The organism is Vagococcus sp. CY53-2 (genome assembly GCF_022604695.1).
GTDB lineage: Bacteria > Bacillota > Bacilli > Lactobacillales > Vagococcaceae > Vagococcus.
In genome coordinates this window covers 1-53,939 of record NZ_JALAHP010000008.1, presented here as the reverse complement: position 1 = coordinate 53,939, position 53,939 = coordinate 1, and the positions used below count along the sequence as shown (strand labels likewise).

The window sequence follows — 53,939 nt, the reverse complement described above, 5'->3', positions numbered from 1 at the left end:
CGCCAGCGTTCGTCCTGAGCCAGGATCAAACTCTCAATAAAAAGTTGATAACATCTTGCGATGTTTAGCTCATTTGTTTTAAAACTTGCTAGCGAATTGTATTCACTAAATATGGTTTGTTTCTACACAGTAGAAACGCCCTACACATTTGGTTCGTCTTACTTTGTTCAGTTTTCAAAGGTCTAAACTTTGTTGCCGTAACAACTTTTATATCATAACAAGTTTATAATAACTTGTCAACATTTTTTTAAAATTATTTTCATAATGATTTTCTGTTACCGATGCAACTTAATGATAATAACATGTCGATACATAATCGTCAACATTTTTTTATCTTTTTTGTTTGAGTTATTAATATAAATAACAATGAAATTAATATACTACTTATTTAAAAAAAAGTAAACATATTTTTAAACAATTTTTTATTTCAAATTATTTGGTACAATAATAATATATTTAATATATTAGGAGGAAATAACATGAAAATTCTAGTAGCAGATGATGATAAAGAAATTGTGGAACTATTAAGTATCTATATAAAGAATGAAGGTTATGATGTTATACAGGCCTATGATGGAAAGGAAGCTCTTAGCAAAATTATTACAAACCCTGATATAGACTTACTTATATTAGACATCATGATGCCAAAAATGGATGGATTAGAGGTCGTAAAAGAATTAAGAAAAGACTCACAAATCCCCATCATTATGTTAACTGCTAAAACAACTGATATGGATAAAATTCAAGGTTTAATTACTGGAGCTGATGATTATGTTACAAAACCTTTTAATCCTCTAGAAATTATGGCTCGTGTAAAATCACTATTAAGACGAACTAACATGCAAGTTCAAACAGATATACCAGACTTATTAGAAGTGGGTCCACTTATTATAAAAAAAGATTCTCACGAAGTTGAGACTGAGAAAGGAATAAAAATTCAATTAACTGCTTTAGAATTTGGTATTCTTTACTTACTTGCAAGTCATCCGAACCGTGTCTTTAGCGCTGAAGAAATTTTCGAGAGAGTTTGGCAACAGGAAAGTTTAGTTTCTGCTAAAACTGTTATGGTTCATGTAAGTCATTTACGTGACAAAATTGAAGAAGCGACTAATGGAGAAAAAGTTATTCAAACAGTTTGGGGGGTAGGATACAAAATTGAAGGGTGATGAAAAAAAGACACGTATTAAACTTACCTCAAAAGAAACCAGTGAGTTAATTATTGAGGGGATTATTACTGTCATCTTGCTTATTCTTCTTAATTTAGCCTTATTTATCTTAATTGATCAAATTGTGAATACATCGTTACCCATCGATCAATTTCTGTGGCACATTCAATACAATATATTTTATGATCCTCGTCCGCCCATGTTTTGGCAGCGCCCTTTAATTTTTATGATGATAGTTGCAGATATTATTGTATTATATTGGCGATTAATTAGGCGTTATAAGCAGATGCAACAACAACATATTATTAGTGAACTACACTATATATCAAACGGACATTACGATCACCGTATTCCATTTGAATTAAAAGGGGATTTAGGTAGGCTTATTACAAGTATAAATGCTTTGGTAGATAGTACAGTGGAAGCCCTAGAGGAAGAGCGTCGTATCGAACAGTCAAAAGATGAATTAATTACTAACGTTAGCCATGATATTAGAACACCGCTCACATCAATTATCGGATACCTTGGCCTAATTGAAGAAGGAAAATACAATAATAAAGAAGATTTATTGAAATACACACATACTGCTTATTTAAAATCTAGACAAATGAAAGTATTGGTTGATGATTTATTTGAATACACCAAAGTGAGACAATCAAATGTTCCACTAAATGCTATGACTTTTGATATGAACCAACTCATTGGCCAACTAACAGTTGATTACGAATTAGAAGCATCCAAAAAGGATCGTGTCATTGATTTTTTACCACAAGAAGATACCTTAATGATGAAGGGTGATACTGAAAAACTAGTACGTGTTTTTGATAATCTTCTGTCTAATGCACTCAAATACGGTGTGAATGGGACACAGATTATCATCACATCAGAAAAAATTGGTAATGAGGCGATTATCGTCGTTAAAAATGATGGTAAATCTATACCCCAAGAATCTTTAGATCATTTATTCGATCGTTTTTACCGAGTAGAAGAATCGAGATCTCAACAAACAGGAGGAACTGGACTTGGGTTGGCTATCGCTCAAAGTATTGTAGCACTGCATGGTGGCTATATTTATGCTACATCAAATAATAACTGGACATCATTTACCATACATTTACCATTAGAAACAACTAGTCATTCTTGATTTTTTTGTGCTCTTTAATAAAATCTATTGTTTTCTATTGGTTAATTTGTTAAATTAATTTCAGTTAAATATTAGGAGATTGTTTATGACATTACTAAAAAAAAAACGTGCTCTATTTTTTCTACTGTTATCTTTTTTATTCATTCTTCCTGTATCAGTTGTTGCTGAACAAAACAGTTTTGATGTTCCTGCAAAAGCTGCAATCGCTGTTGATTTTGATACGGGAAAAATTTTATATGAAAAAAATAGTGAAGCCCCTCTTCCTATTGCTTCAATGTCCAAGTTATTATCAGCATACTTAGTATATGAAGCAATTGATACAAAAAAAATAAACTGGAATGATAAAGTGCCTTTTGATGATGCTTTAATCAAACTAACTGAAGACCCAGATTTATCTAATATTCCAATCAAAAAAGAATTAACTTATACAGTTGATGATAATGTAAAAGCCATGCTCATTTCTTCTTCAAACGTTTCAACAACTGCACTTGCTAGACTGGTTTCGGGTAGTGAGCAAGCTTTTGTTGATAGTATGAATCAACATATTAAGGATTGGGGTATCACTGATGGCGTATTTATTTCTGCCTCTGGTTTAGATACACAAGATCTTTTAACAGTAGATCGTTACCCAAACTCTAAACCCGAAGATAGTAATATTTTATCAGCAAAAGACATGGTAATCGTAGCTCGACATCTCATTTCTGATTATCCTGAAGTATTAGATATTACGAAACAATCTCACTACACATTATTTCAAGGAACTGATAATGAAGAAACTTTCTGGTCATCTAATTTAATGTTACCGGATTTGTATTACTATACTGAAGGTGTCGATGGATTAAAAACAGGGACAACCCCAAATGCTGGAGCTTGCTTTATTGGTTCAACCATACAAAATGGGCACCGTATTATTACGGTTGTAATGAATGTAGACGAAGAATATGATCGATTTGAAGTCACGAAAAACTTACTCAATTATGTTAATACGAATTGGGAATATAAAACTATTGTTAAAAAAGGCGATAGCGCCGTTGTGAACAACCTCGATGTACCAAATGGAAAGTCTGAATCAGTTGCACTAACCTTAGCTGAACCTATTTCATTATGGGTCAATAAAGAGACGACTGAATTAAAACAAGTTTTTGCTTCAACTAAAGATGCAGTCTCTGCTCCTCTTAAAAAAAATGAAGTAGTAGGCCAACAAATTGTATCAGATAGTGCAGATAAATTAGGTTATCTAAGCGACACAGACAAACATGATGCCACCGGTAAAGTGATCACAAAAACAGACGTACAAAAAGCAAATATTTTTGTAAGAGTATGGCGTTCTTTGAAAAACAGCATACACTAATGCTGTTTTTTATATTACTAATTATTAGAAACGGAAATTGGAGAATAATTTATGAAAAAATCACGTATCGCATATGACAAACTTAAAAGAAAACAGAAGTGGATTGGCTTATTATTCTTTATCATTGGTGTCCTCATAAGTATTAGTATATTAATTACTCTATTGGTTATCTATCCTGATGAGCTAACGGCTATCATAAAGAGTAATAAAACAACCACGCAAACAATTATATCTTCCGAAACAAAAGAATCAAGTCAAACGACAACACAGTCATCTGATAGAAATACAGAAGGAGATTTTATTCCTAGGACAAATTTTGCTCAGACAGCATCGACTCCTTTACTATATCAACCATTAAAACAAGCCTTAGAGCAAAATATCGCCTCAAGAGAACTCTCTGGGACGCTGTTAGCCATTAAAGATAATCAAGTAGTTATGTATAATTCATTTGGCTATGCCAAAGATGTATCATGGAAAGCTCAAGATAGTACCTACATGATTGCCTCTATTCAAAAATTTTATACTGCATTACTTATCTCAACTTTAATCTCTGAAAAAAAATTGACATTAGATACTACTTTAGATAAATTTTATCCAGAAATACCTGGAAGTAATCAAATTACGATAGATTCTCTTCTATCAATGACTTCCGGACTGAAATTAGATTCTAGTAAAATCCCTACTTCCATAAACGAACAAACTGAATGGGAGGAATATGTCTTAAAAAATACGACACATCAAAATTCAAATAAATGGGACTACTCTCCGGTTAATTTTAATTTGCTTGCTATGATTATTCAAAAAATAACTGGACAAACATATGAAGAATATTTTAAGAAGGCAGTAACAGAACCTCTTAATTTAAAGCAAACAGGTTTTTATACCGATTTATCAGATAACACTCATCTTGTCCCTGTATATGAAGAAAATGGAACACTAAGAAAAAAAGATATTCCTAATTATGCTTATGTTAGAGAACTAGGTACTGGAAACATGTTTGTTTCACCGAAAGATTTTGCAACTGTCGTCCAAGCTACTATGGATGGTAAATTTGGAGATTTAAATGTAGTTAAATCTATGTGGTTAAAAGACTCACCTTACGGTACAACTTATTATAAATCCGGTCTTTACAGAAAAGTACTCGATGAAAACGGACCGACCATTTTCTGGGGACACGGTATTTTTAGGGGCTATGAACCCACTGTTATTTTTAATAATGATGCCAGTGACATGGTTATTTATTTCAGTAATCAATACTTAACCAATAAATCGAATACCATCGCAACAAAAGAATTTTATGATATCATTTCTCAAAATGTCACCTTCAATCAATAAAGGAGATTCATATCAATGGATTTAATACGTTTAATTAATTTAGCAAAAAAAGAACCAAAATCTCTTGAAGAAATGGGTTTAAAATTATCAGAAGAAACTGGAGAAGTAGCTGAAGCCATTTTAAAATATAAAAAATCCAGTGGAAGTCAATACAAATGTGGTACGTTAGATGATTTGAAGGAAGAGTGTGCGGATACTTTACTTGTGGCTCTTTCCCTATATTTTCAATTAGAAGATAGTTCTATAGGTGAGCTAAACAATATCATTAATATAAAAGCTGACAAATGGGAAAAGAATATGAAAATCAAAGATTAGTTGACATAGATACCAAAACTAGCTATAATTTTGCTAAATAAACAAATTGTGAAAGACTAGTATTTATATTGCTTGTTTTAAGAGAGTTAGCGGTTGGTGTGAGCTAATAACAACAGATAAAGAATCCACTTTCAAAGCATTTCTAGCGAACTCTATGCACTAAGCTAGAACGGGAAAAGCAATCCGTTAACATACTTACTTAGAGACAATATCTATTGTCTAAAATTTGGGTGGTACCGCGAATTCAATCTCTCGCCCCAGAAAATCAATTGATTTTCTGGAGTGAGAGATTTTTTTATTTTAAAAATTTAAGGAGGAAATATCATGTTAGATTTAAAATTTATACGTCAGAATACTGAATTAGTTAAGGAAAAACTCATGACTCGTGGAGTAGATGGAGAAAAAATTGATGAATTTATCCGTTTAGATCAAGAGCGTCGTGACAATTTAGTAAAAGTTGAAACACTTAAAAAACATCGTAACGATGTGTCTCAAGACATTGCAAAATTAAAAAGAGAAAAACAAAATGCTGATGATAAAATTCAAGAAATGAAACAAGTCGGAGAGGATATCAAAGTTTTAGATGAAAACATCAATGCAATTGATGAAAAGTTAGAATATATTGCTCATACACTTCCTAACCTTCCTGCTGAAGGTATTCCTGTTGGGGAAGATGAAGAAGAAAATATTGAATTAAGAAAATGGGGTACTCCTAGACAATTTGATTTTGAGCCAAAACCTCATTGGGAAGTAGCGGAAGAATTAGATATTCTTGATTTTGAACGTGGTGCTAAAGTATCTGGTAGCCGTTTCCTTTTCTATAAAGGTGCTGGGGCTAGATTAGAACGCGCGGTATATAACTTAATGCTAGATACTCATATCTATGAACATGGTTATACAGAAATGATGCCACCATATATCGTGAATGACAAATCTATGTTTGGTACAGGACAATTTCCTAAATTTAAAGAAGATGTTTTCCAACTAGAAAATTCAAACTATACATTAATCCCGACAGCAGAAGTTCCATTAACAAACTATTATCGTGACGAGATTTTAGATAATGATGCCCTACCTGTTTACTTTACTGCTTTAAGTCCAGCCTTTCGTTCTGAAGCTGGAAGTGCCGGGAGAGATACACGTGGATTAATTCGATTACATCAATTTAATAAAGTAGAGATGGTTAAATTTAGTAAACCCGAAACATCTTATGAAGAATTAGAAAAAATGACCAATAATGCTGAAGCCATTCTACAAAAATTAAACTTACCATATCGTGTCATTGTATTATGTACTGGTGACATGGGATTCTCAGCTGCGAAAACATATGATATCGAAGTTTGGATTCCAGCTCAAGAAACCTATCGTGAAATCAGCTCTTGTTCTAATTGTGAAGACTTCCAAGCTAGACGTGCAAAAATTCGTTACAGAGATGAAGAAGAAAAAGTACAATATGTTCATACTTTAAACGGTTCTGGTTTGGCTGTTGGTCGTACCGTTGCAGCTATTTTAGAAAATTATCAAAATGAAGATGGCAGTGTAACAATACCTGAAGCTCTTGTTCCTTACATGGGCGGAATGACTAAAATTACAAAATAATAAAAAAGCTCCTCCGTTTAGTTTCATTTTAAATGAATTCAACGGAGGAATTTTTTATTGTTCCAGATATTGTGTTACTTGCTCAACAAATTGTTTAAATAATAAGTCTTCTTTTTTCGTTAAGTCTAAAGATAGTGCTTTAACAATACATCCTTTACCTAAAACTGCGGGATAACCTATATGAATATTATCTTTTTCTTGATAAATCAACAAAGGATAAATCTTTTTTTCATCTTTTAAAATAGACTGAATCACCTGGATGTAGTTGAAGATATTCCATAACTTGTCCAATTTTTACGTTGAGATTTCCTATCCCCCAAAACGATTAGCCTCTTTCTTTCATTTTTTCCAATTCATCTTCTGATAACGACACAATGTCTAATAATTTTTGTGTGCCTACCACCACTGTAGTCCATGTGACAAACTGACTTTCCCTATGTTCACCTAACACATCACCATTGATAGATTGACCAGAAACACCTAATTTTTCCCCAACAATACGTTTCATACGATTAGTATCTAAACTCATACCGGTCCCAATCACTCGATATGTTGGAAAACTACTTTCTTGGTAAACAAGGGTTGTAATCACATCGCAAGGATTAGTAATGACTAAGAATATTCCTTTAAACCCACTAGAAACAACTTGTGAGATAATGGCGATACTCATATAATAAAATAGTGGTTTTTACATCTGTTCATCATCAAGCTATCTGTGAGTTTTAAATATTCTACCATTACTTTTCTTTGTTTTTATCAATTAACACTAATCCATCTATTTGACCTTTTGTATATAAGGTATAAGCAATATCTGATTCAACATACCCTAATCCAATAATTCCAACTTTCCTTAAATATAATTCCTTCTTTCTAAAAAAAGAGGCAGGAAAATCCCGACCTCTTTTAATCCATTTTATGAAATTGAATAGTTTGGTGCTTCTTTAGTAATTTGAACATCATGAGGATGAGATTCTCTTAGACCAGCGCCACTCATTTCAACAAATTGTGCGTTGTCTCTTAACTCTTTTAAGTTTCCAGCTCCAACATAACCCATTCCAGCACGTAACCCTCCTAGTAATTGGAAGATAATATCTTGTACACTACCTTTGTACGCTACACGACCTTCAATACCTTCGGGAACTAATTTGTTTGCTTCATTAACAGAACTTTGGAAATAACGGTCACTTGAACCTTTTTCCATAGCTCCTAAAGAACCCATTCCACGGTATGTTTTAAAACGACGACCTTGGAAAATTTCAAATTCACCAGGGGATTCATCTGTTCCAGCTAACATTGAGCCTAACATAACAACATACCCACCAGCTGCTAGTGCTTTAACAATATCTCCAGAGTACTTAATACCACCATCAGCGATGATTGTACGACCATATTCACGAGCGACACCTGCTGCATCATAAATAGCTGTTAATTGTGGGACACCAACACCCGCCACAACACGTGTTGTACAGATTGAACCAGGGCCAATTCCGACTTTTACAACATCCACCCCAACGTCATATAATGCACGTGTTGCTTCAGCAGTCGCAACGTTTCCTGCAATTAATGTCACATCTGGAAAGGCATCACGAATTTCTTTAATTTTACGAATAACACCCGCACTATGTCCATGGGCGGTATCAATAACTAACGCATCAACGCCTGCCTCAATTAAAGCACCCGCACGCTCAAATGTATCACTCGTTACCCCAACAGCCGCAGCAACTAATAAACGTCCATGCTCGTCTTTTGCGGCATTAGGAAATTCAATCACTTTTTCAATATCTTTAATCGTAATTAAACCACTTAATCGACCTTTAGCATCTACGATAGGTAGTTTTTCTATTTTATGTTGCTGAAGGATTTTTTCTGCATCTTTTAAAGATGTTCCAACTGGAGCTGTTACGAGACCTTCTTTTGTCATAACATCTTTAATCATTAAATTATAGTCAGTCACAAAACGTAAATCACGGTTTGTTAAAATACCAACTAATATTCTATTTTCTAATGTATCAACAATAGGTACACCACTAATACGATATTTAGCCATTAAATGTTCTGCATCACTTACTTTATGTTCTGGAGTTAAAAAGAATGGATCGATAATCACACCACTTTCAGAACGTTTTACTTTGCGTACTTCATCTTTTTGTTGTTCCACACTCATATTTTTATGGATAACACCTAGACCACCTTGTCTAGCCATAGCAATAGCCATTTTACTGTCTGTCACAGTATCCATACTGGCACTCATAATTGGAATATTCAACTTAATCTTAGATGATAATTCAACACTTAAATCGACATCGTTTGGCAATACATGACTTTCTGCTGGAATTAATAGAACATCATCAAATGTATACCCTTTTTTTGAAAATTTAGTTTCCCAATTTGACATTAGAAATTCGCACTCCTTTAATTTTGTTTTATTAACAAACTTACCAAATAATCTGTTATTCGTCAATCTTATATAAACGAAAAACCAAACAAATTTTCTTTAAAAAATGTTTGGTCTTCTTATTTTTAAGGACGTAAGAACATACTTCCTTGAATATTGTATTTTTTCTTTAATAAGTAACGGATACCAAATGCTACCACACCTAAAATAAGCGTTAAAACTGGGTCAAGTGATGGATTGATTGCATGTGGGATAAACGCAGATAATGAAAAAATCATTAACCACGGGATAAAGCATAATGCCATAATCCCACCTGTCTTCCATACACCAGGTCGTTTACTTCTATCAGCTCCTGGCATATCGTATATATAAATATAACGATAGATTAAGTAAAATGATAGACCACCTGACATCGCACCAATCGTGATACTTAATATGCCTTGTGTCGGTTGCGGTGTTTTAGAAATCATCGTTAATACACCCGTCATAACAGCTAAAAATGTAAACAATAATAAACTATTATCTAACCACATCGAAGCAAAATTAGTTTTCGTTGGCGTTGCTGGTTTTGTGGTAACAAACACAACAGCTTCCGTCGGTGTCCCATATAATTGTTTAGCGGTTACTCCTGTTTTTTGTCCTTCAACTAATGCTTTTAACATGGTGTTAAAGACTTCTATTTTTTGACGTTCATCAATCACTACACCATCATCTAATAATTTATTTAAATCAAACATAAATTGATTATTTTTTTTTGTTAATTGTTTTTCTAATTCACGATTTTCTGAGACTTTTTGTTGTAACTCTTCATTTGTTAACTCAGTCATTGTTGTCACCTATTCTTTCCATTAAACATTAAAACGGAAGAGCATTACATCACCATCTTGAACAACATAATCCTTTCCTTCTAAACGCACACGACCAGCTTCTTTAGCTGCATGCATGCTTCCATATTCTTTTAAATCAGTGTAAGAAACTGTTTCCGCGCGAATAAATCCTCGTTCAAAATCAGTATGAATAATACCCGCACATTCTGGTGCTTTCATTCCCACTTTAAATGTCCAAGCACGTACTTCTTGCTCACCAGCCGTAAAATAAGTAGCTAGCCCTAGTAAATGATATGCTGCACGAATTAATTTATCTAAACCAGATTCTTCAATACCTAATGCTTCAAGGAAATCTTTTTTATCATCTTCATCAAGCTCTGCTATTTCTTCTTCTGCTCTAGCACATACAGTAATGACTTCAGCATTTTCAGTTGCTGCAAATTCTTTTACTTTTTTTACGTAATCATTGTTTTCTGTATCTGCTATTTCATCTTCCGCTACGTTTGCAACATACAATACAGGTTTTGTTGTTAATAAAAATAATCCTTTTACAATAGGTAATTCTTCATCAGTGAATGCAATCGATCTAGCTGATTTTCCTTCTTCTAAAACAGGCTTAATTTTTTCTAATACTGCTAATTCTGCGACTGCTTCCTTGTCTTTTGTTTTAGCAATTTTTGATACACGTGCAAAACGTTTATCAACTGACTCTAAATCTGCTAACACAAGTTCTAAATTAATGGTATCAATATCTGCTAATGGATCCACACGCCCTTCAACGTGAGTGATATTATCATCATCAAAACAACGAACAACATGACAAATCGCATCTACTTGTCGAATATGACTTAAAAACTTATTTCCAAGTCCCTCGCCCTTACTAGCTCCACGAACAATTCCCGCAATATCTGTAAATTCAAAGGTCGCTGGGACTGTTTTTTTCGGTTTAACTAATTTTGTTAATTCTTCTAATCGATAATCTGGCACTTCTACCATTCCTACATTTGGATCGATTGTTGCAAAAGGATAATTGGCAGCTTCTGCACCTGCTTTTGTTATTGCATTAAATAAAGTTGATTTTCCAACGTTTGGCAATCCAACAATTCCTGCCGTTAATGACATAGTTATTTTCCACTCTTTCTTTTTAATCTTTAAATTAATCTTCTTTTTTCACTAATACCTTTTTCATCTTCTTATCAAATTCACGTCGGGGCATCATCACAATATGCTGACAGTTTAAGCATCTAATTTTGATATCCATTCCCATACGAATAATCTCCCAACGGTTTGTTTGACACGCATGTGGTTTTTTCATTTCGACTATATCGCCTAAATCGTACATACTAAACGTCCCTCCTTGATTCATTTTCTACGTGATATATCTTAACATAATTTTATCAGATTCATACTCATTTATCCTATTTTTATAAGTACAATTAATCAAATTCAATATTTAATAAATCTAAAATACGTGTCAAATCCGAAGAAGAAAGATATTCGATTTCTATTTTTCCCTTGCCTTCTTTTTCTTGGATATGAACACTTGTACCAAATTTATCCATTAATCGTTCTTCACTTTCAATGATATAATAAGGCTTCGGTTGTTGCTCTTTCTTTTTAACAAGCTCTTTTTTAGGCATATCATTCATCTGAGTGACCATCTGCTCTAATTGTCGGACGGTGAGTCCTTCTTTAATGGCTCGATTTGCTACGACTAAAATATCTTCTTTTTTCTTCAATCCAAGTAATGTTCTTGCTTGTCCCATTGAAAGCGACTCTTTTTGTACTAAATCTTTTACTACTTTTGGTAATGCTAATAAACGTAGATAATTTGCGATATATGGACGACTCTTACCTAATTTTTCAGACAGTTCTACCTGTGTTAAATCTAAATTTTTCATCAACATCTCATATGCTTCTGCTTCTTCAAGAGGATTTAAATCTTCTCGCTGTAAGTTTTCTAATACAGCAATCTGCATCATACGCTCTTCATCAAACTCACGAATAATTGCTGGTATTGTTTCTTTTCCTGCCAATTTAGATGCTCTAAAACGACGTTCACCCGCAATAATTTCATAACCTTTTACAGAAGATTGTCTCACAATGATTGGTTGAAACACACCTGATTGTTTAATAGATGAAGCTAACTCCTCTAGAGCCTTTTCATCAAATGTTTTACGTGGTTGATAAGGATTAGGTCTTAATTCTGCTAACGGAATATCTTGAACAGCCTCTGACTGAATATCTACTTCTTCAATTGTCGATAAATCTTGGAATAATGCGTCAATCCCTCGCCCTAATCCTTTATTCGACTTGTTCACGATTCATCACTTCCTTTGCTAATGCTTGATACACTTCTGCACCTCTAGATTTTGGATCATAATCAATAATCGCTTTACCATGACTGGGTGCTTCAGACAGTCTTACATTTCTTGGAATAATAGTATCATATACTCGCTCTCTAAAATAAGTTCGAACTTCTTCTACTACTTCTGAACCTAAATTAGTCCTAGCGTCATACATCGTCAACAACACACCTTCTATACGTAAATCCGGATTAAAGTGTTTTTGTACTAAACGTATCGTATTTAATAATTGACTCAATCCTTCTAGTGCGTAATATTCACACTGAACAGGAATTAAAATGGAATCACTCGATGTAAATGAATTGATTGTTAAATGGCCTAACGATGGTGGACAATCGATTAATATATAATCATATTTAGCTTCCACTTCTTTTAGAGCGAGTTTTAATCGTGATTCTCTTGCCATCATAGATGTTAACTCAATCTCTGCTCCAGATAGTTGAATCGTCGCTGGTGCGATATCCATTCCTTCTCTATTCGTTTTTTGAATGACTTCAATGATGGGAACTTCATTAACTAAGACATCATAAATATCTTGAGATACATCCGCTTTACGTATGCCTATACCACTTGTCGCATTTCCTTGTGCATCCATATCTACTAATAATACTTTTTTTCCTTCGTACGCTAAACACGCACCAAGATTGACTGTAGTAGTCGTTTTACCAACTCCGCCTTTTTGGTTTGCTACAGAAATAATTCTAGCCATAATAGGTCCCTCCGTTTCTTACTCATTGTGTCTAATGATTTATCAGGCACCTTCATTTTTATACTAATGGTTTTTTATTTGGTAATCCTGCTTTACGAGGATATTTATTTGGTGTAACTTTCTTTTTATCTATTTCAATAATAAAGCGTTCATCTTGTGTTATAGGTAAACTAACCTCATGTTCTGATACAACTTTACCACCAAGTGTTGCTATTGCTTTTTTAGCTTCTAATAATTCTTCTTCACTCTTAGCTGCTTTCATTGCTAAAAATTGTCCATCTTGTTTAACTAAAGGTAAACACAACTCTGCCAACACATTTAATCGTGCAACCGCTCGAGCTGTCACCAAGTCAAAAGACTCTCGATATAATTTATTTTGTCCGAAATCTTCCGCTCTTGAATGATACAAATTGACATTATCTAATCCCAATTCTGTTGTTAATTCCGTTAAAAATTTAATACGTTTATTCAACGAATCAACAATCGAAATAGTGATATTAGGGAAAACAATTTTCAAAGGAATACTTGGAAACCCTGCACCCGATCCCACATCACACAAAGTTACTTCCTCTTTTGTCATATCTCGTTCAAACGCTAACGTTAATGAGTCGTAAAAGTGTTTTAAATACACTTCTTTTTTGTCTACAATTGCGGTTAGGTTTATTTTTTCGTTCCATTCAACAAGGCGTTTAAAATACAATTCAAACTGATTCATTTGTTTATCACTCAACACGATACCATGTTTTTTCAAATTCTTTTTAAACTCTTCTGGTGTCATTTTTATTCTCCTTCATGTGAAACAATCAGTGTTTCACGGATATGTCCACTTTATCGTATCCATCTTAAAAGTTCAATGCTTAATACGTCAGTTTTAATAAAAAAGCAACCCTAAATAACGAATAAGTTTACTTTTTTTTATTTATAAAATGTTTCACGTGGAACATTTTAATTTACACGACTATTTTCAAAATACTTACGTAAAAAAACAACTATATTTTCGCGAATTGTTTCACTTGCGTTTATACTAGATAATGTATCATTTAAAAAGTCTTCAATTGTTTCATTCGTTACCGATTCGTAGCTAAAATAATTAAAATGTCGTTGCTGAAATTCACGTAAGTCTTTAATTATTTGCTGAAATTCATTAAATAGCTTTTCTTGGATAAATGGTTCATATTGATTCAACTAATTATCTAACTCATTAAGAGATTCACTACTTTTGACTACTCCTTCTTGAATCAATTTAACATACGTTTCTTCTAACGTTAATTCACTATTTTCTTTCAACAACTGTAAGCTTCCTTTAATGCTTCTTGTCCTATCTATCGTTTGTTGCAATAAATCAAATAAATTTCAAAACAAATGATACTCTTTTTCGTACTGTTTTTGTGTCATAAAAATAAAACTATCTTGTTTTGCTAACATTTTTACTAGTTCTCTATCTTGCTTTATTTGTTTGCTTTGTATTGTTCGCTGCATTTGATACGTCAAAAAATCGACACACTACTAATCAATATTGCTAATATAGCCATACCTATTGTCAAATATGCCATAATAGTCACCTCTTCTTAATTATACCAAAACTTCACTTGAATCCTTAAGTATTTATATAAAAAGAAAAGGCCTAATATTAGGCCTTTTCACTATCTATCTTTGCTATTTTCCCTTGTTCGATATAAACCATCAAAATGCTTATATCTGAAGGATTAACTCCACTTATTCGACTTGCTTGAGCAATTGTTTCTGGGCGGATTTTTTCTAATTTTTGAACTGCTTCTGTTGCCAAGCTGTTTATTGCCTTATAATCAATATTTTCTGGGATACGTTTTGCTTCCATACGCTTTAATTTTTCAACTTTATCTTTTGCTTTTTTTATATATCCTTCATACTTCACTTGAATTTCTACTTGTTCAATCACATAACGAGGTAATGGTTTTTCTGGTTTTGGGATAAATTGACCCAAATCATGATAAGTAATTTCAGGGCGTTTTAGAAAATCGCGAGCTAAAATCCCATCTTTTAGCGGAGCCAGTTCTTTTTCTTCTAAGAATGCTTGAATGTCTTTGGTTGGTTTCAAACGAATTTTTCCTAATCTTTCTAATTCATTTTCCACCATCATTTTTTTCTCTTGATATTGTTCATATCTTGAGTCATCTACTAACCCAATGTCATGTCCCATCTCTGTTAGACGTAAATCTGCATTATCATGACGTAATAGTAAACGATACTCTGCACGAGATGTTAGCAGTCGATAAGGTTCATTCGTTCCTTTCGTTACCAAATCGTCGATTAACACTCCGATGTACGCATCGCTTCTTTTTAAAATAAATGGTTCTTTGCCTTGTATTTTTAAGGCAGCATTTATTCCTGCCATTAATCCTTGACAAGCGGCTTCTTCATACCCTGATGTTCCATTAGTTTGTCCTGCTGTATAAAGACCTGAAATCTTCATTGTTTCAAGTGTTGGACGTAATTGATGAGGCACAACGACATCATACTCAATCGCATAACCACTACGCATAATTTTCGCTTTTTCCAATCCTTCAATGCTTTGAACCATCTCTTTTTGGACATCTTCTGGTAATGAAGTTGACAGACCTTGAACATAGACTTCTTCAGTATGTTCTCCTTCTGGTTCTAAAAATATTTGGTGGCGAGGTTTATCACTAAAGCGAACGATTTTATCTTCAATCGACGGACAATATCTTGCCCCTACACCTTCAACAATTCCTGTAAACATTGGAGCACGGTGTAAATTGTCGCGAATAACTGTATGTGTATCTAAGTTTGTATAAGTTAACCAACATGGTAATTGATCTGTACGGTACTGATCATCTGTGCTTTCAAAACTAAAATGGTTGGGTTGTTTGTCCCCTGGTTGTTCTTCTGTCACTGAATAATCAATCGTACTTGATTTTACTCGTGGTGGCGTTCCTGTTTTAAATCGTTCTATCTCTAATCCAATTTCTTTTAAGTTATTTGCTAATCCAATTGAGGGCAATGAGTTATTTGGGCCAGAAGAATATTTCAATTCACCAATAATAATTTCACCACGCAAAGCAGTTCCTGCTGTAATGATAACTGCTTTACTTGTATATTGTGTACCCGTACTTAGCTCAACCCCATAACACACATCATCTTTAACTAATAATTTTTCTACGATACCTTGCTTAACAACTAAATTATCTTCTTTTTCTAATGTATGCTTTAATTCTGATTGATACGCATGTTTATCTGCTTGTGCTCGTAGGGCTCTTACAGCTGGTCCTTTACCAGTATTCAACATACGCATTTGAATATAGGTTTTATCAATATTACGACCCATTTCTCCACCTAGTGCATCAATTTCACGAACCACTACACCTTTAGCTGGTCCCCCTATTGATGGGTTACAAGGCATAAACCCAATCATATCTAAATTTAATGTCACAAGTAGTGTACTCATGCCCATTCTTGCTGCAGCTAAAGAAGCTTCTGAACCTGCATGTCCACCACCAACAACAATGATATCATAATCTCTCATTTCAATAGTTTCCATTAATGTTAATCTCCTTATTTTCCTAAACAGAACTGACTAAATAACTGGGTAATTAATTCATCTTGAACATTTTCACCCATAATTTCTCCTAATAAGTCCCAAGCTCTTGTCATATCAATTTGTAATAAATCTACAGGCATCTCTGATTCGATTCCTTTTAATAACTCATCAAGAGCCATATCAGCTTGTTCTAACAATGACACATGTCTTGTGTTAGAAATATATGTTGCATCTTTTTCAGACGTATTAGAAGCAAAGAATGTGTCTTTTATTAACTGTTCTAATAAATCAATACCTCTACCCTCTAAAACTGATATCGGTAAGAATGGTGTTTCCCCTAATATATTTTGTAACTCATCTTTATCTAATTTATTTGGTAAATCATTTTTGTTCAGTAATACAATACGTTGCATATCTTTTGTTAAAGAGATTAGCTCACGATCCATCTCTGTAATAGATTCGCTTTGATTTAACACAAGTAACACTAAATCTGCTTCAGATAATGCTTTCCGACTTCGTTCTACCCCTATTTTTTCAACAATATCTTCTGTTTCACGAATACCTGCCGTATCAATTAATTTTAACGGTACACCACGTACATTAACAAACTCCTCTATAACGTCTCTTGTTGTTCCTTCTACATCTGTTACAATGGCTTTGTCTTCACGCAATAAATCATTTAATAGACTTGATTTTCCTACGTTTGGACGCCCAATAATAGCAGTTGCTAATCCTTCGCGTAAAATCTTTCCTTGTGTTGCTGTTTCTAATAAATGCGAAATATCTTCTTTCACCTCTAACGCTTTTTCCTTCATAAGTTTCGTAGTCATTTCTTCTACATCATCATACTCCGGGTAATCTATGTTTACCTCTACTTGTGCTAACGCTACTAATAATTTTTGTCTTAATGAATGAATTAATTGTGATAATCGTCCATCAAGTTGACCTAAAGCTAAGTCCATTGATTCACTTGTTTTGGCTTGTATTAAATCCATCACGGCTTCTGCTTGAGATAAATCCATACGACCATTTAAAAACGCTCGCTTGGTAAATTCTCCTGGTTCAGCTAACCTTGCCCCCTGTCTTAACAACAACTGTAACACTTGATTAGCTACAACCATCCCACCATGACAGTTTATCTCCACTATGTTTTCTCGTGTAAAGGTTTTGGGCTCTAACATCACAGAATACATCACTTCATCAATCACTTGATTTGTTTTTGGATCCTTGATATGTCCATAGTGAATCGTATGCGTCTCTACTTTGGTCAAATCCTTTTCTTTATAGTTTGTCACGCTTTGCGCAATTGTTACGGCATCATCTCCACTTAAACGAACAATACTAATAGCTCCCTCACCCGGTGGTGTTGATATCGCTACAATCGTATCAAACTCTTTTGTAATATTCATTTTTTACCTTCCTTTCTTAAAAAATACATATAAAAAAGTGCCCACTCCACCTCTTTATTTATCCCATAAGCATAAATAAAAAAGTAGATAAGCACTTTGACTGCTATCTTATTTATAATCATAGAAATAATAGCATACTTTTATAGCTATTGACAATGGATATGATAACAAAAAAAGAAGTCATACAAGGGATGTATGACTCAATAGAATTATTTTTTTAATTCAACAACTAAATAACGATGAGGTTCGTTACCTTCAGAGTGCGTTTTAATGTCCTTTTCATTTGATAAAATCGAATGAACTTGCTTTCGTTCAAACGCAGGCATTGGCTCCAAAAATACAGGTTGAGTAGTATCTCTTACCTTATGAACTGCTTGATTAGCTAATCGTTTAATGATTGCTTCTCGTCTTTCACGGTAATCTCCAACATTCACTATAACAGTTAATCGATTTTTCACTAAACGATGAATATAAACCTGTGATAGATACTGAATAGCGTTTAATACTTTTCCATGTTTACCAATCAACAAACCTTTTTTGTCTGTGTCTAAATGTAACACTACATGATTATCATTACGTTGTACTCTTGTCATTGCTGGTGCTCCTAAAGCCGTCGTTATATCTGTTAAATACACCGATAACTTCGTAATAGCCTCATCAAGTGATATGTCTTGTGATTCAACTGGAGTTTCTTTTATTTCTACTTTAACTGGCTCTTGATATTCTATCATGACTTCAGATTCTATTTCTGGTTCTTCGATAATTTCTGTCGTTACTTGAATTTCTTCCTCTTTTTCTTTGGCGTTAATAGAAACAATCGCTTCTTTTTTACCAATTCCTAGAAATCCTTTTTTACCCTCTTCTATAATGGAGATAGCCGCATCGGCACGATTTATACCAAGTGAAGCCAAACCTTTTTTTATAGCTTGATCAACAGTTTCTCCCGTAAATGTTGGCATGATACGAACCCCCTCAATTTATTTTTTTCGTTTTTTTGGAGCATTTGCTTTACGCAGTGCTTTTTCTAATTCTTTTTTTCGTTGTTCTTCTGCTTCTTGTTCACGTCTAATTTTAAATGGATTATTAATCAATAATGTTTGAATTACTTGGAATGCATTTGATATTACCCAATAAAGTGATAAACCGCTAGCTAATTTAACACCCATAAATAAAATCATTAAAGGCATCACATAATTCATCGCCTTCATCGCACCTTGAACATTTGATTGGCTCATTGTTGTTAATCTTGTACTAATAAAAGTAAAGATAGCAGCTAGAATCGGTAAGATATATGTTGGATCAGGTTTACCTAACTCTAACCATAAAAATGTTCCCTCCGTTAATGCTGGAATACGAGAAATTGCTTGCCACAACGCCATCATAATTGGAAGTTGTACAACTAATGGTAAACAGCCTGATAACGGATTAACTCCTGCATCGCTGTATAAACGTTGCTGCTCTTCTTGTAATTTTCTAACCGTTTCAGAATCTTTTGAAGCATACTTTTCTTGTAATTCTTTTAATTTTGGTTGTAATTCTTGCGTTTTACGCATGCTTTTTGTCTGGTAATGCATTAAAGGTAATAAAATAATCCTAACAATAATCGTAAATAGAATAATCCCAATACCAGGATGCCCAAAAGATAACGCTTTTATCGCTTGACCAAAATAATAAACAATATATCGATCCCATAAACCAGTACTACTTTGATTGATTTCACCTGTACCACATCCTGTCAAAATAAAGACAAGAACAAACATGGACAGAATAAATAGCCATTTTTTCTTATTTTTCACTGACTAACCCTCTCTTATTTCATTAAATTAGCTAATTTAAACACATGCTGAATATTTTTCTTTACTTCATCTAAAGATAAATTAATGACTTGAGGTCTTGCAATTAATACAATATTGTAATTCGATTGAACCATCTCCTTCATATCATACAAGGATGTTCTCATTAATCGTTTCACCCGATTACGCATAACAGCATTTCCTACTTTTTTGCCAACAGATAACCCTACACGGAAATGAACGTTTTCAGGTGACTCATAGACATACACTATAAAATTTCTATTTGCAAAAGATTGCTTATTCTCAATAATTTGTTGAAACTCTTTTTCTTTTTTAATTCGATACGCTTTTTTCATATTAAATCACTCTTATCATAGCATAAAGATCGCTTTTTTTTAATTTATTATAAAAAAAAATCACTGATTCGTAGAGTCAGTGATTTATGCCGCTAATACTTTTCTTCCTTTACGACGTCTACTTGCTAATACACGGCGACCGTTTTTAGTACTCATACGTTTTCGGAAACCATGAACTTTTTGACGTTTACGTTTTTTTGGTTGATATGTTCTTTTCATTCTCATACACCTCCTATAAACTAATATGCTTTCTAAATAATCACATTAGACAGACTATGACATTATACAAATAAAATAGTCATTTTGTCAACTTTATTTAAAATCTTTCTCATTATATAGTTATCCACAATGTCTTTTTTTATTCACATTCCTGTTAAAAATTAGACACATCACATTTTTTATCCATAACTTTAATACTAGTTATCAACAATATAACAACTTGTAAAAAAGTTATTAACATTCTAAAAAAATATTGTTAAAAACTCTTTTAAACTTTAAAAAAAACAACTCTTGTATTTGTGTAAAACTTGTTGATAACTAAACTGATTATAAAAAATATTCACATTTTTTTAAACTTGTTGATAACTTTTATTAAGAGATGAAAATAAAATATCCACAAGTAAAATATTCAGTGGAAAACTTGTTTTTAAAGTGATAGAATATAAAAGACTATATAAGTTAGGGGGGTAACTATGCCCGATTTTAATTTTATCTGGAAAGAACTTGTTGAAAACTATAGAAAAACACTAACTCCTCCAAGTTTTAGCGCTTGGATTGATCCTGCAAAACCAATAACTTTGCAAAATAATATATTAACAATTGAGCTACCATCAGATTTACACAAAAACTACTGGGAAAAAAACTTAGCTGCAAAAATTGTAGAAACAGGTTTCGAATTAACAGGTGAAGAAATTACGCCTATTTTTATTATTCAAGATGATGAACCACAAATAAATGAATCAAAAAAAGAAGCTCCAACTGAACTACCAAATATCGTAAAAAAAAATAGCAAGAAAGCTTTACTTAATTCAAAATACACATTTGATACATTTGTTATTGGTAAAGGTAATCAAATGGCTCATGCTGCGGCATTAGTGGTATCAGAAGATCCAGGGGCGACATATAATCCTTTATTTTTCTACGGTGGCGTTGGTCTAGGAAAAACACACTTGATGCATGCAATTGGACATCAAATGCTTTCAAATAATGTGGATGCTAAAATAAAATATGTCACAAGTGAATCCTTCGCAAATGACTACATTAATTCGATTAAAAATAATAAATCCGAAGATTTTAGACAAGAGTATCGAAACGTCGATTTATTATTAGTTGATGACATTCAATTTTTTGCTGACAAAGAGGGAACACAAGAAGAATTTTTCCATACATTCAATACTCTTTATAATGAAGGGCATCAAATTGTCTTAACCAGCGATCGATTACCAAATGAGATTCCGAAATTACAAGAACGACTTGTTTCAAGATTTGCTTGGGGATTATCAGTAGATATCACTCCTCCTGATTTAGAGACACGAATTGCCATATTACGAAAAAAAGCTGATGCTGAAGGTTTGGAAATTCCTGATGATACATTATCATATATTGCTGGACAAATTGAATCAAATATACGTGAACTTGAAGGTGCTCTTGTCCGCGTGCAAGCTTTTTCTACAATGAAAGGGCAAGATATTACAACTAGTTTAGCTGCCGATGCTTTAAAAAGTTTAAAACCAATTAAAGAAAAAAGTGAATTATCCATTTTAAACATTCAAGAAGAAGTTTGTAAATATTATCATTTGCAATTAAAAGATTTAAAGGGAAAAAAACGTGTCAAAACAATAGTTGTACCAAGACAAATAGCAATGTATCTCTCAAGAGAACTAACAGATAATTCCCTACCAAAAATTGGTGCAGAATTTGGTGGTAAAGACCACACCACTGTTATACATGCTCATGAAAAAATTCAACAATTAGTCGAAAAAGATGTTACCATACAAAAAGAAGTAAATGACATTAAACAAACATTACTTTCCTAATTGTGGAAAACAAAAAAAACAACCTCGAGTTTTCCACATGTTATTAACAAGAAAAAATCCTTATCAGTTATAAACAGAAAATACTTATACACAGAATCAACAGCACCTACTACTACTACTACTTTATATATATTAATTAAAAGGAGACTAACTAATGAAAATAACGTTAAATCGCGCAGCATTTTTAAATGAATTAACTACAGTTCAACGTGCTATTTCCGGTAAAACAACTATTCCTATATTGACAGGGGTAAAATTAAGTATCACAGATGTTGGCTTAACTCTTACAGGTAGTAACGCTGATATTTCTATTGAAACTTTTTTAAGTGTTGATAATGATAAAGCCAGTATGCTAATTGAATCCACTGGATCAATAGTTATTCAAGCACGTTTCTTTAATGAAATTATAAAAAAATTGCCTGAACAAACATTAACTTTAGAGTTAATTGAGAATAATCAAGTTATTATTACATCAGGAAAAGCTTTATTTAATGTTAATGGATTAAATGCTGATAGTTATCCTCAGTTACCAATTATTGAGGATCAAACCAACTTCAAATTACCTGCAAGGGTATTAAATAAATTAATCAGTGAAACTGTTTTTGCTGTATCATCACAAGAAAGTAGACCAATACTTACAGGGGTACATATGACTCTAAATGATAATAATTTATTAGCAGTTGCAACAGATAGTCATCGTTTAAGTCAACGTAAAATGGAACTAGACAATGTCAATCAAACTTTTGATGTCGTGATACCTGGAAAAAGCTTACAAGAATTATCACGTTCATTTAAAGATGAAGAAGAGCAAGTTGATATTTCTATTATGGAAAATCAAATTTTATTTAGAACAGAAACAATGAATTTTTACTCTAGGTTATTAGAAGGAAATTATCCTGATACTAATCGTTTAATCCCGACGAATTTTAATACTGAAATTAGTTTTAATGTCTCTAGTTTATTATCAGCGATTGATCGAGCGTCATTACTATCTCATGAGGGCCGTAATAATATTGTCAAGTTAGCAATTGATGCTGAACAAGTGATTATTTATGGAAATTCACCTGAAATTGGTAATGTAGAGGAAAAATTAACTTATATCGAAGTTACAGGTGATCCTATAACAATCTCTTTTAATCCTGACTATATGAAAGCATCATTAAAATCGTTTGGAGATATCGATGTGACAATTCGTTTTATTTCACCGATTCGTCCATTCACACTCCAACCTAAAGATGGTGATATTGAATTTATTCAACTAATAACACCAGTTAGAACCAATTAGGAGGTTTTTAGCACTCATTAAAAAGGTGAGTGCTTTTTTATTTTGTATTCATTATGGTGTGTCATTCCTGAAAAAAATTAGATAATGTAGTTTAATTAAGCTATTACTATACAACGGGGAGGAAAATAGCGTGACAATTTATGGTTACGAAGCGACGTTAGATAATGGAGAGTCTTACTTTTTGGAAAAATATAAAGGGAAAGTAATGATTATTGTCAATACTGCAACTAAATGCGGACTAGCACCACAATTTAAGGAATTGGAGACTATTTATCAAACCTATAAGGATAAAGGGTTAGTAATATTAGGATTTCCATCTAATCAGTTTCATCAGGAAGTAAAAACAAGTGAAGAAGCTAGCCAAGCATGTCGAATGACTTATGGAGTGACATTTCCTATGCATCAATTATCTAAGGTGAATGGTAAAGCTGCTAATCCTATTTTTAGCTATTTGATGAACGAAGCACCTGGAGTACTAGGTGACAAAATTAAATGGAATTTCACTAAATTCTTAATTAATCAAAAAGGGGAAGTCGTTAAACGATTTTCACCAACAGACAAACCTGAAAAAATGGTACCAGATATTGAAAAACTATTAAATTAATCATGAAAACAAAGGAAGGGTTGAGAAAAAATCAATCATTCCTTTTTAATTATTTACAAAAAAATTTAAATTATCTCTTATTTTACGTTCTAAGAGGTTTAGTATAAAAAATGAAAAAAGTATCGATTCATTATAATATTGCGTAAAAAACGATTTTAGCAAAGAAAATTTGTTTTTAAGACTTAAAAAGGGTATAATAATAGCAATGGTAAATTGAAACAGAGAAGGTGAAAATTTGTGAAAAAAACATTTATATTAAAAACAGAATATATGACTCTTGGTCAATTTTTAAAAGAAGTTGATGTTATTTCTAGCGGTGGAATGGCCAAATGGTATTTACAGGAACATGCTGTATTTGTTAATGGAGAACCTGAAAATCGTCGCGGTAGAAAATTATATAAAGACATGATGATTGAAATACCTGAGTTAGGTACTTTTTTTATGGAAACAAACGCATCGGATGCTAAATAATTATGCAACTTAATCAAATAGAATTAACGAATTATCGAAATTACAATCAACTTACTTTAAATTTTTCACCAAAATTGAATGTATTTGTTGGTGATAATGCCCAAGGAAAAACTAATTTATTAGAAAGTATTTATGTTTTATCGTTAACAAAAAGTCACCGAAGCAATCATGAAAAAGAATTAATTCAATGGAATCAAGAGTTTGCTAGAATTGAAGGTCAAATAAGTAAAAAGAATAGTGATATTGATTTAACAATGATTGTTTCTAATAAAGGGAAAAAAACAAAAGTAAATGGTTTAGAACAAATTAAATTAAGTCAATATATAGGTTATTTGAATGTTATTTTATTTGCTCCAGAAGATTTATCTTTAGTTAAAGGGTCACCACAACATCGTCGAAAATTTCTAGACATGGAAATTGGCCAAATCAACTCACACTATTTATATCACCTAAGCAATTATCAAACAGTGCTTAAACAACGAAACCAATATTTAAAAAAAACAGCTTTTAATAAATCATATGATCCTCTTTATTTAGAAGTATTAAATGAGCAATTAGCACAAGAAGGAAGTTTTGTTCTCTTGTCACGTTTGTATTTTGTTAACTTACTTGAAAAATGGGCAAATAGTATTCATGATAACATCTCTTACGGAAAAGAAGAATTACGTATTTCCTATAAAACTTCCTTTCAATTAGGTTCAGAACAAACGCAAGAAGAGTTATATTATTTATTAATGAAAGAGTTTAAAAAACATGAGGAGAGAGATCTATCACAATTTACAACAAGTGTAGGACCTCATAGAGATGATTTGGTTTTTATGGTAAATGGACAAAATGTTCAAACGTATGGCTCGCAAGGACAACAGAGAACAGCAGCTTTAAGCGTTAAATTAGCAGAAATTGAGCTAATTAATGAGGAGATTGGGGAATATCCTATTTTACTTCTTGATGATGTTCTTAGCGAACTGGATGACGAAAGACAAGTACAGTTAATGGAATTTATTGATAATAAACTTCAAACGTTTTTGACGACAACCAGTATCGTGCATTTAAATGATAAATTAAAAATAAATCCCGAAATATTTTATGTAACAAATGGAAAAGTAGAAAGGACGAGTGAAGACGTTGACGGATAAACAAATAAATGGAGGGCAAGCTTCATCATATGATGCCAGCCAAATTCAAGTATTAGAAGGACTTGAGGCTGTTAGAAAACGACCTGGTATGTATATTGGGTCCACAGGACCACAAGGTTTACACCATTTAGTATGGGAAATTGTTGACAATTCAATTGATGAGGCGTTGGCTGGTTTTTGTACTGAGATTAACGTGACGATTGAAGAAGATAATAGTATCACAGTAAAAGATAATGGACGTGGTATTCCAGTAGGGATTCAAGAAAAAACGGGACGACCAGCTGTTGAAACCGTCTTTACAGTATTACACGCTGGAGGAAAATTTGGCGGTGGGGGTTATAAAGTCTCAGGTGGTTTACATGGTGTAGGTTCATCCGTTGTAAACGCGTTATCTGAATCACTTAATGTTAAGGTTCATGTTGATGGGAAAATTCATCATCAAGAATTTAAGCGTGGAAAAGTCATAGATGACTTAGAAGTAATTGGTGAAACAGACCATCGCGGAACAGTTGTTAACTTTAAACCAGATGCTGAAATTTTTAAAGAAACAACCGTTTTTGAATATGATAAATTAGCAACACGTATTCGTGAATTAGCTTTCTTAAATCGAGGATTACGTATTAGTATTACTGATAAACGTGTGAGTCCTGAAAAAGAAGAATCTTACCACTACGATGGTGGGATTAAGAGTTATGTTGAGTATTTAAATGCTGGGAAAACAGTTCTTTTTCCAGATCCAATTTATACAGAAGGTGAACAACAAGATATTAGTGTTGAAGTAGCAATCCAGTACACTGACGATTACCATACTAATTTGTTGAGTTTTGCTAATAATATCCATACCTATGAGGGGGGAACACATGAGTTTGGTTTTAGAACTGCTTTAACACGTGTGATTAATGATTATGCAAAACGTCAAAAATTATTAAAAGAAAATGACGAAAATTTAAGTGGGGATGATGTACGTGAAGGAATGACAGCTGTTATCTCTATCAAACATCCAGAACCACAATTTGAAGGACAAACAAAAACAAAATTAGGTAACTCTGAAGTAAGAACAGTTACAGATCGATTATTCTCAGAAGCTTTTAATAAATTTTTATTAGAAAACCCTGATGTAGCAAAACGTGTCGTTGAAAAAGGGATTTTAGCATCTAAAGCTCGTTTGGCAGCTAAAAGAGCACGTGAAGTAACACGACGTAAGGGAGCTCTTGAAATTAGTAGTTTACCTGGTAAGTTAGCAGATTGTTCAAGTCGTGATCCTGAGAAAAGTGAATTATATATTGTCGAAGGGGATTCTGCGGGAGGCTCAGCAAAAACTGGTCGTGACCGTAATTATCAAGCCATTTTACCTATTCGTGGGAAAATCTTAAACGTCGAAAAAGCAAGCATGGAAAAAATATTAGCCAATGCAGAAATTCGTTCACTATTTACAGCAATGGGAACAGGGTTTGGTGGCGATTTTGATGTATCAAAAGCACGTTATCATAAATTAATTATCATGACCGATGCCGACGTTGATGGGGCACATATTAGAACTCTTTTATTAACGCTATTTTATCGTTATATGCGTCCAATTGTTGAAGCAGGGTATGTTTACATTGCTCAGCCGCCATTGTATGGGGTAAAACAAGGGAAAAAGATTACATATATTCAACCAGGAAAAGATGCTGATGAGAGGTTAGCACAAGCAGTTGCAGATTTGCCAGCGACACCAAAACCAAGTATTCAACGTTATAAAGGTTTAGGCGAGATGGATGATCATCAATTATGGGATACAACAATGGATCCAACAAAACGTACAATGTTACGTGTAACAGTTGAAGATGCTGCTAAAGCAGATGCAGTGTTTGATATGTTGATGGGAGATAGAGTAGAACCTCGTCGTGAATTTATTGAGGCCAATGCACATTATGTTAAGAATTTAGATATTTAAGTAAGGGAGAAACGTTCATGTCTGAAGAAATCAGAGAAAATATTCAAGATGTTAATTTGACACAAGAAATGGAAGAATCCTTTATTGATTATGCCATGAGTGTTATTGTGTCTCGTGCGTTACCAGACGTAAGAGATGGGCTAAAACCTGTTCATCGCCGTATTTTATATGGGATGAATGAAATGGGTGTGACACCTGATAAGGCACATAAAAAATCAGCACGTATCGTTGGGGATGTTATGGGTAAATACCATCCTCATGGTGATAGTGCGATTTATGAATCTATGGTGCGTATGGCTCAACCGTTTAGTTACCGTAACATGTTAGTTGATGGGCATGGTAACTTTGGTTCTGTCGATGGTGATGGAGCTGCCGCAATGCGTTATACGGAAGCTCGTATGAGTAAAATTGCGGTTGAAATGTTACGTGATATCAATAAAAATACCGTTAATTTCCAAAAGAATTATGATGAAACAGAAAGAGAGCCAGAAGTATTACCTGCACGATTTCCTAATCTTCTAGTTAACGGGACAACAGGGATTGCAGTAGGTATGGCAACGAATATACCACCACACAATTTGTCAGAAGTCATTGATGCGTTAAAACTATTGATGGAAAATAAAGATGTGACAACAAATGAATTGATGGAGGCACTACCTGGACCTGACTTTCCGACTGGTGGACTTGTCATGGGGAAAACGGGTATTCGTAAAGCTTATGAAACGGGTAAAGGATCAATTATTGTTCGTGCGAAAGTCGATATTGAAGAAAAATCAAATGGTCGTGAACGCATTATTGTCACTGAAATCCCATATATGGTGAATAAAGCAAAACTGGTTGAACGTATTGCTGAGTTGCACCGTGAAAAACGTATTGAGGGGATTACTGACTTAAGAGATGAATCCTCACGCGAAGGGATGCGTATTGTCATCGAGATTCGTCGTGATACAAGCGCATCAGTTGTGTTGAATAATTTATATAAATTAACGTCATTACAAACAAGTTTTGGCTTTAATATGCTAGCCATTGTTAAAGGTGTACCAAAAGTTTTAGGATTAAAACCAATTCTAGAGTATTATTTGGAACATCAAGAAGAAGTTATTGTTCGCCGCACAGAATTTGATAAACAAAAAGCAGAAGCTCGTGCGCACATATTAGAAGGCTTGAGAATAGCATTAGATCACATTGATGAAATTATTAAAATTATTCGTGCATCTGATTCTGATGACGTGGCAAAAGCAACTTTGATGGAACAATTTGATCTATCCGATAGACAATCACAAGCAATTTTAGATATGCGTCTACGTCGTTTAACTGGTTTAGAACGTGAAAAAATCGAAGCGGAATACCAAGATTTATTAGTATTAATTGCTGATTTGAAAGACATATTAGCTAATCATCATAGAGTACTCAATATTATCTCTGAAGAACTGGATGAAGTTCAACGTAAATATGGGGACGAAAGACGGACCGAATTACTCGTTGGAGAAGTATTAAGTCTAGAAGATGAAGATTTAATTGAAGAAGAAGATGTGGTTATTACGTTAACTCATAATGGTTACATTAAACGATTACCAAGTACGGAGTTCCGTACCCAAAATCGTGGCGGACGTGGTGTTCAAGGAATGGGCGTTCATGATGATGACTTTGTTGAGAATTTATTATCTTGTTCAACACATGATACGTTATTATTCTTTACAGATACAGGTAAAGTATATCGTGCAAAAGGATATGAAATCCCTGAGTACGGTCGTACAGCTAAGGGGATTCCAGTCATCAATCTATTAGGTATTGATTCTTCAGAAAATATTGAAGCTATTATTAATGTGGAAGGAAAAGCTGATTCTAATCAGTATTTATTCTTTACAACGAAATTAGGAACAGTAAAACGTACGTCTGTTAAAGAATTTTCGAATATTCGCACCAATGGCTTAAAAGCTATTGGTTTAAAAGATGGTGATTCACTGATTAATGTAGCATTAACAGATGATGATGATACGATTATTATTGGGACAAATCTAGGGTATTCTGTAACCTTTAAAGCAGAAGCAGTGCGTTCAATGGGACGTAGTGCAGCAGGTGTTCGTGGTATTCGTTTAAGAGAAAATGATTATGTCATTGGCATGGATATTTTAAAACCAGACATGGAAGTATTAGTTATTACTGAAAATGGGTATGGTAAGAGAACACATGCTAAAGAATATCCAATCAAGGGCCGTGGTGGTAAAGGGATTAAAACCGTTAATATTACTGAGAAAAATGGTCATTTAGTTGGATTAACAACGGTTAGTGGTGAAGAAGACATTATGTTAGTCACTAATAAAGGTGTCATCATCCGTTTTGAGCTGAATTCTGTTTCTCAGACAGGTCGTTCAACCCAAGGTGTCCGTTTAATTCGTTTAGAAGAAGATGCTTTGGTATCAACTATGGCAACTATTGATGTTGATGAAGATGAAATAGAAGATACTATTGTGTCAGAGGAAATCGATGTTAAAATAACAGCGGATGAACAAGAAAAGAATTTTGAATAATAAAATGATAATTAACTCAAAGTAGGCAACTATTTTGAGTTATTGTTTTATAAAAAATTTAATTAAGGAGATATTCTAGATAACTATCTATTTACTAGGTTTAGTAACAAACAGTAAGGGAAATTTGTAGAAACTTTTGATATTAAATAATTTGAAGAAATATATCATTAGTAAATGGTCGATTAAAATAAAGGTATTATAAATTTATGTTGCAATACGATATAAAAAATAGTATAATTTATTACTGTGAGTAAATGAAAGTTTACTCTCCTTGTTCCTTATAATTAAGGAACCTTTAGTCCATAAGGAGGTGAAAATCAATGAGTCAGGTATCAAATTATGAAATCATGTATATAATTCGTCCTAACATTGATGAGGAAGCAAAAAATGCTCTAGTAAATCGTTTCGATTCAATCTTGAAAGATAACGGAGCAGAAGTTTTGGAATCTAAACAATGGGAAAAACGTCGTTTAGCTTACGAAATCCAAAATTTCCGTGAAGGAATCTACCATATCGTTAAAGTTTCTTCTACAGATGCTGCAGCAATCAATGAATTTGATCGTTTAGCAAAAATCAATGATGACATTTTACGTCACATGATTGTTAAAGAAGAAAAGTAATAATGTTTCACGTGAAACATTTATAACGAAAGGAGATTAACCAATGATTAACAATGTTGTATTGGTAGGTAGACTTACTCGAGACCCAGATTTGAGATATACGTCAAATGGTTCTGCCGTAGCGACTTTTAACTTAGCTGTTAATCGTAACTTTACGAATCAAAGTGGGGAACGAGAAGCAGACTTTATTAATTGTGTGATTTGGAGAAAACCAGCTGAAACCTTAGCAAATTATGCTAAAAAAGGAACTCTATTGGGAGTAGTTGGACGTATTCAAACTAGAAACTACGAGAATCAACAGGGACAAAGAGTGTATGTAACTGAAGTGGTTTGTGAGAACTTCCAATTATTAGAATCTAAGAATGCATCGAGTCAAAGACAACAGCAAACTAGCGGATTTAATAATTTTTCTCAAGATAACCAAAATACACAATCATCATTTGGCCAATCTTCAAGTAATGACATGCCGAACTTCGATCGTGATAATAGTAATCCTTTTGGAAACTCATCATCGATAGATATTTCGGATGACGATTTACCATTCTAATATAGAGGAGGGCATATAATGGCAGCTCAACAAAGAAGAGGCGGACGCCGTCGTCGTAAAGTATGTTACTTTACAGCTAACCATATTGATCATATCGATTACAAAGATGTTGAATTATTATCTCGTTTTGTTTCAGAACGCGGTAAAATTTTACCTCGTCGTGTAACAGGAACTTGTGCTAAACATCAACGTAAATTAACGATTGCAATTAAACGTGCAAGAATTATGGGATTATTACCATTCGTTAGTGAAGACTAATAAAATCCAGAGACATTCATTTGAATGTCTCTTTTTGTTTCACGTGAAACAATGAAGAATAGTTTAGAAATACTATAAATTATGTTAAAATAAAAAGAGTGTGTAACTAGAATCGTTAGGAGAGTGAATATAGATGAAAGTTATCTTTTTAGAAGATGTAAAAGGAAAAGGAAAAAAAGGTGAAGTGAAAGATGTTGCAGTAGGATATGCTCAAAACTTTTTAATTAAAAAAGGATTGGCTAAAGAAGCAACAGCTCAAAATTTAAGTGAACTTAAAGGAAAAGAAAAAGCCAAAGCTAAAGAAGATGCAGAAGTATTAGAAGAAGCTAAAAAATTAAAAAAAACATTTGAAACTGAAGGTTTTGAAGTTGTTATAAAATCAAAAGCAGGAGAAGATGGACGTTTATTTGGTTCAATTCCTTCTAAACAAATAGCAGATGGACTTCAAAAGCAACACAAAATAAAAGTAGATAAACGCAAAATTGAAATGGAACAACCAATTAAAGCATTAGGCTATACAACTGTTCCAGTTAAATTACATAAAGAAGTGGTAGCCAAACTACGTGTACATGTAGTGGTTGAGTAACCGGAAAATTGAGGATTTAATCTATGGAACTTATTCAACAAGATAGAGTGCCACCTCAAAGTATCGAGGCAGAACAAGCAGTTTTAGGTTCTGTCTTTTTAAATGCAGATGCTTTGATTGAGGCAATGGAATATATTGATTCAGCTGATTTTTATCGACGTTCACATCAGTTACTTTTCCAAACTATGTTAGATTTAAATAATCGTAATGAAGCAATTGATGTCATTACGATGAAAACAGAGTTGGAACAAAAGCAATTACTAGAAGATGTTGGTGGTATTAGTTACTTATCTGAGTTAACAACAAACGTTCCAACAGCAGCCAATGTGGGACACTATGCCAAAATTGTGGAACAAAAATCGTTGTTGCGTCGTTTGATACAAACGGCAACAGATATCGTAACAAAAGGCTTTGAACAAGATGAAGATGTTGAATTTATCTTAGATGAAGCAGAACGTCAAATTTTAGAAGTCTCTGAAAAAAGAAATAGAAGTGGCTTTTTAGCGATTTCTGATGTGTTGAGTGATTCTATTGCTCAAATAGAACAATTATCACAACAAGGTGATGATATAACTGGATTGCCAACAGGATATCATGCTCTTGATAAAATGACAGCCGGTCTCCAGTCAGAAGAGCTCATCATATTAGCAGCACGTCCGGCTGTGGGGAAAACAGCCTTTGCTTTAAATATCGCACAAAACGTAGGAACAAAAACGGATGAATCAGTCGCTATTTTTAGTTTAGAAATGAGTGCAGAGTCATTAGTTAATCGTATGTTATGTTCAGAAGGATCAATAGAAGCAAGTCATTTAAAAACAGGTCAGTTGACTGACGAAGAATGGAACAGTTTAATTGTCGCAATGGGAAGTTTATCAAGAGCTAATATTTTTATAGATGATACACCTGGTATTAAAATATCTGAAATTCGGGCGAAATGTCGAAAATTAGCTCAAGAACAAGGTGATTTGGGCCTTATCTTAATTGATTATTTACAATTAATTGAAGGAACAGGACGAGAGAACAGACAACAAGAAGTATCGGAAATTTCACGTCAATTAAAGAAACTTGCTAAGGAATTGAAAGTGCCAGTTATTGCCTTATCACAGCTATCTCGTGGAGTGGAACAAAGGCAAGATAAAAGACCAGTATTAAGTGATATTCGTGAATCAGGTTCTATTGAGCAAGATGCAGATATTGTCGCCTTTTTATATCGTGATGATTATTATCAACGTGATAGTGAAGAAGATGATGATGAACCAGTACAAGAGTCTAATAATATTATTGAAGTTATTATAGAAAAAAATAGAAGTGGTGCAAGAGGAACGGTAGAATTGATGTTTATTAAAGAATATAATAAATTTACTTCTATTTCCCCAAGAGAAGAATTTTAATATTCGTAATTTTTGATAAAAATATGTTTTTTTTATTTTAATGTTCTGATTTAGTTGTGTTAGATTCTTTTTTTTGATAATATAGTTAGGTAATGAATAAAAGAGAAGAACGGAGTGTTCGTATGTCATCAGTTGTAGTAGTAGGAACTCAGTGGGGAGACGAAGGTAAAGGAAAAATCACTGATTTTTTAAGCGAAAATGCAGAAATTATTGCAAGATACCAGGGTGGAGATAATGCAGGACACACTATTCAATTTGATGGAACAACCTATAAACTTCATTTAATTCCATCAGGTATTTTTTATCAAGATAAAATAAGCGTGATTGGAAATGGTGTAGTCGTTAATCCAAAATCATTAATTAAAGAATTAAACTATTTAAAAGAACATAATATTCCAACTACTAATTTAAGAATTTCAGATAGAGCACATGTTATTTTGCCTTATCATATTCTTTTAGATCAGTTACAAGAAGATGCTAAAGGTGATCAAAAAATCGGAACAACGATTAAAGGGATTGGACCTGCTTATATGGATAAAGCAGCTCGTGTGGGTATTAGAATAGCTGATTTATTAGATAAAGAGATTTTTGAAGAACGATTAAAAATAAATTTAGAAGAAAAAAATAAATTATTTACTAAAATCTATGAAGTAGACCCTATTTCATTTGAAGAAGTGTTTGAAGAATACTATGAGTATGGTCAATTAATTAAAGAATATGTAACTGATACATCAGTTATCTTAAATGAAGCCTTAGATAATGGAAAACATGTACTATTTGAAGGAGCTCAAGGTGTTATGTTGGATATTGATCAAGGTACTTATCCATTTGTTACCTCATCAAATCCATTAGCTGGAGGCGTGACAATTGGAACAGGTGTAGGACCTTCCAAAATTGATAAAGTGGTGGGTGTTTGTAAAGCTTATACCTCTCGTGTAGGTGATGGACCATTCCCAACTGAACTATTTGATGAAACAGGTCATCAAATTAGAGAAGTTGGTCGTGAATATGGTACAACAACTGGTCGACCAAGACGTGTTGGTTGGTTTGATAGTGTTGTGATGAGACACTCTAGACGTGTATCAGGTATCACTAACCTATCATTAAATTCAATCGATGTTTTAACAGGTTTACCTGTCATTAAAATTTGTGTGGCTTATGAGTTAGATGGAAAAGAAATCACTCATTACCCAGCAAGTTTGAAAGAATTATCGAGATGTAAACCAATTTATGAAGAATTACCAGGGTGGACGGAAGATATTACTGGTTGTAAAACATTAGAAGAATTACCAGAAAATGCTAGAAATTATGTTAAACGTGTTTCTGAGTTAGTAGATGTTAGAATTTCAACATTTTCTGTTGGTCCTGATAGAACACAAACAAATATTTTAGAAAATGTTTGGGAACAAATTTAAATACCCAATAAATATAAAAAAATAGAGAGTTATCGAACTCTCTATTTTTTTATTATATAATAAAGTTAAACCAATGATAGGGAGAAAATAAAAATGACTTATAAATTTGATTTGTTGGTAGATTCCTGTTGTGATTTGACACATGATGAATTAGAGGAACCAGGCATTAAAAAAATTAGTATGACGATTCAATTAGACAACAAAGAATATATTGATGACTTTCAGGAAACTTTTGATTACAATTGGTTTATGACAGAACTTAAAAATGGAGCAACACCTAGTACGTCACAAATTAATATTGGGAATTACTTAGATATTTTTAAAGATTATGTCGGCCAGAACCAACCCTTGCTATATGTTTGTTTTTCATCAGGTTTAAGTGGCTCATATAATAATGCGATGACAGCTTTATCTATGTTAGAAGAAGAGCATGGTAAACTACCGATTACGATTATTGATTCCTTAGCGGCATGTTTGGGAGAAGGACTACTTGTAAGGAATGTCTTAAATCTTAGGAGACAAGAAAAAACACTTGAAGATGTCGTATTATGGTTAAACGAAATGATACCAAGATTACATTCATGGGTTACAGTTGATGATTTAAAACATCTAGAGCGTGGAGGTAGGATATCCAAAACGTCTGCGATGATTGGTAGTATGATCAAAGTGAAACCAATTATCTGTATGAATGCTGAAGGAAAATTAATTAATATTGGAAAAGTACGTGGACGCAAACATTCATTAGAAAAAATAGCTGAATTAACCAAAGAAACCATTGAGCAAGAATCTGAACAAGATATTTTAATTGCCTATGCTGGAGATAAGGAATCTGGTGAAAAATTAAAAGCTATTTTACAAGATAAAGTATCGGTAAAAAGTATTTCTGTAAAACCGATGGGACCAACCATTGCTAGTCATACAGGATATGGAGCATTGGCAGTATTTTCATTTGGTTTAATAAAGTAACATAAACTTATAAGATTATCTAGACTATGGACAAACTAGTTACTCATTAAGAGTGATTGGTTTGTTTTTTTTAGATACGCCAATTGTAAAATTGAGCTAGACAATAAAAAAAGACAAAGTATTGAAATTATTCAACACTTGTCCATAGTTTTATATAAGTTTATATGACTTTGTGGCTATTATGAATAAAAATTTACATATAATGTGGAACAGATAAAAAATTATTAACTATAACAGTTTTGATTATTTTTATTTGTTTTAAGTATTTTTAATTATGTATTAAATTTATTTAACATATATCTAATGATTATATAAAAAATGCATCATATATAGTTATTTTGTCTACTTTTTTTAATTAAATTATAATAAAAAACTTTAAATGTATTAAAGATACAATTAAACTATCTTTTTATAATAATTGTTGTTAAATTTGATATAAACAATAGTAATCTGTTTATTTTTTTTAAAAATGTGTTATAATTGTAAAGTGGTTGTTTGTGAAATTAGTTATATCAAGTAAGAGGTGGGGGTTAATGAAAAAGAATAAAATAGTATTATTTTTATTGACTTGTTTATTATTTTTATTTGTAACTGATTATAGAGTACTAGCTGTGAATAAATTGGTTGATAATCCTAACGTTACATTAGTGAGGCCAGGTTTAGAAAGATCAGTGGAGATTAATGGTAAGTATAATTTCTCAATGCAATTAATAAATGGGAAAGATGAGAATACGAAAACAACATATAGACCAAAAGGAAATACAGTGTTTTCAGGGAGAAATCCACAAATAGAAAATAGACCTTATAACGAAGCTTTTCCTGGAAGTAAGTCTCAAATTTATTATTTTCAGTCTGGAAAATCCGAAGAACAGTCAGTATATGTATCTAACGTAGGGTTTTACCAAGGTCGATCTGTTGATGTGAAATGGGTAATAGATGAGTTGTATCTAGATATTCCAGGTAGCGTGTTTCGTTTTTTTGCTGTTGATCCTTCTGAACAACATCTGAGTGGTTCGAAATATTATATTCCTTCAGTGGATACAAAAGCTGAATGGGGAGATATATTTATGTCAATAGGATCTGGGTTAGGTAATAAACATACCAATATACCAAATAAAATAATACCCAGATATCCTTTTACATCAGGTAAAGATTATATTGACTATCATTATGAATTTTATGATTCGTTAACTAAAGAAAAAATAGAAATTGTTGGTTTATGGAATGTGTCAAATTTAAATAAACTAAAAACTTTAGAGGTGTATAGTCCACTAAATGATTTGTCTAAGTATTATACTTATTCAAATTATAATGCTTATCCAAATAAATATACGAATAATATTGAGTATAACTATCTTTATAATAATATATTACAGTTTTCTAACTCTGAACCTACAATGAGCAAATATGAAACATCGTTTACAGGCTTATTCGAACGAACGAATACTTTAAAATTTCGTCTTAGTATGAATGATCAGACTATGGGGTTAGATTATTTAAGGCAAGCTATACCTCGGGTGGCACCAAGTATCCAAACAGTTATAGGTAGAGTAAATAATGCGACTCATGATCAAGAAAATTATAGAGATGTCTATTATGATATTATTTTTGGTGTAGGAAATAATAGTATAGATAAGAGAACTGATAAATTATCCATAGAGACGACAGCTCCAGATGGCTATAACATAGACCCATCACAGATAAAGGTATATAACGTTGCTGAAAACAGTGAAGAAGTGGATAATAATATTTCATATACGGTTACATTGAATCCTGAAAATAAAGCGAAAGCGACTGTAACTTTTAACGATACTAAAAGCGCAGAATTTAATAACGGACAATATAAAATTTCAGTAGTGGCTACACCTAATGAGTCATTTAACTTATCAAATAATGGTTATCTTATTAAAGAAGATGATAAATTTAATGGATATATGCATTTTGACTTAGCGACAACTGCAGTAATGACGTATACACACTATGCAAGTAATAATATTGATACGAAACAATATTCATATAAAGTCGATGATCGATCAATTGCTAAGACTAACTATGAAGGAATGCCAACAGGTGAAGCAAAACAAAATGTGCCATTAGAGTATGGAAAAAGTATTTTAAGTCAATACCCTGATGCTTCTGAACTATTAGAAGAAGGGTATCAAACATCTATTGATACCAATAATATAGCGAAAGATACTCCTATCAAGGCAGATTATGTCAATAAGGATAAATTACCAGATACTACAAAATTGATGCCTGGTACAAAATTAAAAGTTCCTATTCGTTTAACATCAAAACTGGGTGTCACAACAGATGTAGATGCAACATTAGTTGTTAAAGAAGCTAAAAGTCGATTAACTGTTAACATTGTAAATGAAGCAGATGAATTGATTGATAAAGTAGAATTAAATGACTATTTGATTAATCAAGCAGTTGATTTAACAGCTATCAAAGAAGTAACATCCGTATTAGACAAATATACCACTAATGGTGGGTATACTATTATCGAAAGACCAAATGATGAAACTAATTTATTATTAAACAGTGTAAAGATGAGTGTAACTTATAAATTAAAAGGAAATTTATTGATTGAATCAGCTCCTAGATTGTTTGATTATGGTGAAATCAAAACTTCAGTTGATAATGTACATATAAGACAAGCTAAAAATTTAGATGAACAGCCACCTTTAAAAATTGTTGATAATCGTTCAAATAAGTCAACTGGTTGGAATTTAAAATTAAAAATGGTTAAATCTTTTACGAATGATGGAACAGAGTTACCTAATATTATGGAGTATAGGTTAAGTTCTTCCGATAGCTTTAATGTCACCTCAGATGCAATGACAGCATATCATAGTAAAGCAGGGGGAGATTATACCTTAAGTGATGACTGGAAAAAATATGATACAGGTTTAGGTTTGATTATTGAGCCTGGACAGGTTAAAAAATTAGGTCATTACACGAGTGAAATGGAATGGGACTTAATGCCAGGTGAGGAACCATGAAGCTAGTGGAAGGGGTGACGGAATGAAACACGTTATAAAACATGTATTTTTAGTTTTTAGTCTTGTTTATGTTATGAGTTTTTGTTCATCTATATCCTTTTTAGCTGCTGAACCTGATACCGATTCTGAAGTAACGCATGGTAGGATAATTTTTTATGAAGATGTTGAAACGAGTTCTTCAACATCAAATAAGGATAACCATCCGACACGATCTAATTCTAATCAGTATCCTGTAAGTAATAAAAAAGCAACAAAAGGACTCCTACCTCAAACGAGTGATTATTGCTCTTATTTTCCTACAGCTATTGGTTTAATACTAATATTAGGAGTTGTTATTATGTATAGAACCAAATGGAGAGTGAGAGTAGTATGATATATCGACAATTACTGAATCATGGATTCTATTTATTTATTATATTGATATCTAGTATTTTATTATCAGGTAATACTGTTTTAGCAGTATCACAGACGGTTAATCCAAATGCTAGTACAGAAGTTATCGATAATGGAATTACGCCACCAGTTGATCCTGAAAATCCACCAACGGAGGTTGATCCCAATCAACCATCTAAACAACCTAAAGGTAGTCTGCGTTTAGATTTTGTTTCTAATTTAGATTTTGGACGCGTTAGAATTGGTAATCATAAGGAAGTTAATGCTAAAGCACAATTTTTTAAGCAAGGTACTGAGCCTAGGGGAAGTTATATTCAACTTACAGATGTCCGAAGTGAAAGTACAGGATGGACTTTGATGATGGAGCAAAAAAACCAATTTAAAACTGCTGATGGACAGGAACTTTCTGGAGCTGTATTATCATTTGATCATGCATGGGCGAATGCTAGTCATAAAACAGAAGAAATTATGCCGCAAGTAACTAGAGAAACTTTATCTTTAGTACCCGGTGAATCAGCTATTGTCGCTCAAGCAGAAAAAAATAAAGGGTGGGGCGTCTGGACAGTTGAATTTGGTGCATCACAAAATAATAAAGATGGACAAAAATCAACATTGTATCCCTTGATTGATAGTAATAATCAACCGCTTATCAACCCCGAATGGAATCAACCAGACTTTGGAAATAGAGCTATTTCACTATCCATTCCGGATAAGACAACTATTTTACCAAAGGAATATAATACGGAGATAATTTGGACTATTGCCAAATTGCCTTAATAGATAAATATAAATGGAGGAATATATAATGAAAAACAAGGTTTTAGGAACAATTTTATTATCAACTTTACTATTAAGTAGTGCGGTTAGTGTTAGTGCTGCAACTGCAGACACAGTTAAGTCATCTGGTTCAGTAACGGTCGATGAAGGTTCTATCAAACCAACAGATCCAGATAAACCAGGTGATGGAGGAAATGATAAAGACCCTGAAAAACCAACAGATCCAGTGATTCCGGATGTTGATCCAAAGGATCCAGGTAATGGTGGATTTACACCAGGTAATCCAGATGGTGGAGCGTTGACTCTTTTAGGTGCATCAAACTTGAAATTTGGAACTATTAATATTAGTTCAAATAATATTCAAAAATATGCAGCACCAGCGAAAGTATTGGGTGCTACTCAAGATCCAACAACGGGAGCATTAACTCCTACTGGTACTAATAAAACAGTTGGTAACTATGTTCAATTTGGTGATATCCGCTCAGAACAAACTGGTTATACTTTAACTGCTCAATTAACTAAACAATTTACATTATATGATAAAGATGGAAAAACTCCACTAGGTACTTTAGATAATGCTTCTATAAACTATACTAATGGAATTTTAACTCATGAAGATGGTGCAAATATTACTGGTGGGGTTGATGGATTAGATTTAACTTCTACTATGGAATTAGTTCAAGATTCAGGTACAGCTCAACAAGTTGTTAACTTACCTTCTGGAAAAGCACCAGCTAAAGGTATCTTATCTGTTGAATATGGACAAACTAAAGATTACGATGACAAATACACAGTTAAAGGTACAGCTCAAAAAGAAACAGAAGATAAATCTATTGCGTTAAAAGTTCCTTCTAGAACAGCTACTAATATGAAAAAAGGAAACTATCTAGCAGAGATTACTTGGACTTTAACAGATGGCCAACCTTAATTATTAGACATAAAACTTAATATTGTGCAAAATAGGTTGATATATTTTATCAACCTATTTTGTGTTAATAAAATACATTGATAGAAAGGTTATTTTTATGAAAAAAAATAAAATTAGCAGCATATGGTTATTATTTATTATTATTTTTTGTATTTTTGGTTTTGGTAAAACGATAAGTATCGCAGAAGATAATATAGGAACAGCTGGTTTTTCATTCAGTATTAATTATCCAGATAATCAACTATCAGATAAAGGTTATCTAGACCTCTTAATGAAACCTAATCAAAAGTCATCTTTTACTCTTAATTTAGTCAATCCTTCTTCTGAAGATGTTAATGTTGATATTAGCATTACAGGTGCAAAAACGAATAAAAATGGTGTGATTGAATACACGCCAAATGATATCAAAAACGATGATTCTTTAAAATTTCCATTTGAAAAAATTGTGACTGGTCCTAATCAAGTATTATTGAAACCTGGTGAAACAAAAGAAGTCAAATTCGATATAGTGATGCCAGATAGTGATTTTGACGGTCAAATAGTCGGTGGTATTTCTATGATACGAAGTACTAAAGATGATAAAAATGAAAAAGTGGAAGGAACGCAAATTAAAAATAGATATCGTTATGTAGCACCAGTGGTGTTACAGGTTAACAAAAACGAAGTTTTACCTAAATTAGAATTCCGTAATATTTACCCAGAACAGTTAAATGCAAAAAATACTATATTTATTAATTATTCTAACATTAGTGCGACTTTCTTCAATGATATGTCAGTAGAAGTTAGCATTTCGAAAAAAGGGAAGGATACTGTTTTATATCAAACAAGAAAAAATAATATGAGAATGGCTCCTAATTCATTAATTAACTTTCCTGTAAGCATGCAAGGAGAGAAGATGGAGCCAGGAAATTATACTGCTAATATTACGGTAAAAGGAGATAAAGGTATTATAGAGCATTGGAAAGAGGATTTTAAGATTTCAAAAGATGAAGCAGATAAATATAATGAACGAGATGTTGGTTTATACGAGGAACGAAAAATTAATTGGAAACTCATTATTATAATTACTTTATCAGTGATTCTCTTAGTTATTATTATTTATTTTATTTTAACAAAAATAAATAATAAAAAGAAATCTAGAAATTTATCACGTAAAAAAAATAAAAAAAAGAGTAAATAGGAGTATTGAATAATGAATATAATTGAAATATTGTTTATTTGTTTGATTTCTCTTTCTATTGTGTTTCTAGCTTTTTCATTACTTAATACAATAATTTACTTCATCAATAAAAAAAAGATATTATCTCTTAATAAAAAAAAGCGTCATAAAAAAAAATATCGAAAACAATTACGTCAATTATCAAAAAATCAAGCTCGTTATTTAAAAAGAGCGTTAGTTCTGTTTTTTATATCTGTTATCGTAATGAGTGGATACTTTTTGACTAAAAATTATGTTGAAAAACACTTATTTTCGAAAGATTTAGAAATAGTAATGTCGGGTTATTTTTTAGTAGATAATTATGAAAAAAGTGTAGCTCAAGCAAAAAAATCTGAAGGTAAAAAAGAAGAGGTAACTAAAAAGATAACTGATAACTCTAATCGAATGGCTTCTTACATGACTGAAACGCCTAGTGATATGTTATCTGTAGATGGTCAGCGATTATTAAATAAATATTATAAAAGTTTATCAGAAGTCGGAATGAATACAGTTCCCATTATACAACAACTTTATGGAAATGAAGAGTTATCAAATGAATGTATTCAAAATTTAAATATAGTCAAAGAAAATCAAAAAGCTGTTTTTAATTATTTTAATATTGATGAAAGTAGAATACATAAAAAATAAGTGTAAGGGTTGAAGTATATGATAAAAAAGTATATAACACGACTGTCTTATCGGCGTTTATTCCTATCTGTTTTGATTACTGTTATATCTTTACTATGCTTTTCTCAGTTATTTTATAGAGTTTCAATTGTATCGGATAATCGAATGGCTCCTACACTAAAAAAAAAAGATGTGGTATTAGTAAAAAAAAAGATGAGATTACAACGTTTTGATATAGTATTATGTCAAATAAATAGTCAGTTGATATTTTTACGTATAATAGGATTACCAGAAGAATTTATATCTTATTCTGATGATGTATTATATGTTAATGGTAGTTCACTTGAAGAACCTTTTCTTATTAATAAATCAGTTTATAAACATGATAATAATCAATTATATACTGATTCGTTTACGTTGAGTGCTTTTGGAGAGCTTAATAGTATACCTCGTGATGAGTATTTATTATTAGGTGACAATAGACCATATAGCAATGATAGTAGGTATTATGGTCTCATTCATCGTGACGACATTAAGGGGAAATTAGTCACTATTATTCATACTAAATAAAGATGAGACGATTTAAATGTTGCGATTTAAATCGTCTTTTATATATATATTACATGTGTTTATCAGTTAATAAAGATAGTATAATAAATATTATTATCATTAATTAGGGAGTTGGGCTAAATGGAGTTTTTTACCTATAATTATTTTGTTAATCAGTCTAGTAATAGCCATATTTATCAATATTTATTAGTTATATTAATTTTATTGATAGTACTATTGCTTATTTTAAGACGGTCTAAAAATAAAAGTCGATTAAAATATCGTGATTTAATTATTTTATTGTCTTTATTACTAGTTTTTTTAATTGGAATACAAACAAATGATTATCAAAAGGGGAAAGCTGAAAAAGGGAACTATTCTCAAATGTTATTCTTTTTAGATGCTGTTAGTAAAAAGAAATTAGTTGATCCTGAGACAATTAGTGTTAATTATAAGTATTTAAAAGATGAAATGGTATTAAAAATCAATAATAAATATTATCAAGTGAATTTTAATAGTGATTTTACGACATTTAAGTTAGAAGATACAGTATTAGTAAATGATGAATCAATAAAAGTAACGGGGAAGTGATGACATGAAGGAATATTTGGATATAGGAATAAAACTAGCTATTGGGATTATTACGTTAATTTTTCAAATGAATTTATTAGGAAAAGCTAATTTAGCACCAACCTCTCCTCTTGATCAATTACAGAACTTTGTTTTAGGGGGTATTATAGGTGGGATGATCTATAATGCACAAATATCAATCTTACAATATTTTTTAGTGTTGGTGATGTGGACATTTTTGGTGACGTTATTTAAGTACCTTAAGGAAAATGTCGCTCTTGTGAAGAAAATGATAGATGGTTATCCTACAACATTAATTAAAAATGGTAAAGTATTAGTTGATGAGTGTACAAAACATGGCATTTCTGCTACAGATTTAATGTTTAAACTAAGAACCTCTAATGTTTATGAAACACGTTCGGTAAAACGTGCAATCCAAGAACAGAATGGTCAGCTGACTATTATTTTATATGGCGAAGAAAATGTTAAATACCCTATAATTACGAATGGATACATTAATCAGGAGGTATTAGAAATGATTGAACGAGATGAATCTTGGTTATTTAATGAATTAAATAAACAAGAAGCTGAAGTTCAAAATGTTTACTTAGGTGAATGGGTGAATGGTGAGTTAATCCTTAGTTTATATGATTAAAAAAATGAGTTATGCAAAAGCATAACTCATTTTTTTATTTGAATATCTTTTTTAATTGTTCTTTCACAGTAGGATTTTCTAAAAACTCATCATACGTGGTCTCAGCACGATCAATTACTCCTTGATCAGAAACAGCAATGATACGATTTGCAGTTGTTTGGATAAATTGATGGTCATGAGAAGCAAATAAAATGGACCCACTAAAGGAAATTAAGCCATCATTTAGTGCTGTGATTGATTCTAAGTCCAAATGATTTGTAGGATCATCTAACACTAGTACATTTGATTTAGAAAGCATTAATTTAGAAAGCATACAACGTACTTTTTCTCCCCCAGATAACACATTAACAGGTTTTAATACGTCTTCACCTGAGAAAAGCATACGTCCTAAGAAACTGCGTAAAAATGTATTATCATTTTCTTCTTTTGACGCATATTGGCGTAACCAATCAACGATAGTCATATCATTGTTGAATTCTTCTGTTGTATCCTTAGGCAGGTAAGCTTGAGATGTTGTGACACCCCAACGAACAGAACCAGTATCTGGCTCCATTTCCCCCATAATAATTTTGAAAAGAACAGTCGTTGCGATATCATCTTTTGCAATAAAGGCTACTTTATCATCTTTTCTTAATGTGAATGAGATATTGTCTAGAATTTTCTTCCCATCAATTGTTTTTGACACATTTTCAACTTGCAATAAGTCATTGCCAATTTCACGTTCTGGATTAAATCCTACAAATGGGTAACGACGTGATGACGGTTGGATATCATCTAGTTCAATTTTATCTAACATTTTTTTACGAGAGGTCGCTTGTTTAGATTTAGAGGCATTGGCACTAAATCTTGCGATAAAGGCTTGTAATTCTTTGACTTTTTCTTCTTTTTTCGCATTTTGGTCAGCTTGAAGTCTAGCAGCTAACTGACTAGACTCTAACCAGAAATCATAGTTCCCAACGTATAGCTTAATTTTTCCGAAATCTAAATCAGCCATATGTGTACATACTTTATTTAGAAAGTGGCGGTCATGGGAAACCGTAATAACAGTATTGTCAAAGTTGATTAAAAATTCTTCTAACCATGCGATAGACTCTCTATCAAGACCATTTGTTGGCTCATCTAGTAGTAATACATCGGGTTGGCCAAATAAAGCTTGAGCAAGTAACACTTTCACTTTTTGTCCAGCTGTTAATTCTGACATTTTTAGATTATGTAAGTCTTCTGTAATATTTAATCCTTGGAGTAAGCTAGCAGCTTCAGGTTCAGCTTCCCAACCATTTAATTCCGCAAATTCCCCTTCAAGTTCAGCTGCTTTAATCCCATCTTCATCAGAAAAATCTTCTTTCATATAGATAGCATTTTTTTCTTGCATGACTTCATATAGACGTTTATGTCCCATAATAACAGTGTCTATAACCGTTTCATCTTCGTAGTCAAAATGATTTTGTTTAAGTGTTGCTAATCGTTCATCTGGTCCTAGTGCAACATAACCAGTTGATGGCTCAATTTCATTTGAAAGTATCTTTAAGAAAGTTGACTTTCCAGCACCGTTTGCACCAATTAATCCATAACAATTTCCTGGTGTGAATTTTATATTTACATCGTCGAATAGTTTTCTATCCGGGAATTGTAAACTTACATCTGAAACAGTAATCAAAATAAATCCCTCACTTTTTCGTTATTAGTGTTGTTGTAATGTCTATCGTATCTCCCCGATTATATCGGGTTTAAACACTTGGTGCAACCATATGAATAAAAAGAACCTTAATCTGTTGCTAGATTAAGGTTTAAAACGTTCGTTGTAAAATAGATTTCGTGATTTCGTAGATGGTTTCTTTGGTCTGTTGTTGATTATTTGGTAATGATTGGATAGTGGCTAGTGCTCTGTTAGTATAGTGAGAAGCTAAGTCATAGGCCTTCTCAACACCATGACATTCAATGACTAACTCATGGATCCGTTTTGCATCCTCTTGCGTCATGTTTTCTTTTTTACTTAATATTGGTTCAAAAAGAAGCGGGTGCTCAGCAATGCTACATATCAGAGGTAAGCTGTAAACACCTTGACGAACATCTTCTAAAACAGGCTTACCAAGTGTTTCTTCATTTTGTGAATAATCTAAAATATCATCCACAATTTGAAAGGCTAAACCGATGTCTTTACCAATTTCACGGCATTTATTTGACAGTTTTTTTCCACCACCGTTTTCATAACAACCGACAAAACAACTTAAGGCAAATAGTTCAGCTGTTTTACCTGTAATATTGGCCAAATAATCATCAATTGTGACATTCATATTATATCGTTCACTCATTTGTCCTAATTCACCAAGTAGTACTTTTTCCATACTAGTTGTATTGAGTTCAATACTTTTTAGAGAACTTTGATATTGAATTAATAATTTAAAACAAATAATAAAAAGGTAATCCCCAGAATAAACTGCAACATCCGTGCTAAAGGTTGAATTTATTGTTGCTGTGCCACGTCTTGTATCAGCTACGTCGACAATATCATCATGAATAAGAGTAGCCGTATGTAAGGTTTCTATTGCAGCAGATAGAGCGATGGTTTTCTTTTTATCTATTTTTGTACCAAATTCAGCAAATAATAGTAGATACGCAGGACGTAATAATTTACCGCCAGAATGAAAAATAGCTAATATAGCCTCTTCGACTTCTTTATTAGGTAGTGAGATAGAATCTGAAATGAGATTAAGTGTTTTTTGTAAATCTTTTTTTAAGGACGGATATGACGTCCACATAGCATGAGGTTCCATCAATAGTCTCCTTATTTTAGAGTGTGTTTATCATAAGCTAATTGAAATTCTTGAAGTGTTTTAACATGTAGCATTAAATAATTTGCAGCAATACCAATGGCAATTCCAGCTAAAATCCCAATCCATGACAGAATGGGGAGGTATAACATGACCGTCCATGATTTAGCAATCCAACTTGCCACAATTAATTGTCCTACATTATGTAAAAATCCACCACATGCACTAATCCCAATAGTGCTAATACGTTTTGGCCCTAGTTGTTTTAGGAAGATCATTCCAAAATAACTTAGAAAAGCACCGGCAGCACTATACATTAAAGTGGAAACTGTTCCTCCGAGTAGTGTGGTTAGAAATAGTCTTAAAACCACTAATGTGAAACTATCTTTCATAGGCATCGTAAAAATCGCAATGATGGTGATTAAATTAGCTAATCCTAATTTTGCTCCTGGAGCAAAGGCAAAAGGGAAGGGGATCATATTTTCAAGTAGTCCTATGATAACACCTTGAGCAACAAGTAACGCAATATAGATAATTTTTTTATTTTTGGACATGATTATTCTCCTATCATAGTGAGAATACTATCAATTTATTCATTGTGCAATACTTTGAATAAAAAGAAAGTTCTAGAAAATAATTTCTAGAACTTTCTTATGACGTATTTTAGGTTTATGATTTTTCTCCGTATCGAGATTTTACATCTCCATACCACCAATTACCTAATTTACGTTGGATCCATGGTATAACCCATTTGTCTAATCCAAAGGCACGTCCTGAACCATTCATTAAGGCGAATGCTACGAATAAGAACCAAATATTTACCCAGTAGAACATTCCTGATAAACAAAACATTATAACTAAAACAATAGTGGTTGCATTTGCTAACCAAGTAAATAATCCAACGATAATCGCAAGAGCTAGAGCCACTTCAAATAATGTCATAAATTTTTGCATAAATAAAGCAACTTCAGTATTTGGCATCATGAATTTCATAATAGAGCCAAACCAGTCAGGCATTGATTTAAAGACAAGCATTGGTTCTTCACCAAAGGCATAACTTAATCCAAACGTTGGATCAGCAGTAGCAGTAGTTGCAGCAGCATCAGCGGCTTGAGAAGCACCTGATGTTGCATCAGCCGGTTGTAACCATTCAAACGGAAACGCAACAGTGTTGGTGAACCATGAGCCATCACCAAACCACGTACTTGGTTGTAATACTTTACCATTACCAATGACTTTTTTCATGGCTTCAACTAACCAAACACATCCGTAGAATACGCGTAATGGAACAGACCATAACACATTACTATTACGTGACGTATGCCCTCTGAAAACATTTCGTTCATCTTTAATTCGGAAAAATTCATGCATAATATATTGGAACATATAATAGCCTGAGCGAATATCAAAGAAGTATCTTAAGTTAATAATATGTTTCATCAACATTGCAAAGAATCCACTTAAATGGAATTTATCAAAGACACATGCAACAGCATACTTAGAACCAATGGATACCATGAAGCCATCATATTTTCCTTTATAAGCTTGTTTTTCAGTGCCGTTGATAGTAGCTAAAATATTTTTTGCTGCACACAGACCTGTTTGTTCAGCAGCTTGAACGATTTGTGGTGTTGGACGGTTTTCTTTGTCAGATTCTTCAAAGTAAACTAAATCTCCAACCACATAAATTCCTTTATCTTCAAATCCTTTTGCTTGCATGTATTCGTTTGAAAGCAAACGATTAGCACGAGCAGCAGGCATATCAAATTTTTCAGCGTCACTGTTTGCCTTGACACCAGCAGTCCAAATTAATGTGTGTGTTGGAATTTTTTCACCAGATTTTAACACGATGTGATCGTGGTTTACTTCAACGATTGGCATATCTTTTAAGATGCTAACGCCTTTTTTTGTTAGATATTTTTCAGCTTTAGCCGCATCATTACGATCTAGCATGTTTAAAATCGTTGGTGCTGCTTCGACAACCATTAAGTTAATGTCTTCTGGTTTAATTTTGTTGTTTTTAGCTAATCTATCTTTCCAGTCGATTAATTCACCGACCATCTCGATACCGGTAAATCCAGAACCACAAACAACAAAATTCAACATGGCGTTACGTTTGGCTTCATCAGGTTCAACTGCCGCTAAAGCAACGGTACGCTCGATGTGTTCTCTGATTTTAATGGCATCATCCATTGACCATAATGTAAACCCGTGTTCTTTCACACCAGGTGTACCAAAGTCATTAGGTTCTCCCCCCATACCTAATACTAGGTAGTCAAAAGAATAAGAACCTTGTTGTGTTTTCACCACTTTTTTCTCTTTATCAATCGTTGTGACAGTATCTGTTACAATACTTACATTTTTACGTTTACAAAATAAGCGTTGTAGATCATATTGGATTGCTTCAGGTTCAACACGTCCTCCGGCAACCTCATGTAATTCTGTCATCATTGTTTGATAGGAATGACGATCAATCAATGTGATATGAGCATCTGGATTTTTTTTCAATTTTTTTGATAACATCTTTGTGGCAGCTATCCCAGAATAACCTGCTCCGACAACTACTATTTCAGTTTTTGTCATAAAATACTCTCCTTTATTTATGTAACATATTTTGTGAATTGTGTAGAACAATAGCAAATAATAATTACGTGAAAAACTTTACACAATTACTTACAATTATACAGTTTTTCAAAATAAAAGTCTAACAAATATTTGATTTTATTGAAAATAGAGGGAATTAAGAGTAAGATTAGAAAAATGTGAAAAATGTGAAAAAATGAATAAAGTTGTTAAATGGCATTGCTATTTAAGTTACTATGTTATAAAATGACAAGTGATTAGAAGTTCACAAAGAATATAAAAAGGCGGGTTATTCATATGAAAATTAAAAAATTAGTATCAGGTGTTACAATGTTAGCTTTAACAACAGTATTATTAGCAGCTTGTGGTGGGGATAAAAAAGATGATACAGCTGCTTCATCAAGTACAGAAGCATCAAGTTCAGTTGTAGCTAAAGATTCATCATCAACAGAAGAATCATCAATGACAATTGGTGAATTAAAAGATGGAGAATATAAATTAGAAGAAAAAAATTATAACAATGGTTACCGTGTTGTATTTACTATTGTGGTAAAAGATGGCAAAATTACTGAATCTAACTATGATAATGTAAATGAAGCAGGGAAATCAAAAGTTGACGATGCTGAATACAACAAAAAAATGGAAGAAGTGACAAAAACGTCACCAAAAAAATACATTCCTGAGTTAAACAAAGCATTATTAGAAAAACAAAACCCTTCAGATATTGATACAATTACTGGGGCAACTCACTCAACAGATAGTTTCAAAGAATATGCAAAACAGTTAATTGAAGCAGCTGAAAAAGGTGATACTAAAACAATTGAAATTGATAATCAAGTAGAAAAATAAGGTTGAGTTTTGTTAAAATAATGAGTGGCAAGCTATTAAGTTTGCCACTATTTTTATTTTTAATAACTTATGGTGAGGAAAATAGATATGAAAAGAAAATTAACTACGAGTATTTTATTCTTAGCATTGACCAGTCTCTTAGTGGCAGGTTGTTCAGATAAAAAAACAGAAAAAAGTACTGATACCAAACAAGAAAAACTCGTTAAAGAACCCTATTCTGAAAGACAATTTTTAATGGGAACTTATGTACAAGTAAAAATATATAACAAAGGTAAAGAAGATGTCTTAAAAAAAGCATTTGATCGCATTGGTGTATTAGATAGAGAAATTACGGTTAATGAAAAAGGATCAGAAGTGGATGACATCAATGAACAAGCTGGTATAAAACCAGTAAAGGTCAGCTCGGATGTGTATGAGTTGATTAAGTCAGCTTTAAATTATACAAAAGATTCTAATGGTGGGTTTGATTTAGCTATTGGGCCAATTACTCAACTTTGGCATATTGGATTTGATGATGCGAGAAAGCCAGAACAAAGTGAAATCAATCAAGAATTGAAAAAAGTTGATTATAAAAAGGTTATACTAAATGATAAAGAACAAACCGTTTATTTAGAAGAAAAAGGGATGAGCTTAGATTTAGGAGCCATTGCTAAAGGGTATATTACAGACGAAGTAGTCGATGTTTTAAAAGAAAATGGCGTGACAAGTGCTATTGTCGATTTAGGTGGCAATGTCTATGTGTTAGGTGATAACCCTAAAAGCGAATCTGGCAACTGGAAAGTCGGTATTCAAGATCCTAACGAAGCGAGAAATACCGTTGTCGGAACTGTTGAGGAAAAAAACAAATCACTTGTCACATCCGGAATTTATGAACGTTATTTAAAAGTTGGAGATGATGTATATCATCATTTGTTTAACTCAAAAACAGGTTATCCATTTGATAATGATATTGCAGGTGTGACGATTGTTTCAGATACTTCTATTGCAGGGGATGCTCTGTCAACAGCAGTTTTTTCTAAAGGTGTTAAAGAAGGAATGGACTATGTTGATAGTTTAGATGGAGTGGATGCCATCTTTATTACAAAAGAAGATGATATTTATATTAGCAAGGGATTACAAGGTAATTTCAAATTAAATGAAGACTCTCCTTATAAAGTAAAAGATATTAAAGAGTTGAAATAGATTTAAAAAAGGAGAGGGTTGTTTATGTCAATATTTTTTGAATTGGTGGAAATTCGCACAAAATTAGCGAGTGTTTTTCCTTATTTTATTGGATTGCTATTTTCTTTATACTATTTTGGTCAAGTTAATTGGTTTAATATGTGTTTGTTTTTTATCGGAATGTTTGTATTTGATATGGCAACAACGGCCATCAATAATTTAATGGATTATTTAAAAGCAAAAGATGATAGCTATCAACAATCAACTAATATTATCGGAAAAGCTGGGTTGGGAGTGTCAAAAGTTCGAAATATGATTATTGCGATGATTACTTTCTCAAGTATTATTGGGTTGTGGCTTGTAGTTCGGACTAGTTTGTTACTATTGCCTATGGGTGGACTATGTTTTTTGATTGGTATCTTTTACACCTTTGGACCAGTCCCGCTATCAAGAATGCCACTGGGAGAGCTATTTAGTGGTGTCACAATGGGATTTGGGATATTTTTTATCACATTGTATTTAAACATATATGATACAGGATTTTTATCACTTAATTTTGCTAATGGTCAGTTCATGTTATCAGGCAATATTAAGGAGTTAATCGTCAGTGTATGGGCATCTATTCCTATGATGTTTACTATAGCTAATATTATGCTAGCCAATAATTTATGTGATTTAGATCAAGATATTTTAAATCATCGTTACACATTGCCCTTTTATATAGGTAGAAAACAAGGTGTGTATCTGTTTGATTTGTTGATGTATGGTTGCTATATTTTGATTATACTAAGTGTTTTAGTTGGAATTTACCACTGGAGTATGTTAGTTGTGTTATTAACCTTTCCTATAATTAAAAAGAATGTGTCATTATTCAACCAAAAACAAGAAAAAGCAACCACTTTTTCTGTGGCAATCAAGAATTTAGTATTGTTTAATGGATCGCAGATGATTGGTTTACTGCTGGGGTTATTATTAAGAAAATAGATTAAAAGCATTTTATAGTGGTTTTACATGGAAGTAAAGCGATTATAAAATGCTTTTTTAGTCTGTAGACTTAAAATAAGTCTGTTATAGAAAAAATATCAAGAAATTAGTTGATGATTTTATAATCTATCAGTAATTTTGAATACTATTAGATTACTTAATAATATTTAAACTTAGTGTTATTAATCATGAATCTGTTGCTCTTTTTTTATATCACCATAAGATAATAAACAAATAATAAACAAATAATAAGCAAATAATAAGCAAATAATAAAACAATAATATACAATAAATAAATATAAAGCATAAAAAAACTGTTTTTATTTAATAAACTATCGTTTTTTATTTTAAAAAAGATAAAAAATAACTATAAATAACACAAAATATTGAACTTTAGTTATAAAGTGATATAATACTAGTGTATTATTATAATATATAAGAAAAAATTAGGAGAGATTAATCACATGAAAAAAGTTAAATTAACAACAGCAACATTAGCGTTACTAGCAGGGACCGCAATGGCTCCGATAATTACAAATGCTGTCACTGTTGATCCATCGGAACAAGCAGCTAAAAAAGATTGGAATACTGAATCTGCTAAGGAAGGAAAAGCTTCTGAAGCTGCAGGACAAGATGCATGGGAACAAGCAGCTAAAGAAGATGCAGCTAAAAAAGATTGGAATACTGAATCTGCTAAGGAAGGAAAAGCTTCTGAAGCTGCAGGACAAGATGCATGGGAACAAGCAGCTAAAGAAGATGCAGCTAAAAAAGATTGGAATACTGAATCTGCTAAGGAAGGAAAAG

54 protein-coding genes and 1 other annotated feature are annotated in these 53,939 nt (G+C 32.5%); of the genes, 33 read left to right on the top strand and 21 right to left on the bottom strand.

Annotated elements, in window-relative coordinates; genetic code table 11:
* Positions 1–479 precede the first annotated feature (479 nt).
* The 6 genes from MN581_RS09355 to serS all read left to right on the top strand — a co-directional run bounded on the left by MN581_RS09355 (position 480) and on the right by serS (position 6,910).
* Positions 480–1,166, top strand: coding sequence for a response regulator transcription factor (locus MN581_RS09355; protein WP_117973706.1), 687 nt, complete (start codon positions 480–482; stop codon positions 1,164–1,166).
* The gene (locus MN581_RS09350; RefSeq protein ID WP_241699656.1) at positions 1,156–2,310 is read left to right on the top strand and encodes a HAMP domain-containing sensor histidine kinase; all 1,155 of its coding nucleotides are present in this window, start codon (positions 1,156–1,158) and stop codon (positions 2,308–2,310) included. The genes MN581_RS09355 and MN581_RS09350 overlap by 11 nt, the downstream gene beginning before the upstream one ends.
* Positions 2,311–2,395: 85 nt before the next feature.
* Positions 2,396–3,661, top strand: coding sequence for a serine hydrolase (locus tag MN581_RS09345; protein WP_241699655.1), 1,266 nt, complete (start codon positions 2,396–2,398; stop codon positions 3,659–3,661).
* 51 nt (positions 3,662–3,712) lie between these two features.
* The gene (locus MN581_RS09340) at positions 3,713–4,996 is read left to right on the top strand and encodes a serine hydrolase domain-containing protein (protein WP_241699654.1); all 1,284 of its coding nucleotides are present in this window, start codon (positions 3,713–3,715) and stop codon (positions 4,994–4,996) included.
* Positions 4,997–5,011: 15 nt separating this feature from the next.
* Complete coding sequence (locus tag MN581_RS09335; RefSeq protein ID WP_117973714.1) at positions 5,012–5,311, top strand: MazG-like family protein; 300 nt, start codon at positions 5,012–5,014, stop codon at positions 5,309–5,311.
* 37 nt (positions 5,312–5,348) lie between these two features.
* Positions 5,349–5,574: a binding site (T-box leader), on the top strand.
* Positions 5,575–5,635: 61 nt separating this feature from the next.
* Positions 5,636–6,910, top strand: a complete 1,275-nt coding sequence (gene serS / locus MN581_RS09330; protein WP_241699653.1) for a serine--tRNA ligase — start codon at positions 5,636–5,638, stop codon at positions 6,908–6,910.
* Positions 6,911–6,964: 54 nt separating this feature from the next.
* Here serS and MN581_RS09325 read toward each other — a convergent pair whose 3' ends face one another.
* The 17 genes from MN581_RS09325 to rpmH form a co-directional block, all read right to left on the bottom strand.
* Positions 6,965–7,201, bottom strand: coding sequence for a hypothetical protein (locus MN581_RS09325; protein ID WP_241699652.1), 237 nt, complete (start codon positions 7,199–7,201; stop codon positions 6,965–6,967).
* Between the two features lie 34 nt (positions 7,202–7,235).
* Complete coding sequence (locus tag MN581_RS09320) at positions 7,236–7,580, bottom strand: hypothetical protein (protein WP_117973719.1); 345 nt, start codon at positions 7,578–7,580, stop codon at positions 7,236–7,238.
* A 243-nt stretch (positions 7,581–7,823) separates the two neighbouring features.
* Positions 7,824–9,305: an IMP dehydrogenase gene (guaB, locus tag MN581_RS09315; RefSeq protein WP_241699651.1), complete on the bottom strand. Its 1,482-nt coding sequence runs from the start codon at positions 9,303–9,305 to the stop codon at positions 7,824–7,826.
* Between the two features lie 125 nt (positions 9,306–9,430).
* A complete protein-coding gene (locus MN581_RS09310) occupies positions 9,431–10,132 on the bottom strand; it encodes a DUF1129 family protein (protein ID WP_241699650.1) in 702 nt (233 codons plus the stop codon).
* 21 nt (positions 10,133–10,153) lie between these two features.
* On the bottom strand, positions 10,154–11,254 hold the full coding sequence (gene ychF / locus MN581_RS09305; RefSeq protein WP_117973725.1) for a redox-regulated ATPase YchF: 1,101 nt from the start codon (positions 11,252–11,254) through the stop codon (positions 10,154–10,156).
* Positions 11,255–11,288: 34 nt separating this feature from the next.
* Positions 11,289–11,474: a DUF951 domain-containing protein gene (locus MN581_RS09300; protein ID WP_241699649.1), complete on the bottom strand. Its 186-nt coding sequence runs from the start codon at positions 11,472–11,474 to the stop codon at positions 11,289–11,291.
* Positions 11,475–11,568: 94 nt separating this feature from the next.
* On the bottom strand, positions 11,569–12,453 hold the full coding sequence (locus tag MN581_RS09295) for a ParB/RepB/Spo0J family partition protein (RefSeq protein WP_241699648.1): 885 nt from the start codon (positions 12,451–12,453) through the stop codon (positions 11,569–11,571).
* Positions 12,437–13,207: an AAA family ATPase gene (locus tag MN581_RS09290; protein ID WP_117973731.1), complete on the bottom strand. Its 771-nt coding sequence runs from the start codon at positions 13,205–13,207 to the stop codon at positions 12,437–12,439. The genes MN581_RS09295 and MN581_RS09290 overlap by 17 nt, the downstream gene beginning before the upstream one ends.
* A 58-nt stretch (positions 13,208–13,265) precedes the next feature.
* On the bottom strand, positions 13,266–13,985 hold the full coding sequence (rsmG, locus tag MN581_RS09285; protein WP_117973732.1) for a 16S rRNA (guanine(527)-N(7))-methyltransferase RsmG: 720 nt from the start codon (positions 13,983–13,985) through the stop codon (positions 13,266–13,268).
* A gap of 167 nt (positions 13,986–14,152) precedes the next feature.
* Positions 14,153–14,392: a hypothetical protein gene (locus MN581_RS09280; RefSeq protein WP_241699647.1), complete on the bottom strand. Its 240-nt coding sequence runs from the start codon at positions 14,390–14,392 to the stop codon at positions 14,153–14,155.
* Positions 14,393–14,560: 168 nt separating this feature from the next.
* On the bottom strand, positions 14,561–14,686 hold the full coding sequence (locus tag MN581_RS10135; protein ID WP_256463833.1) for a hypothetical protein: 126 nt from the start codon (positions 14,684–14,686) through the stop codon (positions 14,561–14,563).
* Positions 14,687–14,837: 151 nt separating this feature from the next.
* Positions 14,838–16,745 carry a tRNA uridine-5-carboxymethylaminomethyl(34) synthesis enzyme MnmG gene (mnmG, locus tag MN581_RS09275; RefSeq protein WP_117973737.1) on the bottom strand — a complete coding sequence of 636 codons (1,908 nt, stop codon included), beginning with the start codon at positions 16,743–16,745 and terminating at the stop codon, positions 14,838–14,840.
* A 14-nt stretch (positions 16,746–16,759) separates the two neighbouring features.
* The gene (mnmE, locus tag MN581_RS09270; protein ID WP_241699646.1) at positions 16,760–18,154 is read right to left on the bottom strand and encodes a tRNA uridine-5-carboxymethylaminomethyl(34) synthesis GTPase MnmE; all 1,395 of its coding nucleotides are present in this window, start codon (positions 18,152–18,154) and stop codon (positions 16,760–16,762) included.
* A 209-nt stretch (positions 18,155–18,363) separates the two neighbouring features.
* Positions 18,364–19,113, bottom strand: coding sequence for an RNA-binding cell elongation regulator Jag/EloR (jag, locus tag MN581_RS09265; RefSeq protein ID WP_117973741.1), 750 nt, complete (start codon positions 19,111–19,113; stop codon positions 18,364–18,366).
* 18 nt (positions 19,114–19,131) lie between these two features.
* Positions 19,132–19,914 (bottom strand): YidC/Oxa1 family membrane protein insertase, encoded by a 783-nt coding sequence (locus MN581_RS09260; RefSeq protein ID WP_117973856.1) that lies wholly within the window; start codon positions 19,912–19,914, stop codon positions 19,132–19,134.
* A gap of 50 nt (positions 19,915–19,964) precedes the next feature.
* A complete protein-coding gene (gene rnpA / locus MN581_RS09255) occupies positions 19,965–20,303 on the bottom strand; it encodes a ribonuclease P protein component (RefSeq protein WP_117973743.1) in 339 nt (112 codons plus the stop codon).
* Positions 20,304–20,387: 84 nt separating this feature from the next.
* Positions 20,388–20,522, bottom strand: a complete 135-nt coding sequence (gene rpmH, locus MN581_RS09250) for a 50S ribosomal protein L34 (RefSeq protein WP_071457793.1) — start codon at positions 20,520–20,522, stop codon at positions 20,388–20,390.
* Between the two features lie 473 nt (positions 20,523–20,995).
* Here rpmH and dnaA point away from each other — a divergent pair, with 473 nt between their 5' ends.
* The 23 genes from dnaA to MN581_RS09135 all read left to right on the top strand — a co-directional run bounded on the left by dnaA (position 20,996) and on the right by MN581_RS09135 (position 44,787).
* Entirely contained in the window at positions 20,996–22,339 is a 1,344-nt protein-coding gene (gene dnaA, locus MN581_RS09245; protein WP_117973744.1) for a chromosomal replication initiator protein DnaA, read from the top strand.
* A gap of 154 nt (positions 22,340–22,493) precedes the next feature.
* Positions 22,494–23,624: a DNA polymerase III subunit beta gene (dnaN, locus tag MN581_RS09240; protein ID WP_241699645.1), complete on the top strand. Its 1,131-nt coding sequence runs from the start codon at positions 22,494–22,496 to the stop codon at positions 23,622–23,624.
* Positions 23,625–23,754: 130 nt separating this feature from the next.
* Positions 23,755–24,228 carry a glutathione peroxidase gene (locus MN581_RS09235; protein WP_241699644.1) on the top strand — a complete coding sequence of 158 codons (474 nt, stop codon included), beginning with the start codon at positions 23,755–23,757 and terminating at the stop codon, positions 24,226–24,228.
* A gap of 237 nt (positions 24,229–24,465) precedes the next feature.
* Positions 24,466–24,699 (top strand): S4 domain-containing protein YaaA, encoded by a 234-nt coding sequence (gene yaaA, locus MN581_RS09230; protein WP_117973751.1) that lies wholly within the window; start codon positions 24,466–24,468, stop codon positions 24,697–24,699.
* Between the two features lie 2 nt (positions 24,700–24,701).
* Positions 24,702–25,835 (top strand): DNA replication/repair protein RecF, encoded by a 1,134-nt coding sequence (gene recF, locus MN581_RS09225; RefSeq protein WP_117973753.1) that lies wholly within the window; start codon positions 24,702–24,704, stop codon positions 25,833–25,835.
* Positions 25,825–27,771, top strand: coding sequence for a DNA topoisomerase (ATP-hydrolyzing) subunit B (gene gyrB / locus MN581_RS09220; protein ID WP_117973755.1), 1,947 nt, complete (start codon positions 25,825–25,827; stop codon positions 27,769–27,771). The genes recF and gyrB overlap by 11 nt, the downstream gene beginning before the upstream one ends.
* Positions 27,772–27,788: 17 nt before the next feature.
* Positions 27,789–30,302, top strand: coding sequence for a DNA gyrase subunit A (gyrA, locus tag MN581_RS09215; protein ID WP_117973757.1), 2,514 nt, complete (start codon positions 27,789–27,791; stop codon positions 30,300–30,302).
* A gap of 320 nt (positions 30,303–30,622) precedes the next feature.
* A complete protein-coding gene (gene rpsF / locus MN581_RS09210; protein ID WP_117973759.1) occupies positions 30,623–30,922 on the top strand; it encodes a 30S ribosomal protein S6 in 300 nt (99 codons plus the stop codon).
* A gap of 43 nt (positions 30,923–30,965) precedes the next feature.
* Positions 30,966–31,469: a single-stranded DNA-binding protein gene (ssb, locus tag MN581_RS09205; protein WP_117973761.1), complete on the top strand. Its 504-nt coding sequence runs from the start codon at positions 30,966–30,968 to the stop codon at positions 31,467–31,469.
* An 18-nt stretch (positions 31,470–31,487) separates the two neighbouring features.
* Positions 31,488–31,727, top strand: a complete 240-nt coding sequence (gene rpsR, locus MN581_RS09200) for a 30S ribosomal protein S18 (RefSeq protein WP_071455937.1) — start codon at positions 31,488–31,490, stop codon at positions 31,725–31,727.
* A gap of 133 nt (positions 31,728–31,860) precedes the next feature.
* Positions 31,861–32,313 carry a 50S ribosomal protein L9 gene (rplI, locus tag MN581_RS09195; protein ID WP_117973763.1) on the top strand — a complete coding sequence of 151 codons (453 nt, stop codon included), beginning with the start codon at positions 31,861–31,863 and terminating at the stop codon, positions 32,311–32,313.
* A gap of 23 nt (positions 32,314–32,336) precedes the next feature.
* On the top strand, positions 32,337–33,704 hold the full coding sequence (dnaB, locus tag MN581_RS09190; RefSeq protein ID WP_117973765.1) for a replicative DNA helicase: 1,368 nt from the start codon (positions 32,337–32,339) through the stop codon (positions 33,702–33,704).
* 122 nt (positions 33,705–33,826) lie between these two features.
* Positions 33,827–35,119: an adenylosuccinate synthase gene (locus MN581_RS09185; protein ID WP_117973767.1), complete on the top strand. Its 1,293-nt coding sequence runs from the start codon at positions 33,827–33,829 to the stop codon at positions 35,117–35,119.
* A gap of 93 nt (positions 35,120–35,212) precedes the next feature.
* A complete protein-coding gene (locus MN581_RS09180; RefSeq protein WP_241699643.1) occupies positions 35,213–36,085 on the top strand; it encodes a DegV family protein in 873 nt (290 codons plus the stop codon).
* A 533-nt stretch (positions 36,086–36,618) separates the two neighbouring features.
* Entirely contained in the window at positions 36,619–39,090 is a 2,472-nt protein-coding gene (locus MN581_RS09175) for a hypothetical protein (protein WP_241699642.1), read from the top strand.
* A 22-nt stretch (positions 39,091–39,112) separates the two neighbouring features.
* Entirely contained in the window at positions 39,113–39,463 is a 351-nt protein-coding gene (locus MN581_RS09170) for a hypothetical protein (protein WP_241699641.1), read from the top strand.
* On the top strand, positions 39,460–40,260 hold the full coding sequence (locus tag MN581_RS09165; RefSeq protein ID WP_241699640.1) for a WxL domain-containing protein: 801 nt from the start codon (positions 39,460–39,462) through the stop codon (positions 40,258–40,260). The genes MN581_RS09170 and MN581_RS09165 overlap by 4 nt, the downstream gene beginning before the upstream one ends.
* Positions 40,261–40,288: 28 nt before the next feature.
* Positions 40,289–41,188: a WxL domain-containing protein gene (locus MN581_RS09160; protein ID WP_241699639.1), complete on the top strand. Its 900-nt coding sequence runs from the start codon at positions 40,289–40,291 to the stop codon at positions 41,186–41,188.
* Positions 41,189–41,285: 97 nt separating this feature from the next.
* Positions 41,286–42,368, top strand: coding sequence for a DUF916 and DUF3324 domain-containing protein (locus MN581_RS09155; RefSeq protein ID WP_241699638.1), 1,083 nt, complete (start codon positions 41,286–41,288; stop codon positions 42,366–42,368).
* 12 nt (positions 42,369–42,380) lie between these two features.
* Complete coding sequence (locus tag MN581_RS09150) at positions 42,381–43,034, top strand: hypothetical protein (protein WP_241699637.1); 654 nt, start codon at positions 42,381–42,383, stop codon at positions 43,032–43,034.
* A gap of 18 nt (positions 43,035–43,052) precedes the next feature.
* Positions 43,053–43,583 (top strand): signal peptidase I, encoded by a 531-nt coding sequence (lepB, locus tag MN581_RS09145; RefSeq protein ID WP_241699636.1) that lies wholly within the window; start codon positions 43,053–43,055, stop codon positions 43,581–43,583.
* 120 nt (positions 43,584–43,703) lie between these two features.
* Entirely contained in the window at positions 43,704–44,153 is a 450-nt protein-coding gene (locus MN581_RS09140; protein WP_241699635.1) for a DUF3290 family protein, read from the top strand.
* 4 nt (positions 44,154–44,157) lie between these two features.
* A complete protein-coding gene (locus MN581_RS09135) occupies positions 44,158–44,787 on the top strand; it encodes a DUF421 domain-containing protein (protein WP_117973773.1) in 630 nt (209 codons plus the stop codon).
* Positions 44,788–44,821: 34 nt separating this feature from the next.
* Here MN581_RS09135 and MN581_RS09130 read toward each other — a convergent pair whose 3' ends face one another.
* From MN581_RS09130 to MN581_RS09115, 4 genes are all read right to left on the bottom strand, one after another.
* The gene (locus tag MN581_RS09130; protein ID WP_241699634.1) at positions 44,822–46,444 is read right to left on the bottom strand and encodes an ATP-binding cassette domain-containing protein; all 1,623 of its coding nucleotides are present in this window, start codon (positions 46,442–46,444) and stop codon (positions 44,822–44,824) included.
* 130 nt (positions 46,445–46,574) lie between these two features.
* On the bottom strand, positions 46,575–47,561 hold the full coding sequence (locus MN581_RS09125) for a polyprenyl synthetase family protein (RefSeq protein WP_117973776.1): 987 nt from the start codon (positions 47,559–47,561) through the stop codon (positions 46,575–46,577).
* A gap of 11 nt (positions 47,562–47,572) precedes the next feature.
* On the bottom strand, positions 47,573–48,112 hold the full coding sequence (locus MN581_RS09120) for a Gx transporter family protein (RefSeq protein ID WP_117973778.1): 540 nt from the start codon (positions 48,110–48,112) through the stop codon (positions 47,573–47,575).
* A gap of 115 nt (positions 48,113–48,227) precedes the next feature.
* On the bottom strand, positions 48,228–50,141 hold the full coding sequence (locus MN581_RS09115) for an NAD(P)/FAD-dependent oxidoreductase (protein ID WP_117973780.1): 1,914 nt from the start codon (positions 50,139–50,141) through the stop codon (positions 48,228–48,230).
* Positions 50,142–50,438: 297 nt separating this feature from the next.
* On the opposite strand from MN581_RS09115, the gene MN581_RS09110 reads away from it, so the two are divergent.
* The 4 genes from MN581_RS09110 to MN581_RS09095 form a co-directional block, all read left to right on the top strand.
* Positions 50,439–50,990, top strand: coding sequence for an FMN-binding protein (locus MN581_RS09110; RefSeq protein WP_117973782.1), 552 nt, complete (start codon positions 50,439–50,441; stop codon positions 50,988–50,990).
* Positions 50,991–51,077: 87 nt separating this feature from the next.
* Positions 51,078–52,172 (top strand): FAD:protein FMN transferase, encoded by a 1,095-nt coding sequence (locus tag MN581_RS09105; RefSeq protein WP_117973784.1) that lies wholly within the window; start codon positions 51,078–51,080, stop codon positions 52,170–52,172.
* A gap of 18 nt (positions 52,173–52,190) precedes the next feature.
* The gene (gene menA, locus MN581_RS09100) at positions 52,191–53,135 is read left to right on the top strand and encodes a 1,4-dihydroxy-2-naphthoate polyprenyltransferase (protein ID WP_241699633.1); all 945 of its coding nucleotides are present in this window, start codon (positions 52,191–52,193) and stop codon (positions 53,133–53,135) included.
* A 464-nt stretch (positions 53,136–53,599) separates the two neighbouring features.
* Positions 53,600–53,939: hypothetical protein (locus MN581_RS09095; protein ID WP_241699632.1), on the top strand; the 340-nt coding region annotated here is incomplete at its 3' end.

Excerpts from the sequence above, each read along its gene's own strand:
- MN581_RS09355 (WP_117973706.1), top strand. The coding sequence starts at position 480 with ATGAAAATTCTAGTAGCAGATGATGATAAAGAAATTGTGGAACTATTA.
- MN581_RS09345 (WP_241699655.1), top strand. The coding sequence starts at position 2,396 with ATGACATTACTAAAAAAAAAACGTGCTCTATTTTTTCTACTGTTATCT.
- MN581_RS09340 (WP_241699654.1), top strand. The coding sequence starts at position 3,713 with ATGAAAAAATCACGTATCGCATATGACAAACTTAAAAGAAAACAGAAG.
- MN581_RS09335 (WP_117973714.1), top strand. The coding sequence starts at position 5,012 with ATGGATTTAATACGTTTAATTAATTTAGCAAAAAAAGAACCAAAATCT.
- serS (WP_241699653.1), top strand. The coding sequence starts at position 5,636 with ATGTTAGATTTAAAATTTATACGTCAGAATACTGAATTAGTTAAGGAA.
- MN581_RS09320 (WP_117973719.1), bottom strand. The coding sequence starts at position 7,580 with ATGAGTATCGCCATTATCTCACAAGTTGTTTCTAGTGGGTTTAAAGGA.
- guaB (WP_241699651.1), bottom strand. The coding sequence starts at position 9,305 with ATGTCAAATTGGGAAACTAAATTTTCAAAAAAAGGGTATACATTTGAT.
- MN581_RS09310 (WP_241699650.1), bottom strand. The coding sequence starts at position 10,132 with ATGACTGAGTTAACAAATGAAGAGTTACAACAAAAAGTCTCAGAAAAT.
- ychF (WP_117973725.1), bottom strand. The coding sequence starts at position 11,254 with ATGTCATTAACGGCAGGAATTGTTGGATTGCCAAACGTTGGAAAATCA.
- MN581_RS09300 (WP_241699649.1), bottom strand. The coding sequence starts at position 11,474 with ATGTACGATTTAGGCGATATAGTCGAAATGAAAAAACCACATGCGTGT.
- MN581_RS09290 (WP_117973731.1), bottom strand. The coding sequence starts at position 13,207 with ATGGCTAGAATTATTTCTGTAGCAAACCAAAAAGGCGGAGTTGGTAAA.
- rsmG (WP_117973732.1), bottom strand. The coding sequence starts at position 13,985 with ATGACACCAGAAGAGTTTAAAAAGAATTTGAAAAAACATGGTATCGTG.
- MN581_RS10135 (WP_256463833.1), bottom strand. The coding sequence starts at position 14,686 with ATGCAGCGAACAATACAAAGCAAACAAATAAAGCAAGATAGAGAACTA.
- mnmG (WP_117973737.1), bottom strand. The coding sequence starts at position 16,745 with ATGGAAACTATTGAAATGAGAGATTATGATATCATTGTTGTTGGTGGT.
- mnmE (WP_241699646.1), bottom strand. The coding sequence starts at position 18,154 with ATGAATATTACAAAAGAGTTTGATACGATTGTAGCGATATCAACACCA.
- jag (WP_117973741.1), bottom strand. The coding sequence starts at position 19,113 with ATGCCAACATTTACGGGAGAAACTGTTGATCAAGCTATAAAAAAAGGT.
- MN581_RS09260 (WP_117973856.1), bottom strand. The coding sequence starts at position 19,914 with ATGTTTGTTCTTGTCTTTATTTTGACAGGATGTGGTACAGGTGAAATC.
- rnpA (WP_117973743.1), bottom strand. The coding sequence starts at position 20,303 with ATGAAAAAAGCGTATCGAATTAAAAAAGAAAAAGAGTTTCAACAAATT.
- rpmH (WP_071457793.1), bottom strand. The coding sequence starts at position 20,522 with ATGAAAAGAACATATCAACCAAAAAAACGTAAACGTCAAAAAGTTCAT.
- dnaA (WP_117973744.1), top strand. The coding sequence starts at position 20,996 with ATGCCCGATTTTAATTTTATCTGGAAAGAACTTGTTGAAAACTATAGA.
- dnaN (WP_241699645.1), top strand. The coding sequence starts at position 22,494 with ATGAAAATAACGTTAAATCGCGCAGCATTTTTAAATGAATTAACTACA.
- recF (WP_117973753.1), top strand. The coding sequence starts at position 24,702 with ATGCAACTTAATCAAATAGAATTAACGAATTATCGAAATTACAATCAA.
- gyrA (WP_117973757.1), top strand. The coding sequence starts at position 27,789 with ATGTCTGAAGAAATCAGAGAAAATATTCAAGATGTTAATTTGACACAA.
- rpsF (WP_117973759.1), top strand. The coding sequence starts at position 30,623 with ATGAGTCAGGTATCAAATTATGAAATCATGTATATAATTCGTCCTAAC.
- ssb (WP_117973761.1), top strand. The coding sequence starts at position 30,966 with ATGATTAACAATGTTGTATTGGTAGGTAGACTTACTCGAGACCCAGAT.
- rpsR (WP_071455937.1), top strand. The coding sequence starts at position 31,488 with ATGGCAGCTCAACAAAGAAGAGGCGGACGCCGTCGTCGTAAAGTATGT.
- rplI (WP_117973763.1), top strand. The coding sequence starts at position 31,861 with ATGAAAGTTATCTTTTTAGAAGATGTAAAAGGAAAAGGAAAAAAAGGT.
- dnaB (WP_117973765.1), top strand. The coding sequence starts at position 32,337 with ATGGAACTTATTCAACAAGATAGAGTGCCACCTCAAAGTATCGAGGCA.
- MN581_RS09185 (WP_117973767.1), top strand. The coding sequence starts at position 33,827 with ATGTCATCAGTTGTAGTAGTAGGAACTCAGTGGGGAGACGAAGGTAAA.
- MN581_RS09180 (WP_241699643.1), top strand. The coding sequence starts at position 35,213 with ATGACTTATAAATTTGATTTGTTGGTAGATTCCTGTTGTGATTTGACA.
- MN581_RS09175 (WP_241699642.1), top strand. The coding sequence starts at position 36,619 with ATGAAAAAGAATAAAATAGTATTATTTTTATTGACTTGTTTATTATTT.
- MN581_RS09170 (WP_241699641.1), top strand. The coding sequence starts at position 39,113 with ATGAAACACGTTATAAAACATGTATTTTTAGTTTTTAGTCTTGTTTAT.
- MN581_RS09165 (WP_241699640.1), top strand. The coding sequence starts at position 39,460 with ATGATATATCGACAATTACTGAATCATGGATTCTATTTATTTATTATA.
- MN581_RS09160 (WP_241699639.1), top strand. The coding sequence starts at position 40,289 with ATGAAAAACAAGGTTTTAGGAACAATTTTATTATCAACTTTACTATTA.
- MN581_RS09155 (WP_241699638.1), top strand. The coding sequence starts at position 41,286 with ATGAAAAAAAATAAAATTAGCAGCATATGGTTATTATTTATTATTATT.
- MN581_RS09150 (WP_241699637.1), top strand. The coding sequence starts at position 42,381 with ATGAATATAATTGAAATATTGTTTATTTGTTTGATTTCTCTTTCTATT.
- lepB (WP_241699636.1), top strand. The coding sequence starts at position 43,053 with ATGATAAAAAAGTATATAACACGACTGTCTTATCGGCGTTTATTCCTA.
- MN581_RS09140 (WP_241699635.1), top strand. The coding sequence starts at position 43,704 with ATGGAGTTTTTTACCTATAATTATTTTGTTAATCAGTCTAGTAATAGC.
- MN581_RS09135 (WP_117973773.1), top strand. The coding sequence starts at position 44,158 with ATGAAGGAATATTTGGATATAGGAATAAAACTAGCTATTGGGATTATT.
- MN581_RS09125 (WP_117973776.1), bottom strand. The coding sequence starts at position 47,561 with ATGGAACCTCATGCTATGTGGACGTCATATCCGTCCTTAAAAAAAGAT.
- MN581_RS09120 (WP_117973778.1), bottom strand. The coding sequence starts at position 48,112 with ATGTCCAAAAATAAAAAAATTATCTATATTGCGTTACTTGTTGCTCAA.
- MN581_RS09115 (WP_117973780.1), bottom strand. The coding sequence starts at position 50,141 with ATGACAAAAACTGAAATAGTAGTTGTCGGAGCAGGTTATTCTGGGATA.
- MN581_RS09110 (WP_117973782.1), top strand. The coding sequence starts at position 50,439 with ATGAAAATTAAAAAATTAGTATCAGGTGTTACAATGTTAGCTTTAACA.
- MN581_RS09105 (WP_117973784.1), top strand. The coding sequence starts at position 51,078 with ATGAAAAGAAAATTAACTACGAGTATTTTATTCTTAGCATTGACCAGT.